Source organism: Paenibacillus sp. JT22N7 (assembly GCF_059383875.1).
In genome coordinates, this window is sequence record NZ_JBXENY010000012.1 from 115,343 (window position 1) to 173,013 (window position 57,671).

A 57,671-nucleotide genomic window follows, 5' to 3' on the forward strand; every position below is an offset into this window, starting at 1 on the left:
TAAATGATCCGAATCGTCATACATTCGTCAAGCAGCTGCATTGGTCGAAGGATGGCAGACCTGATTTTAATATCTGGAGTAAAGGTTAAATAAAAAAAGTGGCCCACATCTCTGTGGGCCTGTCCTAGTTATATGATCAACTGTGGGGTTGATAGTTATTATTATATAAACAAAACCTTAGTCGAACCTTAAAGAACTTTGTCTAACGATTGTCTAAAACGTGAATGATTGACGTCAAATGTGACAAAAGGCGCTATAAGGTTGAAAAAAAGCTCAAATTCAGCTGAAGCCCTTGCTTTATCTGGATTTTTTTGAAATATAATACTATTATCAGTTTCACCCTTATAATGGGCTTATATTTCACCCGCGAAACGGTAGCTTTGCCGCCAGGCGTTTTTCTTAGTTTTTCGCTTTTGTCGATTAATCCCTGGGCAACTGTCACAATTCAGCATCTTTCATTGTGATTTCAATCACAATCAAAAACGTATTCCTTGTTTATACTGGTGAAGATCAAGTTTGAAGGATACTTAGACCCGTGAGGAGAGTGCGATGATGCTGAGTGAGAAAACCATTGCCACAATTAAATCTACCGTTCCTGTATTGGAAGTCCACGGCACGACAATTACGAAGCGTTTCTATGAGACGATGTTTGCGGCTCATCCGGAGCTGCTTCATATTTTCAACCATGCCAATCAAAAACAAGGCAAGCAGCAAGCGGCGCTCGCAAATGCGGTTTACGCTGCCGCTCTTCATATTGATAATTTGGCTGCTATTTTGCCAGTTGTGAAGCAAATTGCCCATAAGCATAGAAGCTTGGGGATTTTGCCAGAGCATTATCCGATCGTCGGAAAATATTTGCTTGCTGCCATCAAGGATGTGCTGGGCGATGCGGCTACTGATGATATTTTGCAGGCGTGGGCAGAAGCATATGGTCTTATTGCCGATGCGTTTATAGGTGTGGAGAAAGAGATGTATAAGCAGGCGGAGCAGCAGCATGGCGGCTGGGAAGGGTTCCGGGCTTTTGTGGTCAATAAAAAGGTTCTGGAGAGCGACAACATTACATCCTTCTACCTCGTTCCGGAGGACGGCGGTGCGATTGCAAGCTTTAAAGCTGGGCAATATGTGAGTATGAAAAGGGAACTGCCGAATGATGCTTTTACCCATATTCGCCAATATAGTTTATCGGACTCGCCAAGCAAGCCTTATTACCGCATTTCGGTCAAACGCGAGGATGGGCAGGATGACCGGCCTGCTGGCAAAGTGTCTGTGTCTCTGCATGAGCATTTGCGCGAGGGAGATATCGTTCATTTGTCAGCACCGGCGGGCGATTTTACCGTTGATTTGGAGGATACGCGGCCTGTCGTGCTCATTAGCGGCGGCGTTGGGCTGACACCGATGATGAGTATGCTGCATGCTGTATTGGAAGCCAGTCCAGAGCGCCCGGTTACCTTTATCCATGCGACCACGAATGGTGACACGCATGCGATGAAGGAGCAGGTATCGGCGCTTGCCGGCCGTCATCCGCAGTTGTCCGTCTTCTACTGCTATACGCAGCCGACGGCGCATGACAAGGCGCTTAAAGATTACCACAAGGAAGGTCTGATCAATTTCCCATGGCTGCGTACAGTTATTCCGACGACGGATGCCAGCTTCTATTTTTGCGGACCGCAGCCGTTTATGAAAATGATCAATCGCGCTTTGCGGGTGTTTGAAGTTCAGGTTTCCGATATTCATTTTGAGTTTTTTGGCCCGGCAGAAAGCTTGAACGACGGGCAGGGAGAGCAGCAGGAAACAGCCGATACCGTTTAATTAGACGGATGCTTCTTTCAGTGCGCTCTCGGCGGCCTTTGCCCGCAGAAGACGATTGACCGTTTCGCGGCGCAGCCCGATCAGCTGACCAATTTCATCCTGCGTCAGTACATCGCAAAGGGTAGCCGGTGAAATATGCTGATCGAACCACTGCTCCAGCTTGCGGAGCTTATCAATTGGAGCGGCCTGTGTCAATTGATCGATGCGCTGCTGCATCATGCGCAGCTTGTTTTGCAGCAGCAGCGCAATATCGCGGCATTTTTCCGGCTCGCTCTCCAGCGCTTGGTACCACTCCTGCGATGGCAGCACCTCAATATCGCAGGTAACCAGCGCTACAGCTGTCCCGTGATACGCCTGCTGAGTGATGAGAGAATGATGGGGAATCGTTTCGCCAGCGGTAATAATATTCATTAGAATCGGACTGCCATCCTCATGCAGGCGAATAATTTTGAGCATGCCGCTTTTAATATGGTAGAGGGGCCCAAGTTCTCCTTGGCGGAACAGCGTTTCTCCTTTATGAAGCAGCATAAAGAGCAACTTCCTTTCCATACTGTATTTCTTATATGTAAATTATAGCGGCTTTTTATAGACGGGATCAATCAGTGCCAGGCTGATTGGTCTTTTTTTGCAATTTGGACATTCCTAAGCTATTCTTTAGTGACCTATCTCACAGTGGTTCGGTGCATTATACTGGTACATTCAAATAAACGAGAACAGCTTTTGAAAGGACGGGTTTCTAATGAACATACACAAGGAAACAAACGATAGCAAACTTCAGAGAAAAGCGGTAACGCTAGGCGACGCGCAGCAGGCTTTGCTGGAACGGGTTCATCAATCGGGTACGGTTAAAATAGCACTGGCCGATGCAGCAGGCTATTGCTTGGCCGAGAATATTCGCGCGCGCGAAGCAATTCCGCATTTTCGCCGTTCCGGCATGGATGGTTACGCGATTCGAACGGCTGATTTGCAGCAGCTTCCTGTTATGCTGGAAGTCATAGAACAGCTGCCATGCGGCATTGTGCCGACAAAAACGGTTACATCCGGTACAGCATCGCGGATTATGACAGGCGGGATGGTGCCAGATGGTGCCGATGCCGTCATCATGCTGGAAATGACCGAGGAGGCCACAGAAGCCGGCCGGCCTTATGTCAAGCTGCGCAAAGCGGTGCCGATCGGCGCGAATATTTCGCCAATCGGCGAGGAAGCGCGCGCTCAGGAGCTGCTGCTGGAGGCGGGCGAGACGATTGGACCGGGGCAGATGGCGCTGCTGAGCGCACTTGGCTGCGCGGAGGTTCGCGTGCACCGCAAGCCGCTCGTTGCCATCGTTTCAACAGGGAGCGAACTGTTGTCCATTGATGATCCGCTGGAAGGCGCCAAAATCAGAAACAGCAACATTTATATGCTGGCGGCCCAAGTGCGCGCATGCGGCGCTGAACCGCTTTTTGTGGAGCATATTGCTGATGATTATACAAACGCTGAAAACATGCTGTACAAGCTGCTCGCAAGCGATGTGGATATGGTTATTGCAACTGGAGGCGTGTCTGTCGGAGATTATGATATTATCGCTGATTTTTTCCTGCAGTGGGAAGGGGAAACGCTGTTTAATAAAATTGCGATGCGCCCAGGCAGCCCAACGAGCGCTGGCGTATGGAATAACAAACTTTTCTTTGGATTGTCCGGCAATCCGGCAGCATGCTTTATCGGCTGTGAATTATTGGTGCGTCCCGTTTTGCTCGCGATGCAGGGGGAGCACAAGGCGGCAGATGTTCAAGCACATGATGCTTTTCTTACAGCCGATTATAACAAGGTAAATGCTTATCCCCGTTATGTGCGGGGCATTCGTTATTTCAACAACGGACTGGTGTACGTGAAGCAGGAGGGCATGGATATGTCGAGCGCGCTGGTTACGTTAAAGGATGCAAACTGCCTGATAGTCATTCCGCCTACGAAGACAGGCATCAAGGCGGGGACGCTTGTTACGGTCATTCCTCTTGCTGCTGCTAAGTTGTAAGGCAGGGGGAAACCTGCTATGAAAAAGCTCCCTTTCCCCCTTCCAGCGCTATCAATCGAAAGGGGAAAGGGAGGCTGTAATCGGCACAAGGCGTGGTTTGCCGAGCAGGTATACACACGGTTATTATTTTTGCAAAGTCTGCAAAGCTTCTAAGCCTACATAGCCTTTATAGCTCTAATTAACGTTTCTAACGCGCCTATCTTCTAAATCAAGAGTCTGCTGCAGAGACGGCAGCGGCTGTGCTAACGCTGTTAACAGCCTCTTCCTTCATGCGTTTGCGCGTATTCCAGTCAAAACGCCGCGCATTGCTCCAAAAATTATATTCTCCTGTATAGTAGCCCTGCTCATCTACCTCCAGCTTTTTGCGGGCAATCATTTTGACATAACCAATGACGCGGCTGAAGGTGGCGATATCGTCGCTGCCGCAAACGGGACAGGTGTGGATGTTTTTTCCGTCCTCGGCGACGATTTGCTGGCTGCAAGCGAGACAGCTAGTCAGAGTCGGAGTAAGCGTAATATATTGAATAGGCTTCTCAAAAATTTTCCTTAAATAATCGGCCAGCCTCTCCGGAGCCAGCTTCGTTTCAAGGAAATGGTGCAAAATGCTGCCGGAGGTCGCATAAGCCTGGAATTCGGCGCTGTTCTCCACCTGGAGCAGAAAGTCATCCTCGCTGAACGGCAGCATGCAGCCTGAGGTCAAATAAACGTTTTCCCCAGTGCCCTGTACAAAAATAGTGCGGTCATGGTTTTTCGCCCATTTGACATCATGGCGGGCCAGCTTGATGGCAGCATTTTCACCCGGTGCATATTCGATGCCGCAGGCGACCTGATCGCGGACGATAAAAGTATTGATCGTTTCTGTCATAAACTGCATAATCCGGTGGGCGAGCTGCTTGCCTGCCTCATTGTTCATCCCGCCCTCATAGCCGATATTGATTAGCCCCTCATGCATCCCGGTAACGGCGAACACATTGAAATAATTGGACAAGTCACGGTTTAAAGCGAAAAAGGTCGGATACAGCTCTTTGTTTTGCTCAATCCACTGCCGCTTGGCCATATGGCCTTCCTGCATAATGTTCAGCAGCTCGCCCATTTTCGCAAGCAGCGTATCTTCATTTCCGCCGTATTCCATCAGGACGCGGTTCATGTTTAGATTAAGAACTTGTACGGCACCGGTAGAGCCAGTGGAGCTGCCAAAAATCCCGCTTCCGAGACGTGACAATACCGTTAAATCAATTTGCAGTCGGCAGCATAGGCTGCGGCTGACCTCTGGATCACGCGGCTTAATATAAGGGTTCAGACGGCGATAATGCTCGCTTTCGAACGGCTTGCTGCGGAAGTTTTCGAAATAAACGCCGCCCCATTGGTACATGCCGTCCAGCAGCTCCAGAAACAACGGGTTGCTGTAGTCAAAATGATCGTCAATCGGCACTGTCAAGAGCGGAAAGGTGAACGGGATGCCATTGCCTGTACCCTGCTTCATCACCGCAATCACCGCCTCATTAATCCGGTCAAAGTAGGCGGATGGAATTTCCTTGTAGCGCATGTCCAGCGGCGAGCCGCCAATGACTACAAAATCATCCTTGATTTCATCAGAAGGCTTGCCAAATTCCAGCGTTATATTGGTGAAGGCAGATTGCGAGCCGCCGCGCAGCGGCATGTTCATTTCCCAGATCAAGCTTTGGAACAGCTGCTGAAGCTCCTCTGCCTTAAAGATGTGCCCCTTGACCGTCTCCTCATAATAGAGATAGGAGGCAGACACTGTCGTCATCTGCGAGAGCATGACGGCGCCGGACACCTGCTGCGACATCAGGACGACGAGATTGCTGAAATGACGCAGCAGCGTTTCCAGCTTTTTCGTCGGGTGCGAGGACATCATATTTTTTGCCAGTGTAGGGATGCCGCTTGTTGCAATATCTTTGCAGCCTACACTTAGGCAATAGGGGCTAAGCTGCTTGTCGTGAATGTACACAACTCCGTCCCAGTATAGCTCGGTAAGAGCAGGCGGCAAAATATGCTTCAGCAAGTACTCCTCCTCGGCAAAATTGTTCAGATTATGGCGCAGCAGCGGCAGCGAGTAGACGAAGTTGCTGTTCTCTCTTTTCAAATAGTCGGCTTGCTTCGTTTCGGACCCGGAAGTAAACGTGCGGATAATATCGGTAGATTGGCTAAACATCATCGGCCTCCGTTCTATTTTTGCGGTGGATGGTAGGGATTCAGGGAATAAGGTACAATACTGTCATACTTGTCTTTCAAATGCTCAACATAGGAGGCAATCTGGACGAAAAACTCCTCGCTCAGCAGCGGGTAACGAACGGTCCTTACTTGGCTCAGCCTGCTGTTGTGGCGAATGACGAGATCGACGGAGTCGAGGATGTCCTGACAGAAGCGGACGGAAGGCTGGGCGCCGATAATCGCCTCGAACACCTCGGCATCCTCCGCAGGGTCCAACAGGTGAAAGGGCAGCTTCATATCGATATGAACGCCGTCGATCAGCGCCAGTTCCAGCAGACGCTTCAGTTTGCCTGGGAACGTGCCATTAGTCATAATAATGATTTTCCCTCTGAAAATAAGGCGTACACGCCGCAGGAAGCTTTCCAGCTCCGCCGCGCTGCCGATTAAAAATTCGCCCCCGCTGAACAGCACGGCGTCGAACAGCCCGTCGCTGCCGCTCAGCCGATCAAGCGTCTCCTCTGCGGTTAATAACAAGTGCGGAATCGGCTTCTGCGCGATTAATTCCGCATCATTATGGCAGCCGTAGCAGCGCATATTACAGCCGTTCCAGGCGTGGATCAGCAGGGAGAGATGCCCGGGCAAATCTGTAAAGGTACGGATGAACCGGGGGTAGAAGGTCAGCATCATATTCTCCTTCCCACTGGAATAACTGCATTTAGTTTCAGGAGTTAATAGTAATACAACATATGGTAGTCGTGAAGTGATAGGGATCACAGCAGCGTGAGAAAAAGAAGGAGAGGGACCATTGCCAACTTCCATTATTCAAATTGTCGGCTTTAAAAATACCGGGAAAACGACGCTGACCGCAGCGCTGGTCAAGCAGCTTGCCGAAGCCGGCTGCCGCGTCGGCACGGTTAAGCATGACGGACATGATTTTGACATTGATCATCCGGGTACCGATACATGGCAGCATCGCGAGGCGGGTGCGCATAAAATCGCCATCACCTCGCCGCATCGCACGGCAATTATGGAGCAAAGGCCAACGCCGCTGAATGAGCTGCTTCAGCAGTTCCGTGAAATGGACTGGGTCATTGTCGAAGGCTTTAAACAAGAGCGCTATCCAAAAATTGTCTTGATCCGCAAGGAGGAGGATGAGGCGCTCGTTATGCAATTAGAGCAGGTCGTTGCGGTTGCATCATGGTATCCGGTGAGTTTCGATGGGCTTCCGGTATTCACTGTTGAGGACAGCGCGGGTATGGCAGCTTGGATACGGGAGGAACGCGGCAAGGGAGCATTCGTGCTGGAGGAACCGACGTAAGCGTATAAGCGGGGAAAGGTAAATTAAAGCAAATGCCCGCTAGAGTTCGTATCGCTCCGTGAGACGCTCGTGGTGCTACGAACAATGGACAACAGCACGAATAGGCAAGCCGCGATGAGAGTCATCAGCAGCTTGCCTATTTATTTAAATATAAGAAAGTATAAGTTTTTGCCATACTGTGCTTCTATTTCTCGGACTGAAACGCGCGGCGCCGCCAGAGGACGGCGACAGCCGTTTACGCTTGAAATATAAGCATTTATAAGTATCACCCTTATAATGGGCTTATATTTCATCGCGAAACGGTAGCTTTGCCGCCAAAGGACGGCGACAGCCGTTTACGCTTGCGCCTAGCAATAGCCTAAAAATTCCTTCGCCTCTTCTGACATCATGGCAGGCTGCCATGCAGGCTCCCAGACGACATTAACGTCGACGGAGGTGAAGCCCAGCTCCCCCAGCAGCACATGCCGGACGCCGCCAGCGATCATATCATGCATCGGGCAGCCTGGCGTTGTCAGCGTCATTTCCACTGTAATATGCTCATCTTTCCAATTCAGGTCGTATACGAGGCCAAGATCGACAATATTAACGCCCAGCTCGGGATCATGCACCTTGCGCAGCAATTCCCATATTTGCTCCTTCGTACGTTCTTCCATTCTGCTCCTCTCCTCTCCAAAGTGCCGTTCATTACCGTGTAAAAACCAAGGCGATTAATGAAATGTAACCGAGTGAAAATAAAGAAAAGCCAAGCCCGCCTACAAGCGCTAGAAACGGCAGGCCAAGCAGCAGCCCCGCAAACAGCAGCAGCAGGGAAAAAGCGATGCCGGTAAGCCCAAGATTGACGCCGTTATCACCCAGCAAAGCAGCCATGGTAGGTATGCCTGTTTTGCCGACCTGCGGGCCGTATTTTTGCGTCCACCATAGAAAGGGGACGATTTTGGACAAGTAGCATAAAATCATAAAAGCGACCCAGCCGCCTAAATAAATCCAGCCCGCAGCTGTTGCCAGCGCAGCAGACTCGAACGCCTGTGGATAAAACGCCGTATAGATGAGCGCACCGATGGCAAACAGAGCGATAGCGCGGCAGCTGTTCACCGACCATACGATGCCTGCACCCGGATGGCGCTTGTGCCTATGCTTGCGAATTTGCGCAAGGTGAACATTGTATGCAAGCAGCGCAAGCACGAGAAAGAGCAGCGCAGTCCATTTTGCCCAGAAGCCCCAGCCAAACAGGAAGGAGGCAGCACCCATCAGCACGCCAGCATTCCATAAGCCGAGCGTGACATAGGACAGGCGGGCGGGAAAGCTGTGCGCCAAATAAAACATCGGCAGCATTTTATAGCTGAAGCCGGTAATGAGCAGCCCGAACCAGCCTAAGGTGCCGAGCCAAATATGGGCGCCGAACAAACGTTCATGCAGTCCGCTCCAGGCGTTTAGGGCGAAGTTCAGTCCCATGCCCATGCCGGACAGCCCCGTCAGCGTCAAATACAAAACGGCGCAAGCAGTGCTGAGCGTAATGGCATTCCACTGTGCGGCGCGCCATAGGGTATAGGTGACATTAAAGGCGAACAGCAGCAGACCGATTAGAGCGAGTACCGCAAAGCCGGCAATCCAGGCAACCTCGCCTTTAATGAACCCGTAAAGCAGTCCGCATACCCCGGCGGTGAAGCAGCCGTAATGGACGTAAGCGAGCCGTTCGCTATAAATTTTTGATTGTAAAATAACATGAATGAGCTGATACACGGCGCCCATGGCAATCATCGTTGCCCAGCCAAGGATGATGAGATGGATGTTGAACCATCCTGTGGGCCCGCGAACAGGATCTAGGGTCCAGTCGGCAAGCGACAGCAGGGAGGTGAGGTGGAACAAGGTGAACCCGGCGATGCCTGTTGCGATAAAGAGAAAAGGGAGACGCAACATAAGCTGAGGCCTCCTAGCTTTTTTGAATGAAAACTTGTGCAGAGCCATCTTCCTGCTCTTCAATTGTAAAGGCATATCCAAGCGAGTTTAGTTCCTCAATGAGGAAGACGGGAACTCTATCATTATGAATGATGACTTCATCGCAGGTGCCCAGCTTCTCCAGCGCATTCAAGGTGCGAATCATCGGCTGAGGCGGCTCCAGTCCGCGGTTGTCCAGCCGAATGATTTTTTTGCCGGAATGCTCTGAAGAAGCTGGGGAGGCTGCCGCTTCTGTATCTGCTGCCTCTTCCCGTACAGCCTCCTCCATCGCCGCATCGGGCTCTGCGTCCCATGCCTGCAGGAAGCTTTTATTTTTCTTGTTGACGAAAGTGACGCTCCAGTGCTCAGGGCCTACCTGCTGAACTTTATTAGCGTAGCCTTTTACCTTCATCAAACCAAGCAGCGGGGTAGGCTTGAAGGTAGCATGGAGCACAAGCACATCATGAGTTTCCAGCTCCTTCACCTGATCCATAATAAGCTGGAAGGGCTCCAGCTTTTGGCGTAAATAAGGCCTAACATCAAGCTCCACAATTCGGGTTTGCTTAGCTAGCATGGCTGCTCTCCTCCTCCAGTCGTTAAAGGTAAAGCCTCGCTTCCTCGTAAAGTCCTGTCATACCTCCATACAAAGCATAGAAAAAGGAATCCGGCGCATCGAGTGAAAAGGAAGTGTACTGCTTGGGATCCGTATCCAGCATCCGCTCGAAAAGCGCGGCGCTGTCGTAAGCATAGAAGCAAAAATACGTATAGTTGAACTGCGGCATTTTTTCCACCATGGTGACGATGTCAAACGCATATTCCGTAATATGGGTCTGGGCATCGCGGATCATGGTCAGCGCATCCTCCAGCTGGACCGCAATTTTAATCGTTTTTTCATTGACGATAGTCACTTCGGCCATGTGCTTGCCTCCTTATCGAAGCTATTCTACGAAGCTTTTGCTGTTACAGCGCAAGCTTCCCGATTTTGACGCGAAATAGTTCAGGACCCTGCTCGATATATTCCCAATCAAACTGGTTCTTGTACATCGATTCGAATTGGAAGCGGAGCGGCACGGGATCATGATCGTTAATGAGCAGCATCGCTTCGGAAGGCTTTAGCTCCTGAAACGTTTGAAAAATAACTTTGTGCTTTAATTGCGGCGGATATTCCGTAGCGTTGACAGTTGCAGTGAAAGCTTGCATAAAACATTCCTCCTCGAAAAGATTGGTTTTGGCTATGTCTAAAGCATAATCGAAAGCGGGAGGCGGCTTTGTGACGAGCATCACATTGTGTGAAGCAGGGGCGTTTTTTTGTGAAAAAGTGCGTGAAGGGCGGAGATGCTGCAGGTGATGGCTGTCACAGCCATCCTGCCTGGTTTGCTGTAGACTCGCCTTATACAAATAAAAAAGGCCGCGCTAATTGCACGCGGCCAAGCCGGAGGGGAATATGGATTCTCAAATGGAGCATCAAATCAAGCAGCAGGTGGACATTCGGGTGCTGCCAATGGGCAGCGATCTAGTCTTTCTCATCACCGGGGGAGCCGCCCATATCGGAGCGTCAGCTACCGCATATTGGACAGCATGGGGCGCTCATTTAGCTGCACCCAAATGCGAAACGATTACACTGCCAGGGCATCGGGAAGGAGAGCTGGCAGCGGAACTGGCGATGCTGGCGGCAAGCACTCTCGGCGTAACCGCTACAGTGGTCGTGGGCATTCATCTGGAGCAGCCGACTCGCAGCGAGATTACGAATATCGTCAATCGAACGAGAGAGGGCATGAAGCAGAAAATTGCGCTTCTGCGCTAATGCTTCATCGCTGGCTCATGCGTATCCTTGCCATCTTTTGTTACGCGTAAAATCGCGGTAGCTCCCTTAGCGGCATCATTAAACTGATGAGTCACAATCGGATAGTCGCCTTCCTCAGTTACAGTCACCTCGACAACAGCACCACCGCTTGCCGGAAGCAAATAGGTTTGCAGGCCGTACAGCACATTTCGCGGATTGCCGTCGATATAAACCCGGTCCAGCAGGGTGCCTACAATATGAAACGAGCTGACCTCGTTGGGACCGGCGTTATTGACATAAAACCGCACCTTATCTCCGACTTTGGCAAGGAAAGGCTGCTCTTTAAGTCCAAAGTCATTGCCATTAAATACGACATAGGTGGGCTCATCATTTAAAAAGGCTTGATAGTCATGCTCCTTATACCACTCGCTTTGCACAATCGTATATTCCCGGTCAATGTCTGCATCGCTGGGATAACCATCCGCAGGCGCCACAATAATCATGCCGTACATGCCATTGGCGATATGGGCGAGCGCTGGGCTTGTCCCGCAATGATACATAAACACGCCTGGCGACTCCGCTTTATAACTGAAATGGCCCGCTTCATTCGGCATCACATCGATGAATTTTTTGCTTGGCGCAGCATGAACGGCGTGAAAATCCATCGAATGGGGCACATTCGGGTCCATATTTTTTAGCGTAAAATCAATCGTGTCACCTTCGTTCACGCGCAGCACCGGGCCGGGTACTGTCCCATTGAACGTCCATGCATTGTAATAGACGCCTTTGGAAATTTCCACGTCGGTTACCTGAGCGGTCATTTCAATCGTCACTGTGCTTCCCTTCCGGTGAATACTCGGTGCTATAGGTGGTTGATTCAACGTTTCCGCCGCTTCCGCGATTGCCGCCGCATCATTTTCCTCCGCAGGGATGTACGCGCAGAAAACAGCGATTGCTCCCAGAATTGCGATCACAATAATCATATGCCTCACATTCAGCATGGTCATCCTTCCTTTCAATCCAGTAGATGCCTAAAGTGCTACGGTATACCTCAACAATAAAGCAAGGTGCCGCGTGCGAATGTGACGGGACGCACAGTTGTGCTCCAGAATGTTTTCTAAAATAAGGACAGTTTCTAATTTGCTAAGGAAAGGAGGGAGAAGCATGAGCACGACATTAACCAAGCAGGAGCGCGATTATAAGGTTAATCCATTTATCGTCATTTGGGAGGTGACCCGCGCCTGTGCGCTCAAATGCCTGCATTGCCGAGCGGAGGCGCAGTACAAGGCAGATCCCCGTCAGCTAACACTTGCTGAAGGCAAGCGGCTGATTGATGAGATCGCGGCGATGGAACGGCCGTTATTTGTTTTTACAGGCGGTGATCCGCTAATGCGGCAGGACTTGTTCGAGCTTGCGAAGTATGCGTCCGAGGAGCAGGGACTGCCGGTTTCGATGACACCTAGCGCTACGCCTAAGGTTACGTATGAGGCGATTTGCAAGGCGAAGGAGGCGGGATTGTCGCGCTGGGCGTTCAGTCTGGATGGCTCGACAGCGGCGATTCATGATCATTTTCGCGGAACGAGGGGCTCATTTGACCAGACGATGAAAGGAATCGCGTATTTGCAGGAGCAGCAAATTCCACTGCAGGTGAACACGACCGTGTCGCGCTACAATGTTGGTGATTTGCCTACAATCGCCGAGAAGGTGAAGGAAATGGGCGCCGTCCTGTGGAGCGTGTTTTTTCTCGTACCGACGGGACGCGGAATGGAGGCAGACATGATTTCGCCGGAGCAGCATGAGGCTGTGATGATGTGGCTGTGCCAGACTCAGCGAATGATGCCTTACGGGGTGAAAGCGACGGAGGCACCGCATTATCGCAGAGTTTTTTTGCAACAGCAAAAGCAGCAAAAACAGGACCAGCTGGAACAGCGAAAGCACGCCGGTGAGGAAGTGGCAGGAAATAACTCAAGCGCAAGTGCAAGCGGGGGCATGGGCAAACATGCCGACATGCTGGGACGCGCGCCGAAAGGCGTCAATGATGGGGACGGCTTTGTATTTATCAGCCATACGGGAGATGTTTATCCGAGCGGTTTTCTGCCGATCGTATGCGGCAATGTACGTGAGCAGCCACTCGCGGACATTTACCGGTATTCACCCATTATGCAGCAGTTGAGGGATAAATCGCTGTTAAAGGGTAAATGTGGAATCTGCCCCTTCAAGCAAATATGCGGCGGCTCAAGGGCGAGGGCCTATGCCCTCACCGGCGATTATTTGGAGAGTGATCCTTATTGTGCTTATATACCGAGTTAAAATAAATAGGTAAAGGCGGGGAGTTCATGCCTTATAAAAAGCTATGGGCGGCATTGGCGCTCGTATTTGTTTTATCCTTTGGCGTATTGCTCTATTATGGCGGAGAGATTATTCAGGAGAAGCCGCCGATTCCGGAGCGGGTGGTCACGGAGCAGGGAGATGCGATTTTTACAAAAGCCGATATTATGGAGGGCCAGCAGGTCTGGCAGCGAATGGGCGGTCAGGAGCTGGGCAGCATCTGGGGCCATGGCTCCTATGTAGCGCCGGATTGGACGGCCGACTATTTGCATCGGCAGCTTGTGTTTATGAATGATTATAACGCGCAGCAAAAATACCAGCTGCCTTATGACCAGCTGACAGAGGAGCAGCAGGCTGAGCTTAAAGCCACGCTCAAGCGTGAAATCCGCACGAATACGTATGATCCGGAGACGGGTGACATTGTGATTACTTCATTGCGGGCATTGACGGCTTCTGAACTGGGCGACTATTATTCAGGTGTATTCGGAGATGCACCTGAATGGGCCGCGTATCGCGAGCAAATCGCTCTGCCAGCCAATACGGTAGGCTCACTGGACGATCGCGAGAAGCTGAATGCCTTTTTCTGGTGGGCGACTTGGTCAACCTCGACGAATCGGTTAGGCTCAGACATTACGTATACGAATAACTGGCCGGGCGAGCCGCTCATTGATAATGAACCGACCAGCGCGTCGCTGCTTTGGTCCATTGTGAGCGTGGTTTTGCTGCTTGCCGGAGTAGGGGCGCTTGCTTGGTATTACGCCGTACAGCGGAGCAAGGAGCAGGATGAGAGCGGGCATATACCGGAGAAAGATCCGCTCCTGCAAGTGAAATCGACGCCTTCCATGCGGGCGACGATGAAATATTTCTGGATAGTGACGACGCTGATCGCCGTCCAGGCAGGTCTCGGCGCGATTACCGCCCATTATGCGGTGGAGGGGAATGGCTTTTACGGCATCCCGATCGCGGAATGGTTTCCTTATAGCGTCACGCGCACCTGGCATCAGCAGCTCGCGGTATTTTGGATTGCGACCGCATGGCTCGCAACCGGCCTATATATCGGACCAGCGATTTCTGGGCATGAGCCCAAATTCCAGCGTTTAGGGGTGAACGTGCTGTTTTGCTGCCTGCTGCTGATCGTTGCCGGTTCAATGGCGGGCGAATGGCTTGCGGTCAAAGGCTATATTACAAGCGCGACGCATAATTTTTATTTTGGACATCAGGGCTATGAATATGTCGATTTGGGCCGGGCATGGCAAGTTTTTCTGACGGCCGGCTTATTTATTTGGTTTTTCCTCATGGCGCGGGCAATCTGGCCGGCTCTGAAGAAGAAGGGGGAAAGCCGCCATCTGCTGACGCTGTTTCTAATCGCTTCGGTTGCGATTCCGACGTTTTACATTCCGGGCTTAATGTGGGGGCCTCAGGCGCACTTGACCATTGTGACCTACTGGCGCTGGTGGGTCGTTCATTTATGGGTGGAGGGCTTTTTCGAGGTGTTCGCTGCGGTCGTTATCGCATTTCTGTTTTCTCGCATGGGGCTTATACGCACGGCAACCGCGACGGCAACGGTGCTGTTCTCGACCGTTATTTTTCTCGCGGGCGGCATTATTGGCACGTTTCATCATTTATATTTTGCCGGGACGCCGATTGGAGTGCTCGCTTTCGGCGCATCGTTCAGTGCGCTAGAGGTTGTGCCGCTGCTATTGATTGGGTTTGAGGCTTATGAAAATTTGCGTCATGGCCGGGCAAAACCGTGGGTAAAGCGCTATAAATGGCCGATCTTTTTCTTCGTCGCCGTATCATTCTGGAATTTGGTCGGAGCGGGTCTCTTTGGCTTCCTTATCAATCCGCCCATTGCGCTATATTATATGCAGGGGCTTAATACGACGGCGCTTCATGCACATACCGCTCTGTTCGGCGTTTATGGCATGCTCGGAATCGGGCTTATGCTGTTCTGTATGCGCGGGCTCACCGGAGAGAAGGAATGGCGGACGAAGCTGCTGAGGTTTTCCTTCTGGTCGTTTAATATCGGCTTGATGATGATGGGTCTGGCAAGCCTGCTGCCCGTAGGAATACTCCAAACGCTGGCGAGCATGGAGCATGGGATGTGGTATGCGCGCTCTGCCGAATTCCTTCATACCCGCACGATGCAAAATCTCGTCTGGCTGAGGGCTGTCGGCGATACGATTTTTGCGCTTGGTGTAGTAGGCATTGTTATTTTTGTCATCGGTTTGGCGACGGGCCGATCCTATAAGTCGGACGTAAGCTAGACTTTCGCTAATGCTGGAAAGTGGAATGCTGGTTTGCTGGCAAGCAGCGGGCGAATCGCTGCTTGCCGGCCCATTTTAAACGAAGGAGGGGGAAAGCTTGCCCAAAAGCTGGATTCATCTAACGATTGGTTATTTCCTCGTAACGGCGGTAACCGGCCTGCTGATGCGCAGTATGGCATATGTCTCGCTGCCTGGACTGCGTTACGATTATTTGCTGCATGCCCATTCCCATTTGGCACTGCTCGGCTGGGGATATATGGCGCTGTTTTTATTGTTTCTCGCTGTCTTTTTTAACTCAGCCAGTGGCAGGGCAGGGGGCGTCTTCAAGGAAAAGAAAATCCGCGTGATGCTGGTGATAACACAGCTGACACTAGCCGGAATGTTTTTTGCGTTCTGTATCCAAGGATATGCCGCCGTATCGATCAGCTTTTCGACGCTGCAAATTTTGCTGTCCTACTGGTTCGCCGGATGGGCATGGAGACGCTTAGCAGTAATTGCAAGAGAAGGAGCAAAACCGGAACGAGGAGTGCATTCGGAATTGCAGCAAGTACAAGGAACAGGCTCGCATCCAAGCACAAGACAGCCGCTCTCCTTTCTGTTCGTCAAAGGCAGTCTGCTTTGTCTCGTCATTTCCTCGCTTGGCCCCTGGGGGCTTGCCATGCTGAGTGCCAATGGATTGAAGGGCAGTCCGCTGTATGAAGCGGCGATTTATTTTTATTTGCATTTTCAATATAACGGTTGGTTTACGCTCGGCTTGTTCGCGGTGCTGCTGCGGCTGATGGAACAGCGGCAAATCACTTATTCTGTGAAAATCGTCAGGCTGCTTTTTTGGATGTACGCGCTGGCAATGCCGCCTGCATTTCTATTATCGGTGCTCTGGCTGAAAATAGGGCTGGCCGCCCAGCTCGCCGCAGCGCTCGCTGCCGTCATTCAGTGGGCGGCTATTTTGCTTTTCTGCGCCGTCCTGCTCAAAGCCCGCTTCGCCTTATCCGCCGTATTCACAGGCTGGGCGGCACGTTTGCTCGTGCTTGCGCTGCTGCTCGCGGCGATTAAGGCGACGCTTGAGCTGGGCCTTATCGTACCGCAGCTGGCGGAGGCGATTTATCAGTCGCGCAGCATCGTCATCGGCTATTTGCATCTGACGCTGCTCGGTTTTGTAAGCTGCCTCTGCCTAGCGCTTTTTCTCCAGCAGGGCTGGCTGAATGGGAGGGGGAGGATAGCGTATATTGGCTATATGAGCTTTATTGCTGGTTTTATGCTGAACGAGCTGACGTTATTTTTACAAGGCTTATTCGATTGGACGGGGCATGGGGCGCTTGTATTCGTACAGGAAGCCGTCTGGGCGGCAAGCCTGATTATGGTGACGGGCATCGCCTTATTCTGGGGAAAAAGAAAGGCCGCGCAAGTGTAAGGCTAACCGCCTTCACTTGTGCGACCAGGTTTTTAATGCTTCATAGTCATGAATCAGGTAGCCGCTCCGCTGCGGCTCCAAAATCCCTTCCTTACGCAGCTGGTTAATGAGCCGGTTGACCGTTTCCCTCGTCGTGCCAATCGTATTGGCAAACTCCTGATTGGTCATCGGCACCTCGACATGGACGATGCCGCCGTGATCCGTTCCATAATTTTCTGCAAGCTTGAGCAGGAAAGATACGCCGCGGTCTTGCACATCTTGACCAGTTAGCTCCTGCAATTTTTCCTGAAGCTCTATAATTTTACCACTGAGCACCCGCATCACTTTAATCGCAATCGCCGGCGTATTCATCATGAGCTGCTCGAATGCATGAATAGGAATGGCGAGCAGCTGTGTCTCCATAATCGCCTCGGCCGTTGCCGGGTAAGGGTGCTGGTTGAAAAAGCCGGTATGAGGGAACATATCCCCTGTTTTGAGGAAGGACATAATATGCTCATTGCCGTTTTCATCGGTTTTATATGTTTTGATCAGCCCGTTCTGGACGAAAAACACGGCTTCTTTATGGCTGCCCTCCGTAAAAATAGCGGTCCGCTTGCGGTATGACCGAGGAATGACGATGGCCCATATCCGGGCCAGCTCATCCGGCGTCAAATCGCGAAATAAAGAAATTTGGCGCAAAAGCTCCATTTGCTGCTGCATCGCCGTACACCTCCGTTTTTTCCATTATACCTTAGACGATTTAGACGTTATGTGACGCTAGTCACAGGTCTAGTCGATCATCGATTCCATTTATCAAGCTATGACGCATATCACATCCGCTCCGTTTCCCGCATGGTATCGTAAGCTGGACGGAAGAAGGGGGATGGCAGAAGTGGGAGAAGCACCTAAGCAAATCATCATAATTGGGGGCGGCATAACAGGCCTCAGCGCCGCCTTCTACATGCGAAAGCTGCTGGATGGGCAGCAAATATCGGCAGAAATAACCCTTATTGAAAAAAGCGGCAGCCTTGGCGGAAAAATAAAAACGCTGCGCCGGGATGGCTTCCTCATCGAGCAGGGGCCGGATTCGTTTATGGCGCGCAAGCAGCCCATACTGGATTTGACGAGGGAGCTTGGCCTTGAATCGGAGCTGGTTGCGGCGAATCCGAAAGCGAGGGCGAACTATATTTTGCATAAGGGCAGGCTGCATCAAATGCCCATGGGCCTTATGCTCGGCATTCCGACGGAAGTGACTCCGTTTATGAAAACCGGGCTGTTGTCGCCGCTGGGCAAGCTGCGTGCAGCCTTTGATTTATGGCTGCCGAAGCGGGAGGCGACAGGGGATGAATCCTTGGGCGGCTTCATTGAGCGGCGGCTTGGACGGGAGGTGCTGGAGCAGGTTACGGAGCCGCTGCTGGCAGGCATTTATGCTGGAGATGCCAAAGCGCTCAGCCTGCAAGCGACCTTCCCGCAATTTCGACAGCTGGAGCAGCGGCATCGCAGCTTGATTTTAGGCATGCTCGCGAGCAAGAAGCAGGTGCGTGAAATGCCGAAGGAGCTGCCGGAGATAGCCCGCCGCAGCCTATTTCTCACGTTTAAAGGCGGGCTTGGAAGCCTGGTTGAGCGTCTGGACGAGCAACTGAGCTCGATCCGCCGGCTGACAGGACAGGCGGTCACGGAAGTGAAGAGGGAAGGGCGGGGTTATCAGGTTCGGCTTGAGCATGGGGAGGAGCTGCAGGCGGAAGGCGTTATTATTGCGCTGCCTGCTTACGAGGCGGCCATTTTGCTGGAAGGAAGTGCGGGAATGCCAGCGAAGATGCCGGGACAATTACAGGCACTGCGCGACATTCCCTATGTATCGGTTGCCAATATCGCGTTAGCCTACAAGCCGCAGGACATTAAGCTTCCGCTGAACGGCTCCGGATTTGTAGTGCCGCGAAGCGAGGGACGAATGATAACCGCATGCACCTGGACGTCGTCGAAATGGCTGCATACGGCACCGAATGGTCATATTTTATTGCGGGCTTATATCGGACATGCGGGGGCGCAAGCCTGGACGAAGCTCACGGATCGTCAATTGCTGGACGCCGTCCGCCAAGATTTGCAGGCGATAATGGGCATTGCAGCTGAGCCGCTTTTTACGGAGCTGACCAGGTGGGAACGGTCGATGCCGCAGTATCCGGTGGGGCATCTGGAGCAGCTGGCCAAGCAGCGCGAGGGGCTGGCGCTTAGCCATCCCGGCTTATTATTATGCGGCTCCGGCTATGAGGGAGTCGGGCTGCCGGATTGTATCGGACAGGGAAGGCGAGCGGCTGAAGCGCTGCTGCCATTTTTCAAGCAGTGATCCTCATCACAAACACGCTAGCCAGCCTGCGCTATACTAACAGCAGCTCAAGCTTCATCATCTTAAAAGGCAGGAGCTGCAACATTATTTTATGGAGGTGCGACAAATGACCATATTTAACGGTACAGAGAAAATTGGTGAAATAGTGACGCGTTATCCGGGGGCAAGCAACTTGCTGCGAGCCTATAACATTGATTTTTGCTGCGGGGGCAATCGCTCGCTGCATACGGTGCTGCGGCAGCAGGGAACGGATGCAGCTTTATTTTTATCCGCACTCAATGAAAATTATGCCGAGGCCAGCAAGCATAAGGGCGAGGATATTGACTGGAGCAGCAGATCTTATACGGAGCTGATCGAGCATGTGATTCAGACGCATCATGTCTATGTCCAGCAGGAGCTTCCGCTGCTTAGCGAGTTTACGACGAAAATTTTGCGGGTGCATGGACACAAGCAGGCTGATGTGCTGCCCCGGCTGCACCGACTGTTCCACGAAATGAAGCTGGAGCTGGAGCAGCATTTAATCGACGAAGAAGAGCAAATCTTTCCACTCATCCGCCAATATGAACAGGAGCCATCCCCCGAGCTGCATCAGAAGCTGACAGCGGCGATAACGGAGCTTGAGTCCGAGCACAGCCAGGTCGGCGATCTGCTCAAGGAAATGCGTGCGGTTACGCATCATTACGAGCTTCCTGAAGGGGCGTGCCGCACGTATACGCTAACCTTTCAGAAGCTGGAGGAACTAGAAACCGATCTATTCCAGCACATTCACTTGGAAAATAATATTTTGTTCCCGCGCGTTCTTCAGATTGCATAACTGCATTTGAATAGAATAGAAAAAAAGCCTTCCTACAGGTTGAACCATTGCAGGAAGGCTTTATTATATGCGGCAAACTTCCTTCGGACATTGCTCGCAATTGCAAATCGATTTCAGATGATCAATGTCTTTCAGCACGATATAACCGTGATCGAATGACAGTACCTCTTGTTTTTTTAGCTCGCCGAGCATACGGTTGACGCTTTCCCTAGCAGCGCCGATATAGTCCGAAAGCTCGGTATTCGTTATTTTTTCAGAAATCAGCACGCCATCCTCCGTTTGCTTCCCGAAAGAGTTCGCCAGCCGAATAAGCGTCGAGGCTAAAGCTCCCTGCTTCCCATAAATGACGAGGTCGCGGAATTTGGTCTGGGTCAGGCGATGCATAAGTCCCATCCACTTCATGAATTCAATCGCCAAATCGCCATGCTGCCACAATAATATTTCCAAATCGCTTTTTTGAATAACCCCAATGGTGCAGTCCAGCACGGCCTTTGCGCTTGAGCTGTGGCAAGTAGGCTTGAAAGGATCGAACTGACCCAGAATATCACCTGTTTGATATTGCGAGAAGACAAATTCCTTGCCGGCGGTATTGTGTTTGATCAGCTTAACGCGGCCTTCCATTATGTAATAGAGCTTGTCGTCGGCATCGCCCTCCCAGAAAATATGGCTGCCTGCCGGAATATGGTGTGTATACATAATTTCATTGAGTTTCTCAAAACTGGTCTCTGAAAAACAAAACGTATTGTATACCGTTTGTGTGTAAGGTCTCGCAACTGTCATTGGTTTCATCCCCAATTACCGCCTTTGCTGCTAGTATAGCGGGACTATCCGCTTGAAATAGCTTACTCCCAATGTAACAGAAGTCCATCACTGTCAGAGTGACTAAAATCACACTTTGGCCATAAAAATTGTAAATAAGGCCTAAGAGAGTGATATTTGTAACAGTATCGCCTTATAAAAACTTCTATAATGTAGCCAGAAAAGGGTGTCCACTACAGAACGGAGGGACATATATGCTGACGGGAGCCATATTAGCCGGCGGGCAAAGCCGCAGAATGGGCGGTCGCCATAAAGGTCTGCTTCCTTTTGTAAACGAAAGCATTGTTGAGCGGCAGATCCGTACGATGAAGCAGCTTTGCGCTGAAGTCATTTTGGTAACGAATGACCCGCGAAGCTTTTTGCCTATTCTAGGCAGCAGCATTCGCATCATTACGGATTATATTCCAGGCAAAGGTCCGCTTAGCGGCATGCATGCCGCCTTAACCTTAGCGACGCATTCGGACATCTGGGTCGTGGGCTGCGACATGCCGCTTATTTCAAGTACGGTGGCCGAGCAGCTGTGGAAGGTGAAGCGGGAGCGTCGCTCTGCGGCGGCGATTCCATCTGCGGCTGGCAAGCTGCATCCGCTGCATGGCGTCTATGATAAGCAAAGCGCTGGTGAAATTGAGAAGCTGCTCGATATAAAAGAATACCGAGTGATGACGTTTTTGAATCGGATTTGCTATTATGGTGTAGATACGCAGCAGCTCGAACAGACGGATGAACAGCTCAGTTGTGTGACGAATGTGAACACGCCTGAGGAATATGAGCGCATCCTCAGCTTGTATGACGCCGCCTCAGCCTCTCAAACTTAAAAGGCCTGCCATCGGCAGCCACTTTGAATTCAATTTTCCTTAACGCTGCGAAGAGCTGAGGGAAATTGTTTTTTTTTTGAACAAAAGGTGACAGAGGAGCTATTGTGATGGCAATCACAGCGATGTACCATGCCGGAATGATTTAATGAGGGCAGAAAACATCGAAGAAGGAGAATTTGCCATGGATCGAGCCTTTGCTTCCAAATTTGCGAAAATGTATTTCATGACCGTAGTAGCGCTGCTGATTCTTGTGTACGTCGGCACCCGATTTTTCACCCATATCGACCTTGCTCTTTATGGCTATATGGTGGGCACGTTCGTTTTTATCGGGGGATTTTTTTACCGCTTTATCGCCTGGGCCGAGCGTCCGCCAACGAAGCTGATTATGAAGAAGGGGCTTAAGCTGCTGTTTCGCAAAAGCACGCCCCAAACGTCCGTTGAGCATCTCGCAACTTACCGTTTCATTTTCAAACGCGGCGTTTACCGCTGGACACAGCATGTGCTGCTCGGCTGGGGCTGTATTCTATCCTGCTGCGTCACATTCCCGCTCGTGTTTGGATGGATGTATTTTACGATGGGGGAAAATGGCCTGTACACCGTCGTCGCCTTCGGTATTGATGTGATGCAGGTGAAGGCGGACGGCTGGATCGCCTTTCTGTTCTACAACGCGCTGAATATTACCGCCTTTATGGTTATTGCCGGGGTGTGCATGGCGTTGTATCGCAGGCTTAACAATATGCAAGCGAAGGCTGAGCAGACGTTTACCTATGATTTTCTGCCGCTGTATTTGCTGCTCTTCATTAGCATTACGGGGCTGCTGCTGACGTTCAGCAACATATTCCTGCATGGCTGGGGCCATCCGGTTATCTCGCTAATCCACCAATGGTCGGTCATCCTTACGCTGATTTATTTGCCTTTTGGCAAGCTGGCGCATATTCCATTCCGTCCGATGAGCGTACTCGCCAAAAACTATCGTGAAGCTTTCGGCGAGCAGCAAATGAAAGCCTGCAAAGTATGCGGCAGCAGCTTCGTATCGACGGAGCAATCCAGCGATGTCATTCACGTGCTGGCTCAAAACGATATTTCCTTCGAGATGAAGGAAGGCTTCCATCTGGCCGAGCTTTGTCTGCCTTGCAGGCGCAAATACCGGATGTCCCGTTTTACGGGCATTCCGACACATGAAATCAAGGTCAAGGAGGCGAACCAGCATGCTAAAGGATAAGTTTCAGCAAAATATTGCGAACAAGCATCATCCGAAGGAAAAGCTGGTTAAAACCCACTGCTCCTACTGCGGCATGCAGTGCGGAATGAATTTGCGGGTCGATACCGACAAAAATACGATTATCGGCGTGGAGCCAAGGTACGACTGGCCCGTCACACGCGGCAAAATGTGCCCGAAAGGCGTGACCGCCTATCAGCAGACGAACCATCAGGACCGGCTGCTGAAGCCGCTCATTCGGGACGACGCTTCGAAAAAAGGGACGAAGGAAGGCTTCCGCGAAGCCAGCTGGGACGAAGCCTATGATTTAATCGCCCGCCGCTTCAAGGAGCTACAATCCGAATATGGGAAGGACACGCTGTCCGTATTCAGCGGCGTTTCGATGACGAATGAAAAATGTTATTTGACCGGGAAATTCGCCCGAGTCGGGCTGCAAACGAGATACATCGATTACAATGGAAGATTTTGTATGGCAAGCGCAGCAGCGGGCTTCCTTCGGAGTTTTGGGATTGATCGCGGCTCAACGCTGCCGTGGACGGATATTCATCAGACGGATTGCTTGTTCATCGCGGGCAGCAATACGGCGGAATGCCATCCAACCTCCATGTTCCGTGTCTGGGAGGTTCAAAACCGCGGCGGCTATCTTATCGTCGTCGATCCAAGGGAAACGCCGATTGCAAGAAGGGCGGATGTCCATCTCGATCTAAGGCCGGGGACGGATTTGGCGCTTGCCAACTGCATGGTGAATTTGCTCATTCAAAACGGCCATGCCGATCATGAATATATCGCTAATTACACGAGCGGCTTTGAGGAGACGCTTGAGATTGTGAAGACTTTCACACCAGAATATACGAGTGAAATTACGGGGGTAGCGCCGGAGAAGCTGATACGGGCAGCGGAAATTTTCGGCAAGGCGCCGAATGCGATCGTCATGTTCGCCAGAGGCATTGAGCAGCAAGTTAAAGGCGCGGACAACGTCTCGGCCTACACGAATATGTGCCTCGTTACTGGAAAAATCGGACGGCCGAAATCGGGTGTAGCGACGCTTACGGGACAGGGCAACGGTCAAGGCGGACGCGAGCATGGGCAAAAATCCGATCTGCTGCCGGGCTATCGCAAGCTGACGAATCCGAAGCATGTGCAGGAGGTATGCGAGGTGTGGGGCATCACGCCGGAGGAAATGCCGCTGCCGGGTGTATCGGCTTTTGAAATGTTTGAGTTGATGGAGCAGAAGACGATTCGCGGCTTGTATCTGTTGTGCTCGAACCCCGCCGTGTCAGCACCGCATCTCAATTATGTGCGCTCGGTATTGAAGGATCTGGACTTCATGGTGTGCGCCGACTTCTTCCTGTCGGAATCAGCGGAATTTGCCGATGTTGTGCTGCCGTCTGTTACATGGTCAGAGGATGAAGGCACGGTGACGAATTTGGAGGGCCGCATTATTAAAATCAACAAGGCGCAGGAGCCGCTGGGCGAATCGAAGCCGGATTGGCTCATTCATGTAGAGCTGGCAGAGCGGCTTGGACGCGGTGACTATTTCCGCCATTTGCAGACGGCAAGCCAGGTTGCAGATGAGTTTCGCCTCGCTTCCAAGGGCGGCTACGCCGACTATTACGGCGCCACTTGGGACAAAATTGACCGGCAGGATGGCGTGTTCTGGCCCTGCAAGGACGAAGCGGATACCGGAACGCCTTATATGTTCGAGGATCACAAATATTTTCATCCCGATGGACGGGCGAAAATTTGCGCGCTGCCATACCGCCCTTCAGCGGAGGAGCCATGCGAGGAATATCCACTCCGCCTGACGACAGGCCGGGTCGTCTATCATTATTTATCCGGCAATCAGACACGGCGGATTCCGTTTTTGCGGGATATGTGTCCAGAGCCGTACGTCGAGGTCCATCCAGAGACGGCGCAGCAGTATGGCATTGCACATGACGAGGTTGTCAGACTGTTCACCCGCCGCGGCGAATGCTTTTATAAAGTGAAGGTGATTGAAGCGATTCGTAAGGATACCGTATTCGTGCCCTATCACTATGGCTATGAGCAGTCGGTCAATTTGCTGACGATTGCTGCGCTTGATCCGATGTCGCGTATGCCGGAATTTAAAGTCTGTGCCGCACAAATCACGAAGTTGCCTGGCGCTGCAAAGGAGGCGGTACGATGAAGAAGCTGCTGTATATCGAAATGGACAACTGCATCGGCTGCCGAAGCTGCCTCGCCGCTTGTACGCAATGCGGCGGACACGACGAGCGCAACCGCAACTATGTGTATGACGTCAACCCGCTGGTGGATCGGCAGACGATCCCGCTCATGTGCCTGCACTGTGTCAATCCGGCATGTGCGAGAAGCTGTCCGGCGCAAGCGATTCAAATTACCGAGGAAGGCGCAGTGCTGTCCGCGCTTGTCGAGAAATGCATCGGCTGCCAGAACTGCACGATTGCTTGCCCTTACGGCATTCCGAAATTTGATGAAGAGCAAAATTTAATGTATAAATGTGACCTCTGTTACGACCGGACGAAGGAAGGCATCCCGCCGATGTGCGCTTCCGTCTGCCCAACCAATACGCTGCAATGGATTACCGAGGAGGAGCTGGCAGAGAAGCAGGAACGCCACAGACTTGGCAAATGGGTTTCCAGCCACCAGCCGTTCGAGCCGCTTGAAGGCGAGACGAATGTGAAGATCAGCCTTCCCGGCATTTTGCAGGGCGTCCAAAAACTATTTTAAACGATAGAGCTGGATCGAATTTTTTAAAATATAGGAAAGTATATGCTTTCGCCATACTTTCTCTATATTTCTTGGACTGAAACGCCGCGCGCCGCCAGAGGACGGCGAAAGCCGTTTCACCTTGTCATGCTGTTTAGAAGGTTAGCTAGTAGAAGGAGGCTCAGATGCAATGGACAATGAGGCAGGCAAAAACAATAAAGTGCCATTTGAAGAGGATAATTACACGCATAACATCCACAAAAACAATGAACGCCAGCTGGACCGCAGGGGCTTTCTGAAAACGATGGTTGGCGCAGCCGGTGTGTTCGCCGTGTCCACGCTTCCGTGGGGCGGACTTGCCGCAAAGGAGCTGATGGGCTTTGGAAAAAGCAGCCATCCGAAGAAGAAAATCGCCGATGTGCAGGCGCTCAAAGTAGGAGAGGCGGTGGAATTCCACTACCCCGGCGACCATGAATCAGCACTGCTGATCCGTCTGGGCGACAATAAATACAAGGCTTATCAAAATGCTTGTACGCACTTGAAATGCCCGGTGTTCTGGAGCCGGGAGGAGGATCAGCTCGTCTGCCCTTGCCATCATGGCTTTTTCGACCCTCAATCGGGCAAGCCGACAGCAGGACCGCCGAGGAGAGCGCTGCCTGAGGTATTGGTTGAAATCGAAGGTGGAGCGATTTATGCGACAGGGGTGAAGCGGTATGAAACGTAGCTACAGAGGCGTCATTTTGCTGAGCGTCGTGCTTTTTCTGAATATCGTCTGTACGCAGTATGTCGTTAATCATTATTTTCATGAAAAATATGAGCTTGTCCTCGTATTTGCTTTGCTGAATGTGCTGCTATTCCCGCTTGCACTATGGATTTATAAGAAGGAGGTACGCAGATGAACGGAAATAAAACGCAGCTATCCATTCAGACGGGAAGCCTGATTCTTGGGTTTATGGTTTGGGTAATTCTTTCATCGCTCATTCCGTTTATTAAGGAGGATATCCAGCTGACGTCAGGCCAGCTTGCCTGGGTGACGGCCATTCCGGTGCTGTTCGGCTCAGTGCTTCGGATTCCGGTCGGCTATTGGACAAATCGCTACGGCGCGCGCAAGCTGTTTGGGTTTAGTTTTCTCATTTTGCTTGCACCCGTCTATTGGGTCAGCCTGGCAGACAGCTTTGCCGATCTGATTATCGGCGGGATTTTCCTTGGCATCGGGGGCGCGGTGTTTTCGGTTGGCGTCACTTCTCTGCCGAAATATTACCCGAAGGAACGGCATGGCTTTGTGAACGGCATTTATGGCATCGGAAATTTGGGTACGGCGATTACGGCTTTTACCGCTCCCGTAGCGGCTAACTATCTGGGGTGGAGCAAAACAGTGCTGCTGTATCTGGTGCTGCTGGCCATATTCATCTTGATTAATTTTATGCTGGGAGACCGCAATGAGCCGAAGGTGATGGCTTCTTTGTCGGAGCAGATCAAAGGGGTATACCGCAATGAAAAGCTGTGGGCACTTTGTTTGTTTTATTTTATTACCTTCGGCTCTTTCGTCGCTTTTACGGTCTATTTGCCAAACTTCCTCGTCTCGCATTTTGAGCTGAGCAAGGTGGATGCGGGGCTGCGGACAGCTGGCTTCATCGTACTGGCGACCATCATGCGGCCTGTCGGTGGCTGGCTCGGTGACCGTTTCAATCCATTTGTGATTTTGATGTTCGTGTTTGGCGGACTTACGCTGTCAGCGGTTGTCCTGTCGTTCGCACCATCCATCGGCATGTATACGGTCGGCTGCCTCATTATTGCGCTTTGTGCCGGTACAGGCAACGGGACGATTTTCAAGCTGGTACCGCTGTATTTCGTCAAGCAGGCGGGCATTGCAAACGGCCTGATCTCCGCTATGGGCGGGCTTGGCGGATTTTTTCCGCCGCTGCTGCTGTCCGTGCTGTTCAAATGGACGGGGCATTACGCCATTGGATTTATGGCGCTGTCCGAGGTTGCGCTGGCGAGCCTAATACTCGTCATTTGGCTGTTCTATCAAGAGAAGCTTGGTCAGGCTGAGCGCTTGATTCAGCAAAACGCTCAAAATGCTCACAGCACAAGAAATAGGCTGCCGGGCGATATGGTCAAATCTTAAAGGTTACAGGTCAGGCTTCATTTTATAGATGCTCAGGGAGGGATTGACGATGAAATCGGAATTTATGCTGGATTTATGCTTCATCCGCAAGCAGGAGCAGGGAAGCTCATTTACTAAATCAATTGAAGCGCTGCTCCAGCAGCTGTTTGCTAAGAAATCCTCCTGGTTTCTGGAAGAGAAGCAGGAGGGGGAGCTTCAGGTCGTCAATGCGGCGGTGAAAGGCTACAGCGACTGGGAGAAGGATGAGGAGGTGCTGTTGTTTATTGAGGAGCAGGCACCCCCGGAATTTTGGGATTGGATTCAGGGCTATAGGCTGGAGCTGGATTTGAAGCGTCCTGAGGAATGCCAGCACTGCGGCGAGCAAGCGGCTCGTAAAAATGCTGAAGCAGGAGCTGTCTCATGATGGCGATGCAGCGCTTGGTCGATGAGTTGATGCCGTATGCGGGCGCCCGCATCAAAGTATGGATGGAGGATCGCTCAGGAGAGCAGCAAACACTGCCGAAGCCATATACGCTGTTTAAGGTGGCGGCGGCAAGTGATGGAGCACAGCTGTTGTTTTATTTTAACAAGGAGCAGTTTCTGTCGGTTCCGGTGTTTGATGAGAAGCATACGCTGCTGGAGCAGACGCCGACTGGACCGCGCTTTGTCTCGCATGATAAGCAGTCGCAGCTGCATTATTGGGTGTATTTTTTATAGAGCCGTTACCTTTTCGCTATAGAGCTCCAACGTCGCTTGGGTTGTGACGGCGGGGCTTGTTTTTATAATGTCGGTTTGACAGTATGGATTTTATCAATTATCATTTAGATATTATCAAATCGACATTATTAAAAGTGAGAGCGGGGAACGAGCCATGTTTGGATTTGAATTCGTTAAGTTTCAACCGAGCGATTATATTATTCAGGTGAAGAACGGGAAGGTTGTGAAAGAGGGCGTTGGTCTGTCCTTCTATTATTATGAGCGGGCGTCCTCGGTGGTCGTCATTCCGATTTCCTCGATCGATGTGCCGTTTATGTTTGAAGAGATTACTCGCGATTACCAGACGGTAACGGTGCAGGGACAACTGACCTACCGGATTGTGGACTACCGCAAAATGATGGAAATTATGAATTATACGTACAATATAAAGAAAAAAGCTTATATTTCCGACGATCCGGTCAAGCTGTCCCAACGCATGATTCAACTTGCCAAGGTGCTGACGAAGAAACAGCTGGCGCAGCTGCCGCTTAAGGAAGCGATCCAATCGAGCGAACGGCTGGCGAAAATGATTAGACAGGAGATCAGCCAGCATGAGGAGCTGGCTAAGCTGGGCATCGAGCTGATGGGCTTGTCCATTTTGGCGGTACTGCCGAACAAGGAGACGATGCGGGCACTTGAAGCGCAGTCGCGTGAGCAAATGCTTCAGGATGCGGATGAGGCGCTGTACGTGCGTCGTAATTCCTCCATTGAGCAGGAGCGGCGCGTGAAGGAAAACGAGCTGAACACGGATATTGCGGTTGAGCAGAAGAAGAGGCAAATTCGCGAAGCGCAGCTTGATGCGGAGCGCTCGGTGCGCCAGAAGCAAAACGAGCTTAAAGAGGTGCAGCTGCAATTTGATACGCAGCTTGAGGAGAAGAAGCAAGCGATGATTGAGCTCGCTGCTGCGAACAGGCGGTCTGAGGCGGATGCCAAGGCGTATGAGCTTGCTGCTGTTATGAAATCACTACATGATACCCAGCCATATGTGCTGCAAGCGATGACAAATATGGGCATGGATTCGAATAAACTTATTGCGATTGCATTTCAGGAGATGGCGGAAAAAGCGGAGCGGATTGGACAGCTGAATATTTCGCCGGATCTGCTGCAAAGCCTGATTCCTGGGACTGGGAACGGGGCGAGCTTGGGCAAGTCGGAAGCCAGAGGAGGGGCAGGACGATGAGCCGGGCAGCGGGTGCAGATGCAAAATTTATCGTCGTGAAGCGGAAAACGAGGCTGGAGGAGCTGCTCGTTCGCTACAATACGGTGCAGCAGGCGAAGTTTTACATTGAACGGCTTGGCGCGGACTTTGGTGACTATTGGCTGGAAAATGAAGTGTATCAAAATGCTGTCTCATTGGCGGTAAGCGAGCTGGAGCAGCAGGGCAGAGTCCAAGTGCTGGATCGCGAGCATGTGCCCAGCTTCCTATTCGGCGACCACGATATCGTTGTCGCAATTGGCCCGGATGGGCTAGTCGCGGGTACGCTCAAATATTTGGACCGCCAGCCGCTCATTGGCGTCAATCCGGAGCCGCAGCGCTGGGATGGCGTGCTGCTGCCCTTCACGGTTGGAGATTTGCGATTGCTTATTCCCGAGGTGATGCGCGGGAAGCGCCGGGTTCAGCCGGTTACACTGGCAATGGCGCAGATCAACAATGGCCAGTGCCTCTACGGCGTTAACGATTTGTTTATCGGGCGCAAAACCCATGTGTCGGCGCGGTATGAAATTAAGCTGGAGGAGCATGCCGAGCAGCAGTCCTCCAGTGGCATTATTGTATCGACCGGCCTCGGCGCAAGCGGCTGGCTGCGAAGCGTGCTTGCCGGGGCAGCCGGCATTGTGAGCAGCGCGACGCGTCAGCCGCTGACGCTCATGCCTGAAGATCTAGACGCGGCTGAGGAACAGGAGAAAGGCCGGCTGGACTGGTCGGCGGATTCGCTTTATTTTACGGTCAGAGAGCCATTTCCAAGCCGGACGACCGCAGCCTCGATCGTTTTCGGGCAAATCAACGAGCAGCGCAAGCTGCGGATCATGTCGCAAATGCCGGAAGATGGTGTTATTTTCAGCGATGGGGTAGAGAGTGATTTCCTTAACTTTCATTCCGGGCTTGAGGCGACAATTGGGCCAGCAGATCGTCAGGGATATCTCATCGTTTAAGCAAAGGACAAGGCAGGAAGGTGGGCGATGCGCACGGTCATTTTGGAAATCTATAGGGAGATTCACACGCCAGTCCACTGCAATCATGTTATAATTGGGTCATGGGTTGATGGGGATGATTCGGATTAGCAGGAATACGCTTGTGAACCTAATCTAGAGATGAGAGAGTGATTTTGAAATGCTGCGTCGATTTTTTTCGTATTATCGTCCCTATAAGGGACTGTTCTTTCTTGATTTCGGCTGCGCCATTCTTGCCGGATTGCTGGAGCTGGCTTTCCCGCTTGCGGTCAGCCAATTTATTAACGATTTGCTTCCCAGCCAGAACTGGACGCTGATCGTTGCTGCTTGTGCGGGGCTGCTTGCTGTTTATGCGCTCAATACGGCGCTTAATTATGTAGTTACCTACTGGGGGCATATGCTAGGCATTAACATCGAGACGGATATGCGGCGCAAAATGTTCGACCATATCCAGAAGCTTAGCTTCCGCTTCTTCGACAATCACAAGACGGGGCATTTGATCGGCCGTATTACGAATGACCTGAACGATATTGGCGAAGTAGCGCATCACGGGCCGGAGGATGTATTTATTGCGGTTATGACGCTTATCGGCTCCTTCTCGCTAATGGCCTACATTAACTTGGAGCTTGCTCTTATAACCTTCATCATTATTCCGGTTATGGCTTGGCTTATTATCGTCTTCGGCGGCAAAATGAGCAAAACGTACCGTCGTTTGTTCGGCGATGTCGGCAACTTTAATGCCCGTATTGAAGACAACGTCGGCGGCATTCGTGTCGTTCAATCGTTCGCAAACGAAGAGCATGAGAAAAAACTGTTTTCCGTAGACAACCAAAACTTCCGCCTGACGAAGCTGCTCGCTTACAAAACGATGGCGAAAAGCATTTCCGTCAGCTATATGATGATGCGGCTCGTTACGATTTTTGTGATGATTTGCGGCGCTTATTTCTTTATTCAGGGCAAGCTGGACATGGGTGAATTTATGGCGTTCATTTTGCTTTCGAACATTTTCTTCCGCCCGATTGAGAAAATCAACGCAGTTATCGAAAGCTATCCAAAAGGCATCGCCGGCTTCAGACGTTACACGGAGATCATTGATACAGAGCCTGACATTGAAGATCGGCCCAATGCAACGGAACTCAAAAAAGTCGTCGGCAATGTTCGTTTTCATGACGTGAGCTTTGGTTATGAAACAAACAATATGATTTTGCAGAAAATCAATTTGGATATTAATGCTGGAGAGACTGTGGCATTCGTAGGCCCATCTGGAGCGGGGAAAACGACAATTTGCAGCCTGTTGCCAAGGTTTTATGATGTGCTCGCAGGCAGCATTACGGTGGACGGCAAAGATATTCGGGATATTAAGCTGGAATCGCTGCGCAAAAATATTGGAATCGTGCAGCAGGACGTGTTCCTGTTTTCGGGCTCCATTCGCGAAAACATCGCTTATGGCAATTTGTTGGCGACGGAGGAAGAAATTTGGGAAGCGGCGCGCCGGGCATCGCTTGAAGATTTGATCAAAAAAATGCCCGAAGGGCTGGATACGATTATTGGAGAGCGCGGAGTCAAACTGTCGGGCGGCCAGAAGCAGCGCCTGTCGATTGCTCGCATGTTTTTGAAAAACCCGCCGATCCTCATCCTCGATGAAGCGACATCGGCACTGGATACGGAGACGGAAGTCGCGATTCAGAAATCGCTGTCCGACCTGTCCGTCGGCAGAACGACGCTGGTCATTGCCCACCGCCTGACGACGATCAAAAATGCGGATCGCATCATTGTCGTCGACGAGAGCGGCATTGCTGAGCAAGGAAGACATCAAGAGCTGGTTGCGGCCGGCGGCATTTACAGCAAACTGCATCAAGCGCAATACAGCACGGTGTAGCCATTACGGCGAAAGCTGTTTTTTCATTAGAATGGCCTGGTAATCCTCCGGCGTATTCATATTAATGAATTGCTCAGCAATCGCCGGATTATTGGGCAGGTAATGAATGATGGACAATTGAGGAAGCACATCCATGACCTTCAGATTTCGGCTGTAGAGCGCGGCTGCCCATTTGCCCAGCGTTCGTCCATGAAAGACGGCAAACAAAGGGTGGCTTCGCTCGTCGATAATCGGGACGACAGCATCTTTGGTCGGATGACTGCCAAGCAGGGCCAGCATTTCAATAAAAGGCAAAGCGGTAAGCAGCGGATAGTCACAGGCTGCCACTATGTAAATCGTGTCCGGTTCTTGGTCGCTCATTCCGGCATGCAGACCGGCAATCGGGCCAAGGCTAGGAAAAATATCGGGTTTAATCGTAATAGAGGGAGCAAGGAAGGGATATAATTCAGGCTCATTCGTAATGATAGAAATGCGGTCTGTTAGAACAGCAAGCTGCTCGGTTATCATTTGAATAACGGGCTTGCCATTAATAAGGAGCAACTCTTTACGCTGCTGCATACGGCGGCTTTCTCCTCCGGCAAGCACGATAGCTTCCAGGTTCATCCTTCGTCACCTTGCTTTCCATAATCATTGATGTCAGGAACATTGACAAACACTTGACCTCTGTTCATAATGTAAGGAACTTGTTCGCTATTTACCATAGTGTAAAGTATGAAGCTATCATTTAACAACATTCTCTTTTGCATAACCTGAGGTGAGGAGCTTGGAGCATTCAATAAAGGATCAATTGAACCGTGGTTTGCGGGACCTGCGCCTATCTGTTACCGACCGTTGTAATTTCCGCTGCCGTTATTGCATGCCGGCCGAAATTTTTGGCAAGGACTATCCCTTTTTGGCTGAAGACAAGGTGCTTAGCTTTAATGAGATAGAACGGCTCGTAAAGATATTTGTATCATTGGGCGTCAAGAAGCTTAGAATTACCGGCGGAGAGCCGCTGCTTAGAAAAGATTTGCCGACGCTGATCAAGCGTTTGAATGCAATCGCTGGTGTTGAAGATATTGCACTGACGACCAATGGGGTTCTGCTGCCCAAATCGGCTGCTGCGCTTGCGGAAGCTGGATTGCGTCGGGTAACGGTCAGTCTGGATTCGCTAAATGACGAGCGGTTCCGATTAATGAACGGAAACCGCAGCGGCGTGCAGGCCGTGCTGGCTGGTATTGATGCGGCAGCTGCGGCAGGGATGCCAGTCAAAATCAATATGGTTGTCCAGAAGGGTGCCAATGATCAGGACATATGGCCGATGGCTGCTTATTTTCGCGAGAAGGGGCATATTTTGCGGTTTATTGAATATATGGATGTCGGCAATTCAAATGGCTGGAAGTGGGATCACGTTTTTTCTAGCAAGCAGATTTTGCAGCTTCTAGAAGAACACCTGCCGCTTGTGCCAGTGGAAGCCCATTATGCAGGCGAGGTTGCTTCCCGCTATCGCTATCAGGATGGATCGGGTGAGATCGGTTTTATTTCCTCCGTAAGCGACGCTTTTTGCAGCACCTGCACACGGGCGCGCATATCCGCTGAGGGCAAGCTGTACACCTGCCTGTTTGCCTCGAAGGGCTACGATTTAATGGAGCTGCTGCGAGCTGATGAAACGGATGAGTCGGTTCGTGAATCCATCGCCCGCATTTGGACAAATCGCAATGATCGTTATTCGGAGGAACGGGCTACCCGTACCCAGTCGCCAGCTAAAATCGAGATGTCCCATATCGGCGGCTGATTTCATAAAGTACCCGGCCTAGGCCATCCAACCACGCTTCCTCCAGAAGCGTGGTTTTTTTTGAAATATAAGCATGTATAAGTTACCCCATATAATGGGCTTATATTTCATCGCGAAACGGTGGCTTCGCCTCTACAGGACAGCAACAGCCGTTTACGCTTGAAATATAGGAAAGGATATCCTAATGTAATCCTTTCTCTATATTTCTCGGAATGAAACGCGCCGCGCCACCAAAGGATGGCGGCAGCCGTTTCACCTTGCAAAAAAACATCATAATCGTCTATCACTTTTTCTAATAGAAATCATCATAATTCTTAATTTATACAGCTAAAACAGGGTGAATTACCCCCATTTTACTCGGATTTAGCTGTATTTTGCTTCCGAAACGATGAATTGGTAAAAATTAGGTCATCATGTGTGCATTGCCCGATTGCACTTAATATGTTAGTTTGAATATTAATGATGGACTAAAGTGTGTAAACGCAGATTACAAGGTGAAACGGCCGAAAGCCGTCCTTTGGCGGTGCGGCGCGTTTCAGTCCGAGAAATATAGAGAAAGGATGAGAAAATCATATCCTTTCCTATATTTTAAAAACAGTATGATTTCATGTTTATGAGAGGTGGATTTTGTTGCAACTTCAGGTGACGAACAGTCCTTTTAATCAGGAGCAGGTTGAGCTTCTTAACCGCCTTCTGCCAACTTTGACGGAATCGCAGCATATATGGTTATGCGGATATTTGTCCGCAGTTCAGAGCACAGCAGCTTTTGCCCCTATTAGTGCAGAGCCGCAATTAAGCGCGGCGCTTGCTGTAGCAGAGGAAGCGCTGTCAGCACCCGCTCAGTCGGCAGGCTCGCGCGAGGTGACGATTTTATTCGGATCGCAGACGGGCAACAGCCAGCGTCTGTCTGGCAAGCTTGCAAGCAAGCTGGAGGCAAACGGCTTTCAGGTGACCTTGTCCGCCATGAACAAATTCAAGCCTAATGGCTTGAAGAAGGTTGAAAATTTATTGATTATTGCAAGTACCCATGGAGAAGGCGAACCGCCGGATAATGCAATATCGTTCCATGAGTTCCTATATAGCAAAAGAGCGCCGCAGCTGGATGAATTGTATTTCTCCGTTCTGTCGCTCGGCGATACGTCTTATGAATTCTTTTGCCAGACTGGTAAAGATTTCGACGTTCGTCTTGAAGAACTGGGCGGCAAGCGCCTGACGCCGCGTGTGGACTGCGATCTCGATTATGATGAGCTAGCAGCAGAGTGGTTCAATCAGGTTGCCGCTGCGTTAAGCGAGCGTGTGAATGGCTCGGCAGCTGCTCAGCCAGCAGCTGTATCCACAACCGCCTCGATTGGCATGGCTGAATCCGAATATTCGCGTACTAATCCGTTTCAAGCGGAAGTGCTCGCGAACATTAACTTGAATGGACGCGGTTCAGATCGCGAGACGCGCCATCTGGAGCTTTCGCTTGACGGATCAAGCTTGCAATATGAGCCCGGCGATTGCCTCGGTCTTTTCCCAGAAAATCATCCGAAGCTTGTCGATGAGCTCATTCAGGCATTAGGCTGGAGTGCGGACGAGAAGGTTCCATTTAATAAAAAAGGCGAAGAAGGCTCGCTGCGCGAAGCACTTCTGAAGCATTATGAAATTACAGTATTGACGAAGCCGCTGCTGGAGCAGGCTGCGAAGCTTTCGGCAAACAGCGGGCTGCAGGAGCTTGCAGCGCCAGGCAAAGAGAAAGAGCTGAAGGAATATATCAACGGCCGCGATTTGCTTGATCTGGTGCAGGATTTTGCGCCTTGGAACTTTACGCCTGCTGCATTCGTCGGTATTTTGCGCAAGCTGCCAGCACGTCTTTATTCCATTGCCAGCAGCTTCCAGGCTAATCCGGACGAGGTGCATTTGACGATTCGCGCTGTGCGTTACGAGGCAAATGGCCGTGAGCGTTACGGCGTATGCTCGATTCATACGGCAGAGCGTTTGGAGCCAGGTGATACGGTGCCGATCTATATTCAAAACAACCCGAATTTCAAGCTGCCGGCAAGCGCCGAAACGCCGATTGTTATGATCGGTCCAGGCACAGGCGTAGCCCCTTTCCGGGCATTCATGGAGGAGCGCGAGGAAACGGGGGCGGAAGGGAAATCATGGTTGTTTTACGGTGACCGCCATTTCGTAACGGACTTCCTCTATCAAACGGATTGGCAGCGCATGCTGAAGGACGGCGTTCTGACGAAGCTGGACCTCGCGTTCTCGCGCGATTCAGAAGAAAAAGTTTACGTGCAGCACCGCATTTTGGAGCAAGCAGCGGAGCTGTATGAGTGGCTGCAAGCCGGTGCCCATGTTTATGTATGCGGCGACGAGAAGCATATGGCACATGATGTGCATTCCGCGCTTATCACGGTTATTGAACAGGAAGGCGGCATCAGCCGTGAGAAGGCGGAAGCTTATCTCGCCGATATGCAGCAGCAGCAGCGCTACCAGCGCGACGTGTACTAAACGGACCAAAGCGAGTGCGAGAGGAGAAAGCAGCAATGGCAAATGATCAAATCGTAAAGCCGATCGGCGGCCCGCCGAGCGACGTTGAAATTATCAAAATTGAGAGCAATTACTTGCGGGGAGCGCTCGTAGAGAATTTGCGCAATCCAATTACGGGCAGTCTGCCAGAAGACGAAAACCGGTTGATGAAATTCCACGGCAGCTACATGCAGGACGACCGGGATTTGCGTAATGAACGTGAGAAGCAAAAGCTTGAGGCTGCCTATCAGTTCATGCTTCGTGTAGTTGCGCCCGGCGGCGTAGCCACACCAGAGCAATGGCTGGCTATGGATGAATTGGCGCACAAGTACGGCAATGGGACGCTGCGTCTGACGACGCGCCAGGCTTTCCAAATGCACGGCGTGCTGAAATGGAATTTGAAAAAGACGATCCGTACGATCAACGACAAGCTGTTGACGACGCTTGCTGCTTGCGGCGACGTTAACCGCAACGTGATGAGCAATCCGAATCCGCATCTGTCCGAAGCACATGAGCAGGTGAATGAGTGGGCGAGACGCATCAATAATCATCTAGCGCCGCGCACGCCTGCGTATCATGAAATTTGGCTGGATGGCGAGAAGGTAGAAAGCTCGGAAGCTGCTGGCGAAGTGGAACCGATTTATGGACCGGTTTACTTGCCGCGTAAATTCAAAATCGGGATGGCGGTTCCGCCGTCCAATGATGTAGATGTTTATTCCCAGGATCTTGGCTATATTGCGATTTTGGAAAATGGCAAGCTTGTCGGCTTTAACGTAACCGTCGGTGGCGGTATGGGCATGACGCATGGTGATACGGCGACTTACCCGCAGCTTGGCCGCGTCATTGGCTTCTGTACGCCTGAGCAAACGATTGACATTGCCGAGAAGACCGTTATGATTCAACGCGATTATGGCAATCGCTCCGTTCGTAAAAATGCCCGTTTCAAATACACGATTGACCGCCACGGTCTGGACTGGTTTGTTGACGAGCTGCATAAAAGAATGGGCTGGAAGCTGGAAGCGCCGCGCGAATTCCACTTCGACAGCAATGGCGACCGTTACGGCTGGATTAAAGGCACCAACGGCAAATGGAATCTGACGCTTTACATTCAAAGCGGACGGATTCAAGATGATGGCGACTATAAGCTGATGACGGGCCTCCGTGAAATTGCGAAGATCCATACGGGAGACTTCCGCCTTTCGCCGAACCAGAATCTTGTTATTGCCAATATTACGACGCAGAAAAAACGCAAAATCCTGGAGCTGATCGAGCAATACAAGCTGACGGATGGCTTGCATTATTCGGCTTTGCGCCGCAGCTCGATTTCCTGCGTAGCGCTGCCGACCTGTGGTCTTGCCATGGCGGAAGCGGAACGGTACTTGCCGACTTTGATCGACAAGCTCGATGTCGTTATGGATGAAGCGGGTCTTCGCGACGAGTCCATCGTTATTCGGATGACGGGCTGCCCGAATGGCTGCGGACGTCCTGCGCTTGGGGAAATTTCATTTATTGGAAAATCGCCGGGCAAATACAATATGTACATGGGAGCAAGCTTCAACGGCGACCGTTTGAATAAGATGTACAAAGAAAACATTGATGAAACGGAAATCATCAGCACGCTGACGCCTATTATTAACCGCTTCGCGAAAGAGCGCGAGCAGGGCGAGCATTTCGGCGATTTCGTCATTCGCAATGGCTATGTGAAGGCGACGACGTCAGGGCTCAATTTCCACGATTAAAGGCGCTTGCTTTTTCTCAAAACGATAAACAGGAATATAAGGTCTGGGGCATTTGCTCCAGGCCTTATTTCGCTTATTGCCTAATGAGCGGCTGGATGTTTATAATAATTGAGTCGAAGTAGAGATAGAGAGTGAAATTGAACGAATGCCAAGAGAGGAGCACATCATAGCGATGATGCCAGAGAAAAAAGTAACGTGGCTGGAGCTGTTTTATGATTTATTGTTTGTCGCGGCCGTTTCCAAGGCTACTCATGTGCTGCTTCATGTGGAGCATAGCAGCATTACTTGGGAGCATTTGTCCAAATTCATCTTGATTTTTGTGCCGATTTGGTGGGCATGGGTTGGACAGACGATGTACAACAATCGTTTTGGCCAGGATACGCTGAAGCACCGATTATTTATCGTGGTGCAAATGTTTTTCGTCCTTATTATGACAGCAAGCTTGAATGTTGATTTTGACGCGTATTATGTGCCCTTTTTTATTGGATATATAGGGCTTCGGATTATAACGACCGTGCAATATTTGCTGACGGCGCGTTCAGAGGTGCTGCATAAACTGCAAACCGCACGATTTTTCGGTACCTATTTTTGGCTGGGGATAGCAATATCGTCGTGTTCCTTGTTTTTTGACTCGTGGCTGCGTTACGCCATTTTGTATGCGGGCATTATTTTGGACATCATCGTTCCGTTAATTGGCCGCAAGCATCTCGTTGTCACGCCGATCCATACCCCGCATTTACTGGAGCGTTTTTCGCTGTTTACGCTGATTTTGCTGGGGGAATCGGTTGTTAGCCTGCTTTCGATTTTGGATGCCGGAGATATGAGTTTTACTTCTATTGCTTTCGTTGCACTCTCTTTTATTCTCGTCATTGCGATTTGGTGGCAATATTTCGAGAACATGGAGAAAAATGTGGATAAAACGAAGCGAACGGCAGGGCAGACGATTATTTACGGCCACTTGTTTATCTATTTATCGCTTTGCATGATCGCTGCTTCGATTCAGCTGGTATTTTTGAACAAACTGGAATATGGTTTTATGCTCGGATTTGTTTTTGGCTCTGTGTTCATTTATTTTCTGTCGGTTATGTGCGTGTTATACAGCTACCGCTTTGAGCATTTGCGCCCGACCGTGAAGCATATTTCGCTGCTGTTGCTGCTGCTGCTTGTTTTATTCAGCGTGAACTTGCTCGTTGTAGTGCCGCCGACGGTCGTGCTTCTGGAGCTAGTGCTGTTTTTTATCGTATTTGCCAAAACAACGGCTTAGCGTTCAAAGTATGCTCGTTAAGCTAACAGGCAAGGGTAAGGGTAGTGTGCATAAAAGAGAGCGTTTGGGCGGGCAGCTTGAACCAGCCCGCCCAGACGCCCCCATCCCGAAGGTGATTATGAAGTCATATCCGGACATACCTTGTATTGTTGTGTTTTTTTAAAAGTCGAAGTCGTTTTAAATGTCTGTAAGCATAAGGATTTGCAATGCTCCTAATACCTATACTGCATATCAGTCAACATATCGACATTAATGGGCTAAGGTATATATCTATCATAGAACTCCCAAAATAAATGGATATCAGCGCCAAAAGGTAATTTTCTCACTAGACAAACGCACCGATTCATGTCCTTCTTCTTGAGCTTTGCCGATTGAAAGGATCATGACCGGAACATACCGTTCGTCGTCCAGATCAAATGTGTTAACAACCTTATCACGTTCAAAACCTGCCATAGGATTGGTGTCATACCCATGCGCGCGGGCTACCAGCATAAGTTGCATGGCAAATAAACTTGCATCGATTTTGGCCACCTCAATCTTTACTTCTCGAGGTAGTAGAGGAAACATACTTAATATTTGTGTTACCTGCTTGTCGCGCACCTCCTTCGGCATTTTCCCTTGTTCCACAGCTGCATTATAAATCTCTTCTACATACCGTTCACTCTGAGTATCGCCCAAAATAATTAGCATAGCGGCTGATGTATCATTTTGTTGCGTATTGAATTGTACAAGTGGCCGAAGCTTGTTTTTCCCTTCAGGGGTATGAACTACGATAACACGCCATGGTTGTATATTTGCAGAAGAAGGCGCTAAACTTGCTTCATTAATGATATCATGCAATTCTTCCTTTGAAATCTTGACCTGCTCATCATAATGGCGTACGGAACGCCGGCCAGTAATAATGTTGACAAAATCGTTATTTTGGATATGTTCCAGCATGTAATCTCTCCTTTTGATGTGACCAGTTTTTTTGACATAAGTGATGTCACTGGTTATCATGTTTTTATTATGAACTATGAACCTTGGTTTATAGCAAATATAAATTATTCTAGTGTTCAGAAGGGAATAGGCTATGAAAGCGAGTGAAGTGTCCAAGTTGACAGGGCTGCCAGTATCCACCTTGCGATTCTATGAACGCAAACAGTTGATTCCGGAGCAGTTTGTATCAAGAGATGAAAATAATTATCGCGTATATCATGAGGGTGTGATTGGTTTTCTGGAGGATGTGAAAACTTTGCTCACCGTAAGTTTTACTATTCAGGAATTAATCCTGCTCATAAACGAAAACGAAAATTTCTATATAGAAAAGAAAGTATTGGTGATGGAAAAAATTCAACAGATCCAGGAGCTAGAAGCAAAATTGCAAACATCAAAAACATTTTTAGCTGATGTGTTAGAGGGCAAGGCAAATTTTCAGACCCCATGCAGATCTATGGATACAACTGTGTAAACCCTTTTGAAGCCATCGTTTAGCCTGCAAATCGACTTACTACTAATCATTCAATTGAAACATATGAGTTCTGTAATTCATCACTGAGCTAACAGATACCATAGTTTATTTAATAAAGTAGCGGCAGTCTGATACCTTTATGCAAACGATTCCTGCTGCTGGAACTCAGAAGCAACCGCCTAAGTGCAAAATAGATGATAAACGCTCGTCTTATCCACCTTTTGGTAGATATATGTATGCCTAATTGCTCATATTCAAACATATTATTGTTGCTTAAGGGTGATTAATTCCAATTCCAATCCATGTTAAAATGGTAGAATTACGAATAGAAAGGTGAGAAATACGATGGGATCTTGGGGAACAGCAGCGCTGGAAAGCGATGAAGGTCTTGATGTTCTTGATGCTTTAGGCAAATATGCAGTGGACCGCCAGTCTATTAAATTGAAAGAGCTTCTAGCTCATTATAGAGAGCTCGGATTCCTTGCGGAAGATCCGGAAGAGGTGGATTTCCTTTACGATAATACAGCGATTGCTCTAGCAGAAATTGTGTGCGTCTATATCGAAAACGGTAGGACGCAGTACGAAGAACTGAGTGGTTTGGCGGAGATCGTCTGGAATAAGGAAGATCTGCTTGAGCTAAAGCAATTGGTTCAGCAGGTGTTGGATAATAAGGGCGGGGAACGCGAGCTGTATGAACTGTGGGATGGAGATCCGGATTGGATCAACCATTTGGAAAAAGTGGTTCGCATTTTAGCGGAGCGGCTTTAAATAGTAAAAAATAAACACTGGCTGCAGCCGCTTTAAGCGGTTGCAGCCTATTTGCCAATCATCATAAGCTTATATTTCTTGAAAATCCAAGAGTTAACCAAGTCAGTCATTGCATGTTTGCTTATGCGCGCAGGTGGTTTTTGCTCTTGCGAAACATCTGCTGTTGCTGCATGTACCGAAAAACGAAGCGGTTTTGTCATTTTTTTAATATCTTTTGTGATTTCATTAAAAAAAGCATATGCTAACGGCTGATGCTCCCGAATATCCTCATAAAAATAATAATTTCCTTGCTCATCCGCCATATTAATTTGAAAGCCTTTAGGAAAGGAAAGCATGATGCAAGGCAGCTCATCCTCCGACCATTGTCCGTAGTAGGGAAATGAGATACCTTCATTTCTCGCAAAAAAACCGGTGCTTTCATGATCAGACTTAACAGAAATGGAATAAACAAAGAAGGGGTGATAATCCATTCTTTGTTCCTCTGCCGTAAAATATTTATAAAAAGCTTCATAAGCGGCATACACCAGATCGTAATCATGCTTCGTTTGGGCATAATCGGTACGATGGAACTGCACTTGCTTATGCTCAAAAAGCATCAAAATGCTTTTAAACTCTTCCGGTGTTATGAAAAATTTAAGCTTATAAAAGCCGCTATTTTTTAATTTGTCCATTTCTTTCTTCTCACCGCCCAATATTGACTCCACTTATATTATCACATTTTAACAAATTGAATCTACGATCTACCAATTATTCACCTCCTTTTTTGTAAATTAATATAAAAAATACAAAAGAATATTCCGATACTATAAATAGAAGTGAATAACCGAAATAAATGAATGGAATAGGGGTGCGTTAAGGATGAGGATTTATAGCTCAACCCAGTACGACTTGAATTTATACACCAATTCGAAACAGCAGGCCGATAAACCGGCCTTGGTTACAGGCACGATACCCGGGCTTTCGCATGATACCGATACAGTGGAGATCAGCCCGGCTGCCAGACAGTTGGCGCAATCTGATATTGTGAATCATTCGGCTAAATACTTTGGAACTGTGCAAATCAATGATTTGCTGAACCGCCTTCTCACAGATCAGCCCGCGGAGGTGAGGGAAGCTGTTTATGGCATCATTCAATCCAATATCATTACAGATGTAGCTGGAGAAGAGAAAAGAGCAGCCTTATTAGAATTGGGACTTACCCAAGCTAAGTATATCGCGGACAACTATATGAAGGATGATGAAGCGGCGGAATTTATGAATACGATTCGTCAAATCGGCGCCATCTCCCAAACGAGAACGGTAGACCCTGAAACGAATGAATTCCATTACGAAACCCCGCCGCAAAGGCCTATTGGGGCTCCAGACGATTATATTGATTTGAACTATATGATGAAGAAATTCGAGCCGAATACGCTGGACAAGCTGCAAGATGCAATTGTGAACGGAAAAGACTGGAACAGCATCTTGCAAACCTTCGCTAAGAAAGCATCGACAAATACGGATTGGCTGAAGGCATACAGAGAGGAAGCTGCCAAACCGATCGGGGACATTGCCGGTGAGAACAGATTCGAGAAGGCCTCTACTGCCAGCTTGACTGCGTTCGTCAAAGATATCAAGGACATCACTGCCAATGCCGGTTTTGATAATACGGGGTTTATTAAAGACAATATAGAGGCTTTTATGCGAACGTTGGAAAGCACAAGGTCTTTTCAGCCTTAATCGTATCGAGTAAAAAATACCCGCCTGCCACTGCTTGGACGAATTCTAATCAGGGCATGCGGGTATTTTTCTGACATTTAAAAGAAAGTTTAAGTGAAAGTTTAAGAGCATGAGCGATAAACAGTATCATAAGGGATGACAAAATAAATGGTTGCCCTACTATCCAGTATTTTGCTTCTATCTATAACATAAGCTTAACCAGTACACGTTATAAATTAGCATGGGAAGGAGTTGGTTTCAATAAAGAAACGATTGCATCAACAGCTTGAGGAGATTCTTGTCTCTTCTGTAGATCATAAAAACATATTTGGGACGGTTCTGAGAATGGAATCGGGAAATAAACAGTTGATATGGACCGGAGCGGCTGGCGATATGAATCAAAATAATCAGTTTTTTATCGCGAGCACGACCAAACTTTTTGTAACCGCAACCATGTTAAAGCTAAGAGAGCTGAAAAAAATCCAGTTGACTGACCAAATAAGCCGTTACCTAGACAAGGAGATTCTCTCGGGAATCCATCGCTACCAAGGAACCGAATATTCCTACGACATTACGATTCGACAATTGATGGCCCATACTTCGGGTCTGCCGGATTACTTTGAGCAAGTAAGACAAAACAGTAAGAGTCTAAAGGTTGAACTCCTTGCCGGATACGATACTTCATGGTCGTTCGACAAGGTGATGGAGGACGTGAAGCAAATGAATTCACACTTCCCGCCTGGTAAGAAAGGCAAGGCATTATATTCCGATACCAACTATCAATTGCTTGGCAAGATTATCGAGAACGTAATGAATAATAAATTAGAAGATGTTTTCAAGTTGTTCATTTACGAGCCCTTGGCTTTATCCGAAACCTACATCTATACAAACAACCATGATCAAACTCCTAAGCCTCTTTACTATAAAAAATCTTCCTTGCATGTACCAGAGGCCATGGCCTCCTTCGGACCGGATGGAGGAATTGTCTCCACTGCAGACGAGCTGATGCGCTCTCTGAGGGCTTTTTTTGAAGGTGAATTATTTCCTAAACACGATTTGAGCGAGCTTTATGTTTGGAATAAAATCTTTTTTCCGTTACAGTACGGCATTGGAATCGCGAAATTCAAGCTTCCTAGGTTTTTCTCGCCGCTGCGATCCATTCCAGAGCTAATCGGACATTCCGGTTTATCGGGAGCATTCGCGTATTATTGTCCAGAGAAGGATTTGTATTTGACAGGTACGGTCAATCAGGTTTCCACTCCGAGTTTGTCCTATAGGCTGATGCTTCGGGTATTGGATGCAATGCAAAAATAAACGCTCCTAGAGCGGCAAGTATTTAGAGCTGTCTTTTTGTGCGCCTTTCTGAGTATGGGTTGAATTATAGTAAAAAATTTACAAGGATATTTTTTATATTTTATTCCAAAATTCGATATAATTTGATATAATATTCCTTGCGAATGGGCAAGAGACTTTCATTCCTAGTACCTGCAATACTCTTCCACGAAGAAGGCGGATGTCAGTATTCGCACCCCAATTTCATAACAGCATGGCGCAGTCAGAAAATGCTAGTTTTTTTGGAAATAACTAATTTTTCAGAGGAGACTGAAGCCATGAACAAAACCTTGCATTTTGAGCTCGTATCTCATTCTACGGAGGTACCGCTCACCTTGCATATCGGGCAGTACAAGTATGCGCTGCACAATCACACGCCGCAGACGCTGCTCGATTCGACACGGACCAATAGTGCTCTCGCACTAATACCTGAACAGCAGAGACAGAAATTCACGCATTTTGTTGAAATTTCCGAGTCCCTGTTCCAAAGTGATCGTCTAACCCGCATCCGTGTAACCTCTCCTGATCACGATCCGAATGTATACCTCCCCAAGCTGCATCATGTTTCCTTTCACATTCCGAAAGTACACCGAGTCAATCACATAAAGAGCAAGCTTGCCGCAAACTCGCTGCATTTACATCCCAAACTAACAAGTCTTGGTGTCGCCCAGCTTAACACCTTTGATGCCCTTCAGGTCAACCTTGATGCCGAAGATCTGTTAAGCCCATGGGATATTGCAACAGCGATTCTGTTCCACTACCCAGAGCTATCCTCTAATAAGCCTTATACAGCGAATATCGTGATGAACGATCACATCGCACCACCTCAAAATGTTAATCCGGCCCAGTATAACCAAGTGTACAATCTAGCGACAATCATCAGCAAACAGGGTCCTGCATCCTCCACAGGCGGCTGGGCTAAAATTACAAATTCGGTTGACCAGAACGGCACTCCGCTTACTTATGGCTATGACATGGGTACGCATAAAGCGGGGGATCCAATCCTCATTTACAGCTGGTCAGATTTAACCGTACAAAATGCAACCTCACCAATGACTGGCGCCATGCAAAGTGCAAGCAACGACAATTCCCTTCAAAATCAGACATGGACGGTCAATCAGGGCAAGACGGCCTACCAGCAGGATGGAGGATCCACAACGGGCTCGGTTGAAAAATCGTTCTCGGCGTCCCGTGCAAAACTCGCAGCGGTGGGAGATCAGACGTTCAAATGGACGGTAAAAGAAGAGACCCCGCATCACGGCTTAGGCGTTTATGCCGATACGATTTCCTTTAGCGACGACGGCAAGTTTTCGATACAGGTGAAAAATACGTATTTGCGCACATTGACTGCCTATGCGGAATTTTTCAATGAGAACGGGGATGCGATCTCCAACCCGTCAGGCTGGGTGGATCAACTGCCATCCTCGATTTCCAGCTGGTTCGAGACGGACAAGAAGAAGTATATCTCAAGCGTATCCGCCGTCAATACGATTCTTGGCATTCCGATGCCGACCGATCCGAAGACGCTCTCGTTCGTCTTTCCGGAGGAAGCAACTCAGCTTAAGCTGCTCTTCGGGTGTCTCGGCACTTCAAAATGGGATGGAGACGTCGACCCTTCAGGCGCAATACTGACAGGTATTTTCCAATACGGAATTCCTTCGGTGTTTCTAATTGCTGGGGCAGCGATTACGAGCTCCAAATGGTTTAATGAGTTTGTGTCTGACACTGAAAATGTCGTAGCTGCCCTTGCGGTTGCTTTCCCAATTGTCGGCGGGGGCGTTGCAACAGCAGCAGCCTTAACCAATGCAAAATCCGTGCTATTCAGCTTTGCGGACGCTATGGCCGGCATTCTGCTTGCTAAGGGGCTTGAGAAACTGGCGCTTTATATAACGGGCCAGATCACGGTTGCGGAGCTGGAGGATGAAGTTCCGTTTGTCGGCTGGGCGCTTCGTGCGGCCAACATGGCGATCAACTTTGCGGAAATGGCCGTTACGACTGGAGAAATTCTGTCCTCGCCGGCTACTCTTTCCATTGACATCTGCCGTTCGATGAATTTGAATTTCACGCTTCATCCGGATCCGACCCATGGCGAGCCCGGGCATCCCGAGACAGCCGTATGGCCCGCCGTGTCTGACCATTACCAAGTGACGGTGCAATACAAGGGCGGCACGAACTTCGTTCTTAGCGGCAACATGCCTGCCACAACCTCGAACACGCCGCTGCAGCTGACCTTCGCGGATCTGCCTGTCGGCGGGAGCATTCAAATCACAGCCGGCATCTATTCGGCCAACGGCTGGCTCTGTGGCAAATACCAGAGTGAATGGATGGACGCCTTCCCGAGCAGTGGATCCTCTTCCCTTTCGCTGAGTGCGGATATTACCGAAATTCTAGTGCCGCTTACCCAGGATACACAGTACAACTACAAAGAGAAAATCATATACGACCAAAACTCGGACAAGCATGTGTGGCATGCCGGTGATCTGCCAACGGCCACCCTATCCAGTCTGGACTGCAGCAGCGGCGGCCATTACATTTGCAAACCGGTCGATATTACGCTGAATGACCAAGCTTACCAGATTGGCTATGTATGGAGCGCGTCAGGTCAGAATTATATGGCCCAGAACGTCTCGGTGCTGGCTGATCCGCAGTCACGCTACAAGTCGTCCGAGGTTCAACTCACGGTGCAGCCTTATATCGCCTATGACCAATTTGGCCTTGAGCCAGATGGAAGTGGACAGACTGTCAGCCTGAACAATTTCATTCTAGATACCCGCAATAGCCAAATGAATTTGCGCCAGGTTAACCTGATGGACGGCGAAAGCGGATTCGGTTTGAATGATCCGAATTTGAAGAGCTGGGGACGGTTCAATCTGTCCAATATCGACGCGATGGTCGTTCATCCGGATGGAGCGGTCATTGCAGTCAGCTGGAAAGACAGCAAGATGGAAATTCTTCAAATTCCAGATTCGCCGACCGACGATGCGCATGCGCCTGACGCTCAGATGGTATCCGGGCTTGGTGTTCGCCAAGGGCTCCTGCAAGGGCCAAAATCCATCTCCGTAACACCAGACGGTCGCGTGCTTATTCTGGAAACGCTTAATAAGCGGATTCAAGCTTTCGATACGAAAGGCAATCCGGTTTCCAGCTTCCTGGGTGATAAGCTGTTCACGCTTGAGGCTTCGGTCTATTCATCAGACCTGGATAATGGCATATTCTCGGATGCGCTGCAGCTCCAGTTCCAGGAAAATGGCCTGACACATATTTTTGATCTGGATGAATCTCTTGTCGCGAGTTTGAATCAAGGCCAACTCTCGGACAATATCATCAATGCCTTCGCTTTCCAAGGTGTGTTCCTGACCTACGAAAGCGATCAAATGAGCAATCATGAGGTCAGTACGTACGTCACGGTCGTAACTTCTGGAGCGGCATGGACGATTACCGACCCGAACAAGAATGCAGTTTACAATATTAAGAAAAACGACCTGGTTCTCAACGTATTTGATGTGCTGAACAATGTGACCGTTGATGTCCGCGCGAAGGGCAGCAGCTGGGTGGTAGAGGATTGGAACGGCGCGCAATCGTATTACATCTCCACCGATGCAGCGGACAGCCAGACTCTTAACGTCAATCGCTATTTGTCCTTCATGCTGCTTTACAACCCTGAGAACCGCACCGACATTACGTATTTGGATGTAGCTGTTGAAGCGAAAGGCTATCTCTACGTGCTTTCTTATGTAGCCGGCGGCAAGGAGCCAAGTGACTACTTTTTGGATATCTATAACCCAGACGGTACGTTCCTTGTCCGTACACCGGATTCGCAATTACAGCCGACGAGCCCGCAGTTTATCAGCGCAGCGAAGCTTGTCGTTGACGTATGGCGCAATGTCTATACGCTGAACTACGAGCCTATTATCGGCCCGAACAATACGACGGAGCCGTCGATCAGTCATTGGATTCCGACTCCGCCGCTGTTCGATTTGCCGCTCAGCGACCAGTCGGATTTCAATAATGCCAATGTTGCGGCAGTTCAGGCTGATTTCTCAGCAAACGGCATTACGCTGGCGAATCCGACTACGATCCAAACGATAAATCCAAGTGGCTACTGGAAGGTATCCGATTCGACGCAGACGTATGATGTCATCCGCAGCGGATCGAATCTTGAGGTCTATTCCATTCCAGTAACCTAAGAGCAATCTTCGCTTTAATAGCAGCTATTGAAGTATTGCAAGAGCATGTGATGCAGCTTGAGCGCCATACAGCTTTTTATACTATAGCTGTATGGCGCCAGTCTGCAAGACTAATGGGCAGAGGAACGGGAGGAATGAACATGGGGGATTTATTTAGCCAAACGCTGCAACAACTCGGTTTGACCGAAGCGGATGTAAGCAAAGGCACACTTAGAACAGGGGATAAGCCAGGGCCAAACTATCTATCCACGCGGCCGGAATATGAATCCGCCTTGTCCGCCAAGAGGATTATTGTGAAAAGTTTGGAACAGTTGCAGTCGATTATCGGGGCAAACGATTCGAACGGCGGGGAGCTTGATATTCCTAAGCCGTGGCCGGCAAGCAAATCTGGCATGAAGACTCAGGATCTGACCGAGTTGGATGAGCGGCAGCTCTATGACGCGCTTCGTGCCTGCCTGGCTGGTCGACAAAACGAGGTGCAGAGCTACGCTGATATTTTGAACGCACGGTATTTTCCAATGAGCTTAAGCGTTTTCACTACTCAAGACATAGTCGTTTCGGCAGGCAGCCCGCTTATTATATCCCCTCAAGGGCACGATCCAGTGTCGGTCACATGCAATACGCTGACGCTGGAGCAAGGCGGCCAAATCATCTGCGAAGCACCGGTTATTCTGACCTGCAATACGTTTATCAAAAACTAGCGGGCACGCCCGATAACTTAGGAGGAACTAAAAAATGCTGACTGCACAAGATATCCGCAACCGTTTTATGGCGAAATTCAATTTGACCGAGGAGATTATACAACAAGGAACGCTAACAACGAGCGGAGGCGGCACGTACATCTCGGCCAATCCCAATCATGACACTGCTATTAAGCCGTTCTATGTAACGGTAGAATCTATTGACGATTTCAAGGCATTTGGCGGGAATTCCGACGAGCATTACGCGAACAATACGCTTCAAGAGCATCATGAAGCGCTCGCAGAATGGGATGCAAGCAAGAATGAAAAGGCTTACTCGGAGCTGTCCGTACTTGAGAAATCGGCTGTCTGCAGCGCCTATCAGACCTATATCTACGGCAACTCGAGCAAAGTCAAATCTTATAAGGCTGTGCTGCAGAAGCATTTCTTTCCGGCGCAGCTTGCCGTCTGTGCAGGGCAAGCTGTCGTTGTCACGCCAGGCAATCCGCTAATTCTGGCTGGCGATGGCGATAATCCGATCACCTACAGCTTTAATACCATTACGATTCAGCCGGGCGGTCAAATCATTAGCCAGGCTAATGCCACATTGCTTGTGGATACGCTTATTCAAGAAGAGGGCGGTACCCAGCTGGGGGACACGCAGCCGACCAACAGCTTTGTAAGCATCGGAGCTGACGGGCAAAGCGGGGCGGCAGGCGGCAACGGCGGCAACGGCAATCCGGGCAGCCAGGGCAGCGCAGGCTCTGACGGTAAAAATTCCTGCGATACGCAAGCGGGACAAGGCGGCACGGGGGGAACGGGCAATCCGGGTACGCAAGGTGGCAACGGCTCTCGCGGCTCTGACTCTCAAGTGGTCAAAGCTACTCTAACTGTTGTGCAAGGGCCGATATCGCTAATGTCCTGCGGCGGGAATGGCGGGGCTGGCGGCGTAGGCGGCAATGCCGGAGCTGGCGGTGTAGGCGGCACGGGTGGCAGCTCGACCTCTCATTGTTCGGCAGGCGCGCAAGGCAAAGGAGGTCAAGGCGGCAACGGTGCGGACGGCGGCAGTGGCGGTGATTCTGGCAATGGCCAAAATATTTATTGTACGTATCAATCGCTTGGACCGAACGGCTCTATCTCCCTTGGTGTTCCGACGAAAGGACAAGGCGGCCAAGGAGGAGCGGCAGGAAACGGCGGCAACGGCGGTCAAGGAAATCCAAACGGCGGCGGCGGCACGGCGGGATCGCCAGGGGCAAACGGCAAAAACGGCACGAATGGAACGGTGTATATTAACAACGTCCCTCAGCAATAATCGTTATTTATATATAAGGAGGTCAGCAGATCATGAGTGCAAGCTACGATATTGTCATTCAAGGGGCAAGCGGAACCAATGGGGCGGATGGCGCGCAAGGTGAGAGTGCGGCCGCAAGCGGCAGCAACGGCACGAATGGGACGTATAACAAATTGGATACACCGCATTGTATCAGTGCTACGAACGGTCAGCAGGGACAGAATGCGGTAAGCTCGGGTCAAAATGGCGAGCAGGGCAGCGCAGGCGCCTCAGCCTCCGATTTCATTTTCAAGTGTCAATCCATTGTAGCTCAGAGTCCCATTACCATCTACAGCGCAGGAGGCAGCGGCGGAAATGGCGGTAATGGAGGAAACGGCGGAAATGGCAGCAACGGCGGCAGCGCAGGCCAGCAAAATTCCAAATGCTCCAGCTCCATACCCCCAGCTACAGGAGGCAATGGCGGTAATGGGAGCAACGGTGGAAACGGGGGGTATGGCGGAAATGGCGGCAACGGCGGCGATATTACCGTCCGTTATGTGAGCGCATCGCTTACCGTCCCGGTTATTGCCCAATCAAACGGTGCTATTGGCGGGCAAGGAGGCAGTGCGGGCTTTGCAGGCGTAGGCGGGGTAGGCGGCGCGAATGGCACGGCACCGGGGCAAAATCCGTCCAATGCGGATAATGGAGCTTCCGGAACGAACGGAGCACCTGGCGTGAACGGTAATTCGGGCGCAAACGGTAAAGTCTCAATCAAGGAAGGCAGTCAAACTTAATTAATAATCGGCGGGGGGAATCCGAATGTCCTCGACCATGATGACATTTATTGGAAAATGGATATTCAGCGATACAGCTGGAAGCACGTATATGAGCCTGGATGGATCTACCTCTCAGTTGGTGGCTGTCCAGGCTACCGCCGCCTCTCCTGACCAGCGATTCAATGCTTATGGGGATATGGGTACCGGTTTTTGGCTGCAGGCCAATAATGGCAAATATGTTGTCTATGCTGGAAGCGGCTATGCGGCAACAGAGGATCGGAGTGGGGCTCCTGCTCTGTTTACATTAGTTTCAAGCGGCAATGCTGTCTTGCTCGTCGAGCAAGTATCGGGTACACAGTATGACATTAATATGAGCGGAGGCACGATTAGCAGAATAGCATCGAACAATCCGCCAGCGACGGCTTTATTCCATCAGCAGTCAATCACACCTGGTCTGGTGCAAATTCAGCAGGCCTCGGTTATTCATTCGGCCGATTTGTCGTGGGCTTACTTAGCTGGAGCGGATCTCAGCCAAATTGATTTTTCTGGCTCCAATCTTAGCGGTGCAAATTTAGACTCCTGCAACTTGTTTGAAGCGACATTCCAAGGACCGGATACGATTATTTCTTATTCGAGCTTTGCAAGCGCGTCGATGAGCTACGCCATTCTGGATAAATGTACGGCTGTGAGCGTCGATTTTAGCAACGCCACTATGAAATTTGTATCGCTTTCCGATGCGAGCCTGGCTGGCTGTGATTTTACATCTGCCAACCTGTCTAGTGCTTCTGTAGACGGAGTTGACCTGACAGGAGCATGCCTGGCAAGTGCAAACCTTTATGGCACGGTGCTGATTCATTCCAACCTGACGAAAGCCGACCTGACCGGTGCGAATCTGCTGCTGGCGAATCTGGACAGCATTCAAATTCCGGGGGCTACGTTGACTAATTCGACACTAAACAACCAGGATTTGACGACAGCCATCATCGATGCCCAAACGAACTTTACGGGGGCTAGCATGCAAAAGGTTCGTCTCAACAAATGTTCGTTAAAGAACGTAACCTTCACGCATGCGGATTTGACCGGCGCACTGCTGGACGGCAGCAATCTGACCGGCGCTGATCTCAGCTTCGCGACACTGACCAATGCTTCCCTGCAAAACGGGGTCGCCCTGTTCAGCGCTTCATTGTCCAATGCGACGCTGACAGGCGCAAACTTGACGGGTGCGCAGCTTGGAGCCAAGCAGGAAGCATTTACGCTTAGCACCTCGCTCATCTCCGATTTGAACGGCGGCGCCGTCACGTCTGCGATCAGTCAGGCTTTTCAGAATGCAGGGTATCCGCTTTCGAAAGCCGCGACCATTACGGTCCGCATTCCGAGCCAGAACTGGATCATCACCGATAACAACACGGTATATACCATTACGAACGGCGGGGCTGTCCTGAACGTATGGCTTTATGTATCAAGCAATGATGCTGCCGTTCTAGCGGGGGCTTATATGCCTAATGCCATTTTCACCGATGCGAACCTGTATGCGGTCAATATGTCGGGCGTCAACTGGTACGGAAGCTCGGCAAAAGCGGATAACGCCGATCTGGAGGAAGCTGATCTCGCCAATGCCAATCTTGGCAGCATGGATTTCTCGCAGGCCCGGATGTACGGCTGCAATTTGGATTCAGCCAATCTGATCGCAGCGACGTTGAACGGCACGTATTTGACGCCATCGATTAACAAGAAGCAGGCTTCGCTTGCTTTTGCCAATATTCAAGGTGCAGTCTTCCAGCAGGCGCAGCTGCAGAATGCTGTATTAACGAATGCAGCGGTATCGCTGAACGAAGGGCCTTTTTTTACACTGGCGTCATCGTATGCCGTCGATCTGGACAATCAGACGATATCAGCAGCGCTGCGCAGCCAGTTCCAAACCAACCATTTTCCGCTGGACCCGGGGGCGACTGTGACAGCTGTAACGCTGGGCAGCTATTGGACGATTAAAAACGCTTCTAATCCCATTTATCCGATCTATTCCATAGTCAAAATTAGTACGCAATTATACGTATCCGGCGGCCCGATTGGCGTTCATCTGTTTAATTTGCCTCAGTCCATGAGCAAGGAGCTTGATGCGAAAAATTTGGCCTCTGACATTCAAAACGCTTTCAGCAGCGCGGGATATCCGCTCGTATCCTCTGCAAGCATCGACCAAGTCATCATCCCGGGCAGCAAATGGCATTTAAGTAATATCAGCACGGATACTTCACAATTACAGCAGGGCTATGTGGAATTTTATATTATTGCAAACGAAGATCAAACGCTTCATATATACGGCTCGGTGCTGATGGTCATTCGTCCCGATGATACCCATACGCTGGAACAGGTCCGAATCGTGCTGGCTACATCGCAGATGACTCAGGATGTCATGGACGGCACGACGACTTGTCCGAATGGGCAAAAGCTGAAGCAGTATTTGAATCAGCTGCCTCCGCAGCATATTACATGGGAGCAGATGATGACGGCTGCTGCGCCGCCGAAGCCGCCAGCATGTGTGCCGGACCCGTTTCATTGGTGCAATTAAACCTATAAGGAGGTCTATAAAATGGCAAGCCAGGTCATCCCAGCACCGATGGATTACGCGGTTCTGCTTGCGGGGGCGCATCCGGAGCTGTCTTCACCGGATCCGGTTATTCAAACCGAGGTCAACAGCTTGATCAACAGCCAGACCAATCTGCTCTATGGACTCGCGACAGCGATCAGCAAACAGGGGCCGGCTTCGTCTAGCGGAGGCTGGGCCACAATAGAGCAGATCGGGAAGCTCGGCACGAATGCCGTTTATCAATATACGCTGTCTTCTGCAATCACCTCGGCAGCTGGCCCGCTTATTGAAGGAACGCTTGTACTCGTCAAACAGGACGACAATTTGCTAAATAGGCTATGGTCTGTTCAGCAGGGCGTCACCGGTGCTTATCAGCCGGTTATTCCGCCAGCTGCTGGTTTTCAGTGGACGGCGGATAATTTCCAGCCGCAATGCGGCATTATGGTGCAATCAGTCAGCGCCGACCCTCAATCGAAGCAGTTCCAAATTGTTCTGCAAAATAGTTTTCCGGCTTTCTACAGTCTATACGCGGAATTTCTCGATGCTTCCGGTGCGCTCATTACGCTTGAAGCTGGGGAATGGACATCAAGACTCCAATCAGGCTCGCCCTTTGAAACAGCAACGTTGAAATTCATAGGACTGGTGCCGCCAACACTCGGGATAGCAGGTATGCCTGCCGTTGCCCAGCAGACGACGCAGTCATTTCAAATCCCGAGTGCAGCGGTATCTGTCCGGCTTACCTTCGGAACATTGGGTGCGCTTGGATGGAACAGCGTTGCCAATCCGCTGCCATTTTTTTTCTCGGCCGTGCTCGGCTACGCTGTCCCTTGGATCATGAAGTCCGCCGGCGAGTATACTTCGGCGACAGCGGCATGGTATTACGAGCTGTTTAGCGACAGCGGAATTGTAATGGAATTGGAAAAGACAGCAGGGATTTTGTCATCTGCGGTCTCAACATTGGATGCCATCAATCTGCTCTGTGCGCAGATAGGCAAGCTGTTGTTCGGCGGCTCGTTGCCTAAGCTGCTCGCCGCGCTGCGTCTCAAATATAAAGACGATGCGCTTATTCAGGCAGCGCAAAGCACATATTGGCCGCTAGCGGGCTTGTTATCTTCTCTGCAGAGCGGCGCAGTAAGCGGTGTGGTAGAGACACTGTCTGTTCCTGCAACTTTCGCGCAGGTTTATAGCATGAATATGATCGTGGTTTCAACGGTTGAGGTATATCCTGACCCAGCCCATGGCACATGGCCGCTTTCAGCTGCTTCATATACAGTTAAATGGACAGGAAATGGCGATGTGCAAACAGAGAGCGGATTGATGAACGGCATTTGGAGTGATCCGCTGTTAAAGTCGTCGTTTGCTAATGTTCCACATAATGCTGCCGTGTCCGCGCAGGCGTTCATCTACGACGCTTCTGGAGCTTTAGTTGGGCAGGGTGAAGCAAGTGGAGGAGCATCCTCCACTCTCAGCATCGTGATTCAAGAAAATGCCCCAGCTGCAGCAGCAAAGGGCTATCGGCAAACGATGGCGCTGGCCTTTAGCCCTGAGGCGGGTTTCAATTGGCAGCCGGCAACTGAGGCAGACCCCTCGACGATTGCAAGTTTGGACTGCAGCAATGTCGGAACCAATCTATGTCAACTTACTGGCATTTCATTTAATGCTGCTGCTTCGGCGCTTGTGTATGGCTGGAGGGCATCGGGCCAGACGTGTGCGCCATGCAGCGGCGGCGGGGCAGGGGCGCAAATGTACAGGCTCCAAGCCATTTCGGTTTCGTCATCGCCTGCCCATTCGCTTAAGCCCGCATCATGCGGCTTCTATACGATGACGACCATTGCAGCTGGCCACAACTGTGATAATAATCTGTTCTTCGATACACGTACGGAGCCATATGCGCTCAGGAACATCGCGCTCGGAGATGCTGGCGTTTTTCAGTTCCCTACGGGAACGTGCCGAGGGTATTTAACGCTTAGTACAGTGGATGATTTGACCGCTCATCCAGCTGGATTTGCGGCTGCAGTCAGCACAGCCGCAAGCATGCTGCAAATTGTGCAGCTAAGCGCGCAGCCGGTGGCGGACAGCGCAGCTCCGGGACCTTATTCGGTCGGTGGAGTGGGGACACGGCCCGGGCTTATGCAGCAGCCCGTAGCAGTTGCAGCTGCACCTGACGGTACCCTTATCGTACTGGAGGCAGGGAACAAGCGGCTGCAGGCCTTCGACGTGTTCGGCAACAGCCAGAATTATTTCGCTATGTCCCCTGTGCTGCAGCTTCGCCAGACGTCTGGTATATCGTACATTGATCTAGATATCGATGTGGACGGCAATATGTATGTGCTGTCTTATTCCGGCGGCGGAAATCAGGCAAGTCAGTATTTGCTTGACGTGTACAGCTGGCAGGGAGCGCTTCTTTCTTCAACGGAGGGCGTAAATGCAGCGAAAATTGCCGTAGATGAATGGCGGAATTTATATGCGCTCGACTACAGCCTAATGCAAGGGCCGCAGGGAGATACAAGTCCTGCCATTCGGGTATGGACGCCGATAACGACTTGAGGTTGGAAAGGAAGGCTATCACGATGTCTAAGCAAAAGCATCAGCAGTTCGCGAAGGAGCAGACTCACACTAATGAGGAGGCCATTGCGATTATCGGCATGGGATGTCGTTTTCCCGGCGGGGTGAACAATCCGGAACAATTCTGGGAGCTGCTCAAAAATGGTACAGACGCGATCGTGGAGGTTCCGCCAGAGCGATGGAAGAACACGGATTTCTATCATCCCGATCGTGACAAACCGGGTAAAATGGTAACTAGGCACGGCGGTTTTATTGACGGCATCGACCGGTTTGACCCAGAGTTCTTCGGCATATCGCCGCATGAAGCGCATCATATGGACCCACAGCAGCGGCATTTGCTTGAGGTTACATGGGAAGCGCTGGAGGACGGCGGGCAGCGCCCCGCCCTTCTTCGCGGCCGGGAGGTAGGTGTGTTCGTAGGGGCATTCG

At 50.3% G+C, this 57,671-nt stretch carries 50 protein-coding genes and 1 pseudogene (2 of these 51 running past the window's edge); 37 read left to right on the plus strand and 14 right to left on the minus strand.

Going from position 1 to position 57,671, the window contains the following annotated elements:
• Together AC50Y5_RS27525 and hmpA are read left to right on the plus strand one after the other, a co-directional pair.
• On the plus strand, positions 1–89 hold the end of the coding sequence (locus AC50Y5_RS27525) for a glycoside hydrolase family 43 protein (protein ID WP_494864440.1). Its footprint begins 898 nt before the window's first position; 89 of the gene's 987 nt are visible here — the last part of the coding sequence; its start codon lies beyond the left edge, outside the window; it ends in the stop codon at positions 87–89.
• Positions 90–552: 463 nt separating this feature from the next.
• Complete coding sequence (gene hmpA / locus AC50Y5_RS27530; RefSeq protein WP_494864598.1) at positions 553–1,809, plus strand: NO-inducible flavohemoprotein; 1,257 nt, start codon at positions 553–555, stop codon at positions 1,807–1,809.
• On the opposite strand, the gene AC50Y5_RS27535 is transcribed toward hmpA, so the two are convergent.
• Positions 1,810–2,337, minus strand: coding sequence for a Crp/Fnr family transcriptional regulator (locus tag AC50Y5_RS27535; RefSeq protein WP_056028560.1), 528 nt, complete (start codon positions 2,335–2,337; stop codon positions 1,810–1,812).
• A 211-nt stretch (positions 2,338–2,548) separates the two neighbouring features.
• Here AC50Y5_RS27535 and AC50Y5_RS27540 point away from each other — a divergent pair, with 211 nt between their 5' ends.
• Positions 2,549–3,820 (plus strand): molybdopterin molybdotransferase MoeA, encoded by a 1,272-nt coding sequence (locus AC50Y5_RS27540; protein ID WP_494864443.1) that lies wholly within the window; start codon positions 2,549–2,551, stop codon positions 3,818–3,820.
• Between the two features lie 208 nt (positions 3,821–4,028).
• Here AC50Y5_RS27540 and nrdD read toward each other — a convergent pair whose 3' ends face one another.
• Positions 4,029–5,999, minus strand: a complete 1,971-nt coding sequence (gene nrdD / locus AC50Y5_RS27545; RefSeq protein WP_494864445.1) for an anaerobic ribonucleoside-triphosphate reductase — start codon at positions 5,997–5,999, stop codon at positions 4,029–4,031.
• A gap of 11 nt (positions 6,000–6,010) precedes the next feature.
• Entirely contained in the window at positions 6,011–6,682 is a 672-nt protein-coding gene (locus AC50Y5_RS27550) for a radical SAM protein (RefSeq protein ID WP_235533006.1), read from the minus strand.
• A 118-nt stretch (positions 6,683–6,800) separates the two neighbouring features.
• Here AC50Y5_RS27550 and mobB point away from each other — a divergent pair, with 118 nt between their 5' ends.
• Entirely contained in the window at positions 6,801–7,313 is a 513-nt protein-coding gene (gene mobB, locus AC50Y5_RS27555) for a molybdopterin-guanine dinucleotide biosynthesis protein B (protein WP_056028548.1), read from the plus strand.
• A 347-nt stretch (positions 7,314–7,660) separates the two neighbouring features.
• On the opposite strand, the gene AC50Y5_RS27560 is transcribed toward mobB, so the two are convergent.
• From AC50Y5_RS27560 to AC50Y5_RS27580, 5 genes are read right to left on the minus strand one after another with little or no spacing between them, the layout of a single operon-like run.
• Entirely contained in the window at positions 7,661–7,966 is a 306-nt protein-coding gene (locus tag AC50Y5_RS27560) for a metal-sulfur cluster assembly factor (protein WP_494864448.1), read from the minus strand.
• Positions 7,967–7,997: 31 nt separating this feature from the next.
• Positions 7,998–9,230, minus strand: coding sequence for a hypothetical protein (locus tag AC50Y5_RS27565; RefSeq protein ID WP_056028543.1), 1,233 nt, complete (start codon positions 9,228–9,230; stop codon positions 7,998–8,000).
• Between the two features lie 13 nt (positions 9,231–9,243).
• Positions 9,244–9,822: a DUF2249 domain-containing protein gene (locus AC50Y5_RS27570; protein WP_056028540.1), complete on the minus strand. Its 579-nt coding sequence runs from the start codon at positions 9,820–9,822 to the stop codon at positions 9,244–9,246.
• A gap of 22 nt (positions 9,823–9,844) precedes the next feature.
• On the minus strand, positions 9,845–10,165 hold the full coding sequence (locus AC50Y5_RS27575; RefSeq protein ID WP_046233434.1) for a hypothetical protein: 321 nt from the start codon (positions 10,163–10,165) through the stop codon (positions 9,845–9,847).
• A 43-nt stretch (positions 10,166–10,208) separates the two neighbouring features.
• The gene (locus tag AC50Y5_RS27580) at positions 10,209–10,448 is read right to left on the minus strand and encodes a DUF2249 domain-containing protein (RefSeq protein WP_056028537.1); all 240 of its coding nucleotides are present in this window, start codon (positions 10,446–10,448) and stop codon (positions 10,209–10,211) included.
• Between the two features lie 244 nt (positions 10,449–10,692).
• Here AC50Y5_RS27580 and lpdD point away from each other — a divergent pair, with 244 nt between their 5' ends.
• Positions 10,693–11,052 (plus strand): prenylated flavin chaperone LpdD, encoded by a 360-nt coding sequence (lpdD, locus tag AC50Y5_RS27585; RefSeq protein WP_056028534.1) that lies wholly within the window; start codon positions 10,693–10,695, stop codon positions 11,050–11,052.
• Here lpdD and AC50Y5_RS27590 read toward each other — a convergent pair.
• Positions 11,049–12,014, minus strand: a complete 966-nt coding sequence (locus tag AC50Y5_RS27590) for a multicopper oxidase domain-containing protein (RefSeq protein WP_442952508.1) — start codon at positions 12,012–12,014, stop codon at positions 11,049–11,051. The genes lpdD and AC50Y5_RS27590 overlap by 4 nt on opposite strands.
• Positions 12,015–12,195: 181 nt before the next feature.
• Between AC50Y5_RS27590 and AC50Y5_RS27595 the strand changes: the two genes are divergently transcribed.
• From AC50Y5_RS27595 to AC50Y5_RS27605, 3 genes are all read left to right on the plus strand, one after another.
• On the plus strand, positions 12,196–13,341 hold the full coding sequence (locus AC50Y5_RS27595; RefSeq protein ID WP_494864451.1) for a TIGR04053 family radical SAM/SPASM domain-containing protein: 1,146 nt from the start codon (positions 12,196–12,198) through the stop codon (positions 13,339–13,341).
• 26 nt (positions 13,342–13,367) lie between these two features.
• The gene (locus AC50Y5_RS27600) at positions 13,368–15,626 is read left to right on the plus strand and encodes a nitric-oxide reductase large subunit (RefSeq protein WP_494864453.1); all 2,259 of its coding nucleotides are present in this window, start codon (positions 13,368–13,370) and stop codon (positions 15,624–15,626) included.
• A 97-nt stretch (positions 15,627–15,723) separates the two neighbouring features.
• A complete protein-coding gene (locus AC50Y5_RS27605) occupies positions 15,724–17,037 on the plus strand; it encodes a hypothetical protein (RefSeq protein ID WP_056028522.1) in 1,314 nt (437 codons plus the stop codon).
• A 12-nt stretch (positions 17,038–17,049) separates the two neighbouring features.
• Here the strand turns inward: AC50Y5_RS27605 and AC50Y5_RS27610 are convergent, their stop codons facing one another.
• Positions 17,050–17,736 (minus strand): Crp/Fnr family transcriptional regulator, encoded by a 687-nt coding sequence (locus tag AC50Y5_RS27610; protein WP_056028519.1) that lies wholly within the window; start codon positions 17,734–17,736, stop codon positions 17,050–17,052.
• 163 nt (positions 17,737–17,899) lie between these two features.
• Here AC50Y5_RS27610 and hemG point away from each other — a divergent pair, with 163 nt between their 5' ends.
• The gene (hemG, locus tag AC50Y5_RS27615) at positions 17,900–19,360 is read left to right on the plus strand and encodes a protoporphyrinogen oxidase (protein ID WP_494864456.1); all 1,461 of its coding nucleotides are present in this window, start codon (positions 17,900–17,902) and stop codon (positions 19,358–19,360) included.
• Between the two features lie 106 nt (positions 19,361–19,466).
• The gene (ric, locus tag AC50Y5_RS27620; protein WP_056028514.1) at positions 19,467–20,174 is read left to right on the plus strand and encodes an iron-sulfur cluster repair di-iron protein; all 708 of its coding nucleotides are present in this window, start codon (positions 19,467–19,469) and stop codon (positions 20,172–20,174) included.
• 63 nt (positions 20,175–20,237) lie between these two features.
• On the opposite strand, the gene AC50Y5_RS27625 is transcribed toward ric, so the two are convergent.
• The gene (locus tag AC50Y5_RS27625; protein ID WP_056032624.1) at positions 20,238–20,954 is read right to left on the minus strand and encodes a Crp/Fnr family transcriptional regulator; all 717 of its coding nucleotides are present in this window, start codon (positions 20,952–20,954) and stop codon (positions 20,238–20,240) included.
• A 233-nt stretch (positions 20,955–21,187) separates the two neighbouring features.
• On the opposite strand from AC50Y5_RS27625, the gene mobA (AC50Y5_RS27630) reads away from it, so the two are divergent.
• The 12 genes and pseudogenes from mobA (AC50Y5_RS27630) (at position 21,188) to AC50Y5_RS27685 (ending at position 32,644) form a co-directional block, all read left to right on the plus strand.
• Positions 21,188–21,808, plus strand: a complete 621-nt coding sequence (gene mobA, locus AC50Y5_RS27630) for a molybdenum cofactor guanylyltransferase (protein ID WP_494864458.1) — start codon at positions 21,188–21,190, stop codon at positions 21,806–21,808.
• Positions 21,809–21,989: 181 nt separating this feature from the next.
• Positions 21,990–23,030 carry a hypothetical protein gene (locus AC50Y5_RS27635; RefSeq protein WP_056028508.1) on the plus strand — a complete coding sequence of 347 codons (1,041 nt, stop codon included), beginning with the start codon at positions 21,990–21,992 and terminating at the stop codon, positions 23,028–23,030.
• Positions 23,017–25,194 (plus strand): molybdopterin oxidoreductase family protein, encoded by a 2,178-nt coding sequence (locus tag AC50Y5_RS27640; protein WP_494864460.1) that lies wholly within the window; start codon positions 23,017–23,019, stop codon positions 25,192–25,194. The genes AC50Y5_RS27635 and AC50Y5_RS27640 overlap by 14 nt, the downstream gene beginning before the upstream one ends.
• Positions 25,191–25,754, plus strand: a complete 564-nt coding sequence (locus AC50Y5_RS27645) for a 4Fe-4S dicluster domain-containing protein (protein WP_046233445.1) — start codon at positions 25,191–25,193, stop codon at positions 25,752–25,754. The genes AC50Y5_RS27640 and AC50Y5_RS27645 overlap by 4 nt, the downstream gene beginning before the upstream one ends.
• A gap of 169 nt (positions 25,755–25,923) precedes the next feature.
• A complete protein-coding gene (locus tag AC50Y5_RS27650) occupies positions 25,924–26,457 on the plus strand; it encodes a Rieske 2Fe-2S domain-containing protein (protein ID WP_056028502.1) in 534 nt (177 codons plus the stop codon).
• On the plus strand, positions 26,447–26,632 hold the full coding sequence (locus AC50Y5_RS27655) for a hypothetical protein (RefSeq protein ID WP_046233447.1): 186 nt from the start codon (positions 26,447–26,449) through the stop codon (positions 26,630–26,632). The genes AC50Y5_RS27650 and AC50Y5_RS27655 overlap by 11 nt, the downstream gene beginning before the upstream one ends.
• Positions 26,629–27,774, plus strand: a pseudogene (locus AC50Y5_RS27660) (nitrate/nitrite transporter); the annotation flags it as partial. The gene AC50Y5_RS27655 and the pseudogene AC50Y5_RS27660, both read left to right, overlap by 4 nt.
• Positions 27,775–27,910: 136 nt before the next feature.
• Positions 27,911–28,264 (plus strand): hypothetical protein, encoded by a 354-nt coding sequence (locus AC50Y5_RS27665; protein ID WP_056028494.1) that lies wholly within the window; start codon positions 27,911–27,913, stop codon positions 28,262–28,264.
• Positions 28,261–28,557 (plus strand): hypothetical protein, encoded by a 297-nt coding sequence (locus AC50Y5_RS27670; RefSeq protein ID WP_494864463.1) that lies wholly within the window; start codon positions 28,261–28,263, stop codon positions 28,555–28,557. Before AC50Y5_RS27665 ends, AC50Y5_RS27670 begins: the two co-directional genes overlap by 4 nt.
• Before the next feature lie 154 nt (positions 28,558–28,711).
• Positions 28,712–29,776: an SPFH domain-containing protein gene (locus AC50Y5_RS27675; protein WP_494864465.1), complete on the plus strand. Its 1,065-nt coding sequence runs from the start codon at positions 28,712–28,714 to the stop codon at positions 29,774–29,776.
• Positions 29,773–30,747, plus strand: coding sequence for a diacylglycerol kinase catalytic domain-containing protein (locus AC50Y5_RS27680; RefSeq protein WP_494864467.1), 975 nt, complete (start codon positions 29,773–29,775; stop codon positions 30,745–30,747). The genes AC50Y5_RS27675 and AC50Y5_RS27680 overlap by 4 nt, the downstream gene beginning before the upstream one ends.
• Positions 30,748–30,925: 178 nt before the next feature.
• Positions 30,926–32,644, plus strand: a complete 1,719-nt coding sequence (locus AC50Y5_RS27685) for an ABC transporter ATP-binding protein (RefSeq protein WP_056028482.1) — start codon at positions 30,926–30,928, stop codon at positions 32,642–32,644.
• A gap of 3 nt (positions 32,645–32,647) precedes the next feature.
• On the opposite strand, the gene mobA (AC50Y5_RS27690) is transcribed toward AC50Y5_RS27685, so the two are convergent.
• Positions 32,648–33,247, minus strand: coding sequence for a molybdenum cofactor guanylyltransferase (mobA, locus tag AC50Y5_RS27690; protein ID WP_056028479.1), 600 nt, complete (start codon positions 33,245–33,247; stop codon positions 32,648–32,650).
• Between the two features lie 160 nt (positions 33,248–33,407).
• On the opposite strand from mobA (AC50Y5_RS27690), the gene moaA reads away from it, so the two are divergent.
• From moaA to AC50Y5_RS27710, 4 genes are all read left to right on the plus strand, one after another.
• Positions 33,408–34,418, plus strand: coding sequence for a GTP 3',8-cyclase MoaA (moaA, locus tag AC50Y5_RS27695; protein WP_056028476.1), 1,011 nt, complete (start codon positions 33,408–33,410; stop codon positions 34,416–34,418).
• Between the two features lie 630 nt (positions 34,419–35,048).
• The gene (locus AC50Y5_RS27700; RefSeq protein WP_494864601.1) at positions 35,049–36,911 is read left to right on the plus strand and encodes an assimilatory sulfite reductase (NADPH) flavoprotein subunit; all 1,863 of its coding nucleotides are present in this window, start codon (positions 35,049–35,051) and stop codon (positions 36,909–36,911) included.
• 35 nt (positions 36,912–36,946) lie between these two features.
• Complete coding sequence (gene cysI / locus AC50Y5_RS27705; RefSeq protein ID WP_494864473.1) at positions 36,947–38,668, plus strand: assimilatory sulfite reductase (NADPH) hemoprotein subunit; 1,722 nt, start codon at positions 36,947–36,949, stop codon at positions 38,666–38,668.
• A 175-nt stretch (positions 38,669–38,843) separates the two neighbouring features.
• Positions 38,844–39,932 (plus strand): low temperature requirement protein A, encoded by a 1,089-nt coding sequence (locus tag AC50Y5_RS27710; RefSeq protein WP_494864606.1) that lies wholly within the window; start codon positions 38,844–38,846, stop codon positions 39,930–39,932.
• 300 nt (positions 39,933–40,232) lie between these two features.
• Here AC50Y5_RS27710 and AC50Y5_RS27715 read toward each other — a convergent pair whose 3' ends face one another.
• The gene (locus tag AC50Y5_RS27715; RefSeq protein WP_494864475.1) at positions 40,233–40,871 is read right to left on the minus strand and encodes a nitroreductase family protein; all 639 of its coding nucleotides are present in this window, start codon (positions 40,869–40,871) and stop codon (positions 40,233–40,235) included.
• 133 nt (positions 40,872–41,004) lie between these two features.
• On the opposite strand from AC50Y5_RS27715, the gene AC50Y5_RS27720 reads away from it, so the two are divergent.
• Positions 41,005–41,382 (plus strand): MerR family DNA-binding transcriptional regulator, encoded by a 378-nt coding sequence (locus tag AC50Y5_RS27720; RefSeq protein ID WP_056028462.1) that lies wholly within the window; start codon positions 41,005–41,007, stop codon positions 41,380–41,382.
• Positions 41,383–41,727: 345 nt separating this feature from the next.
• Positions 41,728–42,150, plus strand: coding sequence for a DUF4259 domain-containing protein (locus AC50Y5_RS27725; RefSeq protein ID WP_494864478.1), 423 nt, complete (start codon positions 41,728–41,730; stop codon positions 42,148–42,150).
• Positions 42,151–42,197: 47 nt separating this feature from the next.
• Here the strand turns inward: AC50Y5_RS27725 and AC50Y5_RS27730 are convergent, their stop codons facing one another.
• Positions 42,198–42,842 carry a hypothetical protein gene (locus AC50Y5_RS27730; protein WP_494864483.1) on the minus strand — a complete coding sequence of 215 codons (645 nt, stop codon included), beginning with the start codon at positions 42,840–42,842 and terminating at the stop codon, positions 42,198–42,200.
• Between the two features lie 166 nt (positions 42,843–43,008).
• Between AC50Y5_RS27730 and AC50Y5_RS27735 the strand changes: the two genes are divergently transcribed.
• The 9 genes from AC50Y5_RS27735 to AC50Y5_RS27775 form a co-directional block, all read left to right on the plus strand.
• Positions 43,009–43,869, plus strand: a complete 861-nt coding sequence (locus AC50Y5_RS27735) for a hypothetical protein (protein ID WP_494864486.1) — start codon at positions 43,009–43,011, stop codon at positions 43,867–43,869.
• 324 nt (positions 43,870–44,193) lie between these two features.
• A complete protein-coding gene (locus AC50Y5_RS27740) occupies positions 44,194–45,162 on the plus strand; it encodes a serine hydrolase domain-containing protein (protein WP_494864488.1) in 969 nt (322 codons plus the stop codon).
• A 296-nt stretch (positions 45,163–45,458) separates the two neighbouring features.
• The gene (locus AC50Y5_RS27745; protein ID WP_494864490.1) at positions 45,459–49,367 is read left to right on the plus strand and encodes a hypothetical protein; all 3,909 of its coding nucleotides are present in this window, start codon (positions 45,459–45,461) and stop codon (positions 49,365–49,367) included.
• A gap of 140 nt (positions 49,368–49,507) precedes the next feature.
• Positions 49,508–50,068, plus strand: a complete 561-nt coding sequence (locus AC50Y5_RS27750) for a hypothetical protein (RefSeq protein WP_056028447.1) — start codon at positions 49,508–49,510, stop codon at positions 50,066–50,068.
• A gap of 34 nt (positions 50,069–50,102) precedes the next feature.
• A complete protein-coding gene (locus AC50Y5_RS27755) occupies positions 50,103–51,359 on the plus strand; it encodes a hypothetical protein (protein WP_494864494.1) in 1,257 nt (418 codons plus the stop codon).
• Between the two features lie 32 nt (positions 51,360–51,391).
• Complete coding sequence (locus AC50Y5_RS27760) at positions 51,392–52,111, plus strand: hypothetical protein (protein WP_056028442.1); 720 nt, start codon at positions 51,392–51,394, stop codon at positions 52,109–52,111.
• Positions 52,112–52,136: 25 nt separating this feature from the next.
• A complete protein-coding gene (locus tag AC50Y5_RS27765) occupies positions 52,137–54,659 on the plus strand; it encodes a pentapeptide repeat-containing protein (protein ID WP_494864498.1) in 2,523 nt (840 codons plus the stop codon).
• Positions 54,660–54,680: 21 nt separating this feature from the next.
• Positions 54,681–57,224 carry an NHL repeat-containing protein gene (locus AC50Y5_RS27770; RefSeq protein ID WP_494864500.1) on the plus strand — a complete coding sequence of 848 codons (2,544 nt, stop codon included), beginning with the start codon at positions 54,681–54,683 and terminating at the stop codon, positions 57,222–57,224.
• A gap of 23 nt (positions 57,225–57,247) precedes the next feature.
• Positions 57,248–57,671, plus strand: partial view of a type I polyketide synthase gene (locus tag AC50Y5_RS27775; RefSeq protein WP_056028432.1) — the 5' end (the start) only. Its footprint extends 5,279 nt past the window's final position; only the first 424 of its 5,703 coding nucleotides appear in the window; it begins with the start codon at positions 57,248–57,250; the stop codon falls past the right edge of the window.

What these genes read in the sequence shown, in the direction of transcription:
- AC50Y5_RS27655 (WP_046233447.1), top strand. Translation starts at nt 26,447, where the DNA reads ATGAAACGTAGCTACAGAGGCGTCATTTTGCTGAGCGTCGTGCTTTTT.
- mobA (WP_056028479.1), bottom strand. Translation starts at nt 33,247, where the DNA reads ATGAACCTGGAAGCTATCGTGCTTGCCGGAGGAGAAAGCCGCCGTATG.
- ric (WP_056028514.1), top strand. Translation starts at nt 19,467, where the DNA reads ATGACCATATTTAACGGTACAGAGAAAATTGGTGAAATAGTGACGCGT.
- AC50Y5_RS27535 (WP_056028560.1), bottom strand. Translation starts at nt 2,337, where the DNA reads ATGCTGCTTCATAAAGGAGAAACGCTGTTCCGCCAAGGAGAACTTGGG.
- AC50Y5_RS27650 (WP_056028502.1), top strand. Translation starts at nt 25,924, where the DNA reads ATGGACAATGAGGCAGGCAAAAACAATAAAGTGCCATTTGAAGAGGAT.
- AC50Y5_RS27710 (WP_494864606.1), top strand. Translation starts at nt 38,844, where the DNA reads ATGCCAGAGAAAAAAGTAACGTGGCTGGAGCTGTTTTATGATTTATTG.
- hmpA (WP_494864598.1), top strand. Translation starts at nt 553, where the DNA reads ATGCTGAGTGAGAAAACCATTGCCACAATTAAATCTACCGTTCCTGTA.
- AC50Y5_RS27745 (WP_494864490.1), top strand. Translation starts at nt 45,459, where the DNA reads ATGAACAAAACCTTGCATTTTGAGCTCGTATCTCATTCTACGGAGGTA.
- AC50Y5_RS27750 (WP_056028447.1), top strand. Translation starts at nt 49,508, where the DNA reads ATGGGGGATTTATTTAGCCAAACGCTGCAACAACTCGGTTTGACCGAA.
- AC50Y5_RS27625 (WP_056032624.1), bottom strand. Translation starts at nt 20,954, where the DNA reads ATGACAGTTGCGAGACCTTACACACAAACGGTATACAATACGTTTTGT.
- AC50Y5_RS27670 (WP_494864463.1), top strand. Translation starts at nt 28,261, where the DNA reads ATGATGGCGATGCAGCGCTTGGTCGATGAGTTGATGCCGTATGCGGGC.
- AC50Y5_RS27740 (WP_494864488.1), top strand. Translation starts at nt 44,194, where the DNA reads ATGGAATCGGGAAATAAACAGTTGATATGGACCGGAGCGGCTGGCGAT.
- AC50Y5_RS27735 (WP_494864486.1), top strand. Translation starts at nt 43,009, where the DNA reads ATGAGGATTTATAGCTCAACCCAGTACGACTTGAATTTATACACCAAT.
- AC50Y5_RS27580 (WP_056028537.1), bottom strand. Translation starts at nt 10,448, where the DNA reads ATGCAAGCTTTCACTGCAACTGTCAACGCTACGGAATATCCGCCGCAA.
- AC50Y5_RS27765 (WP_494864498.1), top strand. Translation starts at nt 52,137, where the DNA reads ATGTCCTCGACCATGATGACATTTATTGGAAAATGGATATTCAGCGAT.
- AC50Y5_RS27720 (WP_056028462.1), top strand. Translation starts at nt 41,005, where the DNA reads ATGAAAGCGAGTGAAGTGTCCAAGTTGACAGGGCTGCCAGTATCCACC.
- AC50Y5_RS27565 (WP_056028543.1), bottom strand. Translation starts at nt 9,230, where the DNA reads ATGTTGCGTCTCCCTTTTCTCTTTATCGCAACAGGCATCGCCGGGTTC.
- AC50Y5_RS27570 (WP_056028540.1), bottom strand. Translation starts at nt 9,822, where the DNA reads ATGCTAGCTAAGCAAACCCGAATTGTGGAGCTTGATGTTAGGCCTTAT.
- AC50Y5_RS27635 (WP_056028508.1), top strand. Translation starts at nt 21,990, where the DNA reads ATGGATCGAGCCTTTGCTTCCAAATTTGCGAAAATGTATTTCATGACC.
- AC50Y5_RS27540 (WP_494864443.1), top strand. Translation starts at nt 2,549, where the DNA reads ATGAACATACACAAGGAAACAAACGATAGCAAACTTCAGAGAAAAGCG.
- AC50Y5_RS27590 (WP_442952508.1), bottom strand. Translation starts at nt 12,014, where the DNA reads ATGATTATTGTGATCGCAATTCTGGGAGCAATCGCTGTTTTCTGCGCG.
- AC50Y5_RS27685 (WP_056028482.1), top strand. Translation starts at nt 30,926, where the DNA reads ATGCTGCGTCGATTTTTTTCGTATTATCGTCCCTATAAGGGACTGTTC.
- mobA (WP_494864458.1), top strand. Translation starts at nt 21,188, where the DNA reads ATGCTGACGGGAGCCATATTAGCCGGCGGGCAAAGCCGCAGAATGGGC.
- AC50Y5_RS27600 (WP_494864453.1), top strand. Translation starts at nt 13,368, where the DNA reads ATGCCTTATAAAAAGCTATGGGCGGCATTGGCGCTCGTATTTGTTTTA.
- AC50Y5_RS27560 (WP_494864448.1), bottom strand. Translation starts at nt 7,966, where the DNA reads ATGGAAGAACGTACGAAGGAGCAAATATGGGAATTGCTGCGCAAGGTG.
- hemG (WP_494864456.1), top strand. Translation starts at nt 17,900, where the DNA reads ATGGCAGAAGTGGGAGAAGCACCTAAGCAAATCATCATAATTGGGGGC.
- cysI (WP_494864473.1), top strand. Translation starts at nt 36,947, where the DNA reads ATGGCAAATGATCAAATCGTAAAGCCGATCGGCGGCCCGCCGAGCGAC.
- AC50Y5_RS27645 (WP_046233445.1), top strand. Translation starts at nt 25,191, where the DNA reads ATGAAGAAGCTGCTGTATATCGAAATGGACAACTGCATCGGCTGCCGA.
- AC50Y5_RS27680 (WP_494864467.1), top strand. Translation starts at nt 29,773, where the DNA reads ATGAGCCGGGCAGCGGGTGCAGATGCAAAATTTATCGTCGTGAAGCGG.
- AC50Y5_RS27675 (WP_494864465.1), top strand. Translation starts at nt 28,712, where the DNA reads ATGTTTGGATTTGAATTCGTTAAGTTTCAACCGAGCGATTATATTATT.
- AC50Y5_RS27610 (WP_056028519.1), bottom strand. Translation starts at nt 17,736, where the DNA reads ATGCAGCAGCAAATGGAGCTTTTGCGCCAAATTTCTTTATTTCGCGAT.
- AC50Y5_RS27770 (WP_494864500.1), top strand. Translation starts at nt 54,681, where the DNA reads ATGGCAAGCCAGGTCATCCCAGCACCGATGGATTACGCGGTTCTGCTT.
- AC50Y5_RS27715 (WP_494864475.1), bottom strand. Translation starts at nt 40,871, where the DNA reads ATGCTGGAACATATCCAAAATAACGATTTTGTCAACATTATTACTGGC.
- AC50Y5_RS27760 (WP_056028442.1), top strand. Translation starts at nt 51,392, where the DNA reads ATGAGTGCAAGCTACGATATTGTCATTCAAGGGGCAAGCGGAACCAAT.
- AC50Y5_RS27595 (WP_494864451.1), top strand. Translation starts at nt 12,196, where the DNA reads ATGAGCACGACATTAACCAAGCAGGAGCGCGATTATAAGGTTAATCCA.
- AC50Y5_RS27640 (WP_494864460.1), top strand. Translation starts at nt 23,017, where the DNA reads ATGCTAAAGGATAAGTTTCAGCAAAATATTGCGAACAAGCATCATCCG.
- AC50Y5_RS27755 (WP_494864494.1), top strand. Translation starts at nt 50,103, where the DNA reads ATGCTGACTGCACAAGATATCCGCAACCGTTTTATGGCGAAATTCAAT.
- lpdD (WP_056028534.1), top strand. Translation starts at nt 10,693, where the DNA reads ATGGATTCTCAAATGGAGCATCAAATCAAGCAGCAGGTGGACATTCGG.
- AC50Y5_RS27725 (WP_494864478.1), top strand. Translation starts at nt 41,728, where the DNA reads ATGGGATCTTGGGGAACAGCAGCGCTGGAAAGCGATGAAGGTCTTGAT.
- AC50Y5_RS27550 (WP_235533006.1), bottom strand. Translation starts at nt 6,682, where the DNA reads ATGATGCTGACCTTCTACCCCCGGTTCATCCGTACCTTTACAGATTTG.
- AC50Y5_RS27575 (WP_046233434.1), bottom strand. Translation starts at nt 10,165, where the DNA reads ATGGCCGAAGTGACTATCGTCAATGAAAAAACGATTAAAATTGCGGTC.
- AC50Y5_RS27665 (WP_056028494.1), top strand. Translation starts at nt 27,911, where the DNA reads ATGAAATCGGAATTTATGCTGGATTTATGCTTCATCCGCAAGCAGGAG.
- nrdD (WP_494864445.1), bottom strand. Translation starts at nt 5,999, where the DNA reads ATGATGTTTAGCCAATCTACCGATATTATCCGCACGTTTACTTCCGGG.